Annotated in this window: 52 protein-coding genes (1 of these 52 cut by a window edge); 28 read left to right on the top strand and 24 right to left on the bottom strand. The window is 59.5% G+C overall.

The features are described from left to right. Nucleotides 1-372: the 5' portion of a DUF3301 domain-containing protein gene (locus tag PMI34_RS26215; protein ID WP_008045600.1), read on the bottom strand. Its footprint begins 42 nt before the window's first position; 372 of the gene's 414 nt are visible here — the first part of the coding sequence; the start codon lies at nt 370-372; the stop codon falls past the left edge of the window. A gap of 118 nt (nt 373-490) precedes the next feature. On the opposite strand from PMI34_RS26215, the gene pdxY reads away from it, so the two are divergent. After that, a complete protein-coding gene (pdxY, locus tag PMI34_RS26220; protein ID WP_008045598.1) occupies nt 491-1,363 on the top strand; it encodes a pyridoxal kinase PdxY in 873 nt (290 codons plus the stop codon). 144 nt (nt 1,364-1,507) lie between these two features. Here the strand turns inward: pdxY and PMI34_RS26225 are convergent, their stop codons facing one another. After that, nucleotides 1,508-1,990, bottom strand: a complete 483-nt coding sequence (locus PMI34_RS26225) for an acyl-CoA thioesterase (protein ID WP_007989648.1) — start codon at nt 1,988-1,990, stop codon at nt 1,508-1,510. Nucleotides 1,991-2,276: 286 nt separating this feature from the next. Between PMI34_RS26225 and PMI34_RS26230 the strand changes: the two genes are divergently transcribed. Next, complete coding sequence (locus PMI34_RS26230) at nt 2,277-4,040, top strand: cation:proton antiporter (RefSeq protein WP_008045597.1); 1,764 nt, start codon at nt 2,277-2,279, stop codon at nt 4,038-4,040. A gap of 22 nt (nt 4,041-4,062) precedes the next feature. On the opposite strand, the gene PMI34_RS26235 is transcribed toward PMI34_RS26230, so the two are convergent. The 4 genes from PMI34_RS26235 to uvrD all read right to left on the bottom strand — a co-directional run bounded on the left by PMI34_RS26235 (nt 4,063) and on the right by uvrD (nt 8,433). Further along, entirely contained in the window at nt 4,063-4,470 is a 408-nt protein-coding gene (locus PMI34_RS26235) for an SMI1/KNR4 family protein (protein ID WP_003187120.1), read from the bottom strand. Between the two features lie 138 nt (nt 4,471-4,608). Beyond that, a complete protein-coding gene (locus PMI34_RS26240; protein WP_008045595.1) occupies nt 4,609-5,487 on the bottom strand; it encodes a Tim44 domain-containing protein in 879 nt (292 codons plus the stop codon). A gap of 179 nt (nt 5,488-5,666) precedes the next feature. After that, on the bottom strand, nt 5,667-6,107 hold the full coding sequence (locus tag PMI34_RS26245; RefSeq protein ID WP_008045593.1) for an EamA family transporter: 441 nt from the start codon (nt 6,105-6,107) through the stop codon (nt 5,667-5,669). Between the two features lie 142 nt (nt 6,108-6,249). Beyond that, on the bottom strand, nt 6,250-8,433 hold the full coding sequence (gene uvrD, locus PMI34_RS26250) for a DNA helicase II (protein WP_008045592.1): 2,184 nt from the start codon (nt 8,431-8,433) through the stop codon (nt 6,250-6,252). Between the two features lie 256 nt (nt 8,434-8,689). Here uvrD and PMI34_RS26255 point away from each other — a divergent pair, with 256 nt between their 5' ends. From PMI34_RS26255 to PMI34_RS27755, 3 genes are all read left to right on the top strand, one after another. Beyond that, complete coding sequence (locus PMI34_RS26255) at nt 8,690-11,560, top strand: EAL domain-containing protein (protein WP_008045578.1); 2,871 nt, start codon at nt 8,690-8,692, stop codon at nt 11,558-11,560. A 198-nt stretch (nt 11,561-11,758) separates the two neighbouring features. After that, complete coding sequence (hexR, locus tag PMI34_RS26260; RefSeq protein WP_007954250.1) at nt 11,759-12,625, top strand: transcriptional regulator HexR; 867 nt, start codon at nt 11,759-11,761, stop codon at nt 12,623-12,625. 214 nt (nt 12,626-12,839) lie between these two features. Continuing rightward, nucleotides 12,840-13,049, top strand: a complete 210-nt coding sequence (locus PMI34_RS27755) for a PA3496 family putative envelope integrity protein (protein ID WP_007989628.1) — start codon at nt 12,840-12,842, stop codon at nt 13,047-13,049. Here the strand turns inward: PMI34_RS27755 and PMI34_RS26265 are convergent. Further along, nucleotides 12,991-13,953 (bottom strand): LysR family transcriptional regulator, encoded by a 963-nt coding sequence (locus PMI34_RS26265; RefSeq protein WP_007989625.1) that lies wholly within the window; start codon nt 13,951-13,953, stop codon nt 12,991-12,993. The two genes, PMI34_RS27755 and PMI34_RS26265, sit on opposite strands and share 59 nt — an antisense overlap. A 191-nt stretch (nt 13,954-14,144) precedes the next feature. Between PMI34_RS26265 and PMI34_RS26270 the strand changes: the two genes are divergently transcribed. The 4 genes from PMI34_RS26270 to PMI34_RS26285 all read left to right on the top strand — a co-directional run bounded on the left by PMI34_RS26270 (nt 14,145) and on the right by PMI34_RS26285 (nt 19,349). Beyond that, complete coding sequence (locus PMI34_RS26270) at nt 14,145-15,560, top strand: acetyl-CoA carboxylase biotin carboxylase subunit (RefSeq protein WP_008045577.1); 1,416 nt, start codon at nt 14,145-14,147, stop codon at nt 15,558-15,560. 11 nt (nt 15,561-15,571) lie between these two features. Further along, nucleotides 15,572-17,395: a sodium-extruding oxaloacetate decarboxylase subunit alpha gene (gene oadA, locus PMI34_RS26275; RefSeq protein WP_008045576.1), complete on the top strand. Its 1,824-nt coding sequence runs from the start codon at nt 15,572-15,574 to the stop codon at nt 17,393-17,395. 326 nt (nt 17,396-17,721) lie between these two features. Continuing rightward, nucleotides 17,722-19,074 (top strand): HipA domain-containing protein, encoded by a 1,353-nt coding sequence (locus PMI34_RS26280; protein ID WP_008045575.1) that lies wholly within the window; start codon nt 17,722-17,724, stop codon nt 19,072-19,074. Next, the gene (locus PMI34_RS26285; protein WP_008045574.1) at nt 19,071-19,349 is read left to right on the top strand and encodes a helix-turn-helix domain-containing protein; all 279 of its coding nucleotides are present in this window, start codon (nt 19,071-19,073) and stop codon (nt 19,347-19,349) included. The genes PMI34_RS26280 and PMI34_RS26285 overlap by 4 nt, the downstream gene beginning before the upstream one ends. Before the next feature lie 153 nt (nt 19,350-19,502). Here the strand turns inward: PMI34_RS26285 and PMI34_RS26290 are convergent, their stop codons facing one another. The 3 genes from PMI34_RS26290 to PMI34_RS26300 are packed head-to-tail and all read right to left on the bottom strand — an operon-like array spanning nt 19,503 to nt 21,270. Further along, the gene (locus PMI34_RS26290) at nt 19,503-20,174 is read right to left on the bottom strand and encodes a GNAT family N-acetyltransferase (protein WP_008045573.1); all 672 of its coding nucleotides are present in this window, start codon (nt 20,172-20,174) and stop codon (nt 19,503-19,505) included. A gap of 15 nt (nt 20,175-20,189) precedes the next feature. Beyond that, the gene (locus tag PMI34_RS26295) at nt 20,190-20,636 is read right to left on the bottom strand and encodes a GNAT family N-acetyltransferase (RefSeq protein ID WP_008045572.1); all 447 of its coding nucleotides are present in this window, start codon (nt 20,634-20,636) and stop codon (nt 20,190-20,192) included. A 10-nt stretch (nt 20,637-20,646) separates the two neighbouring features. Then, entirely contained in the window at nt 20,647-21,270 is a 624-nt protein-coding gene (locus PMI34_RS26300; RefSeq protein ID WP_008045571.1) for an FMN-binding negative transcriptional regulator, read from the bottom strand. 92 nt (nt 21,271-21,362) lie between these two features. Here PMI34_RS26300 and pdxR point away from each other — a divergent pair, with 92 nt between their 5' ends. After that, nucleotides 21,363-22,916, top strand: coding sequence for a MocR-like pyridoxine biosynthesis transcription factor PdxR (gene pdxR, locus PMI34_RS26305; RefSeq protein WP_008045570.1), 1,554 nt, complete (start codon nt 21,363-21,365; stop codon nt 22,914-22,916). A gap of 345 nt (nt 22,917-23,261) precedes the next feature. Continuing rightward, a complete protein-coding gene (locus tag PMI34_RS26310; protein ID WP_008045562.1) occupies nt 23,262-23,720 on the top strand; it encodes a hypothetical protein in 459 nt (152 codons plus the stop codon). Between the two features lie 50 nt (nt 23,721-23,770). On the opposite strand, the gene PMI34_RS26315 is transcribed toward PMI34_RS26310, so the two are convergent. The 6 genes from PMI34_RS26315 to aspA form a co-directional block, all read right to left on the bottom strand. After that, entirely contained in the window at nt 23,771-24,871 is a 1,101-nt protein-coding gene (locus PMI34_RS26315; protein ID WP_008045560.1) for a polyamine ABC transporter substrate-binding protein, read from the bottom strand. Between the two features lie 12 nt (nt 24,872-24,883). After that, on the bottom strand, nt 24,884-25,915 hold the full coding sequence (locus PMI34_RS26320) for a histone deacetylase family protein (RefSeq protein ID WP_008045558.1): 1,032 nt from the start codon (nt 25,913-25,915) through the stop codon (nt 24,884-24,886). A 264-nt stretch (nt 25,916-26,179) separates the two neighbouring features. After that, a complete protein-coding gene (locus PMI34_RS26325) occupies nt 26,180-27,178 on the bottom strand; it encodes an AraC family transcriptional regulator (RefSeq protein ID WP_008045555.1) in 999 nt (332 codons plus the stop codon). Nucleotides 27,179-27,338: 160 nt separating this feature from the next. Then, complete coding sequence (locus PMI34_RS26330) at nt 27,339-28,343, bottom strand: asparaginase (RefSeq protein ID WP_008045552.1); 1,005 nt, start codon at nt 28,341-28,343, stop codon at nt 27,339-27,341. A gap of 173 nt (nt 28,344-28,516) precedes the next feature. Then, nucleotides 28,517-29,965, bottom strand: coding sequence for an alanine/glycine:cation symporter family protein (locus tag PMI34_RS26335; protein ID WP_008045551.1), 1,449 nt, complete (start codon nt 29,963-29,965; stop codon nt 28,517-28,519). Nucleotides 29,966-30,497: 532 nt separating this feature from the next. Beyond that, nucleotides 30,498-31,922 carry an aspartate ammonia-lyase gene (gene aspA, locus PMI34_RS26340; RefSeq protein WP_008045549.1) on the bottom strand — a complete coding sequence of 475 codons (1,425 nt, stop codon included), beginning with the start codon at nt 31,920-31,922 and terminating at the stop codon, nt 30,498-30,500. 180 nt (nt 31,923-32,102) lie between these two features. Between aspA and PMI34_RS26345 the strand changes: the two genes are divergently transcribed. From PMI34_RS26345 to PMI34_RS26365, 5 genes are all read left to right on the top strand, one after another. Beyond that, nucleotides 32,103-33,020 carry a LysR substrate-binding domain-containing protein gene (locus PMI34_RS26345; protein WP_008045548.1) on the top strand — a complete coding sequence of 306 codons (918 nt, stop codon included), beginning with the start codon at nt 32,103-32,105 and terminating at the stop codon, nt 33,018-33,020. Nucleotides 33,021-33,352: 332 nt separating this feature from the next. Further along, nucleotides 33,353-33,844 carry a 5-(carboxyamino)imidazole ribonucleotide mutase gene (purE, locus tag PMI34_RS26350; protein ID WP_007971731.1) on the top strand — a complete coding sequence of 164 codons (492 nt, stop codon included), beginning with the start codon at nt 33,353-33,355 and terminating at the stop codon, nt 33,842-33,844. Nucleotides 33,845-33,855: 11 nt separating this feature from the next. Then, complete coding sequence (locus tag PMI34_RS26355) at nt 33,856-34,938, top strand: 5-(carboxyamino)imidazole ribonucleotide synthase (protein WP_008045546.1); 1,083 nt, start codon at nt 33,856-33,858, stop codon at nt 34,936-34,938. Between the two features lie 101 nt (nt 34,939-35,039). Beyond that, nucleotides 35,040-35,285 (top strand): GlsB/YeaQ/YmgE family stress response membrane protein, encoded by a 246-nt coding sequence (locus PMI34_RS26360; RefSeq protein ID WP_007971735.1) that lies wholly within the window; start codon nt 35,040-35,042, stop codon nt 35,283-35,285. A gap of 87 nt (nt 35,286-35,372) precedes the next feature. Beyond that, nucleotides 35,373-35,909, top strand: coding sequence for a DUF3299 domain-containing protein (locus PMI34_RS26365; RefSeq protein WP_008045545.1), 537 nt, complete (start codon nt 35,373-35,375; stop codon nt 35,907-35,909). 120 nt (nt 35,910-36,029) lie between these two features. On the opposite strand, the gene PMI34_RS26370 is transcribed toward PMI34_RS26365, so the two are convergent. Further along, nucleotides 36,030-36,929 (bottom strand): D-hexose-6-phosphate mutarotase, encoded by a 900-nt coding sequence (locus PMI34_RS26370; protein ID WP_008045542.1) that lies wholly within the window; start codon nt 36,927-36,929, stop codon nt 36,030-36,032. Between the two features lie 69 nt (nt 36,930-36,998). Then, nucleotides 36,999-37,403, bottom strand: coding sequence for an acyl-CoA thioesterase (locus PMI34_RS26375; protein WP_007942704.1), 405 nt, complete (start codon nt 37,401-37,403; stop codon nt 36,999-37,001). 363 nt (nt 37,404-37,766) lie between these two features. Between PMI34_RS26375 and PMI34_RS26380 the strand changes: the two genes are divergently transcribed. The 8 genes from PMI34_RS26380 (at nt 37,767) to PMI34_RS26415 (ending at nt 48,553) form a co-directional block, all read left to right on the top strand. Next, complete coding sequence (locus tag PMI34_RS26380; RefSeq protein ID WP_008045541.1) at nt 37,767-39,065, top strand: MFS transporter; 1,299 nt, start codon at nt 37,767-37,769, stop codon at nt 39,063-39,065. 255 nt (nt 39,066-39,320) lie between these two features. Beyond that, nucleotides 39,321-40,322: a phosphate ABC transporter substrate-binding protein PstS gene (locus tag PMI34_RS26385; protein ID WP_008045533.1), complete on the top strand. Its 1,002-nt coding sequence runs from the start codon at nt 39,321-39,323 to the stop codon at nt 40,320-40,322. A gap of 162 nt (nt 40,323-40,484) precedes the next feature. Then, nucleotides 40,485-42,767, top strand: coding sequence for an ABC transporter permease subunit (locus PMI34_RS26390; protein WP_008045531.1), 2,283 nt, complete (start codon nt 40,485-40,487; stop codon nt 42,765-42,767). Nucleotides 42,768-42,782: 15 nt separating this feature from the next. Next, on the top strand, nt 42,783-44,453 hold the full coding sequence (gene pstA / locus PMI34_RS26395; protein WP_008045529.1) for a phosphate ABC transporter permease PstA: 1,671 nt from the start codon (nt 42,783-42,785) through the stop codon (nt 44,451-44,453). A 184-nt stretch (nt 44,454-44,637) separates the two neighbouring features. Beyond that, nucleotides 44,638-45,471, top strand: coding sequence for a phosphate ABC transporter ATP-binding protein PstB (pstB, locus tag PMI34_RS26400; protein WP_007971742.1), 834 nt, complete (start codon nt 44,638-44,640; stop codon nt 45,469-45,471). A gap of 114 nt (nt 45,472-45,585) precedes the next feature. Further along, nucleotides 45,586-46,347, top strand: coding sequence for a phosphate signaling complex protein PhoU (gene phoU / locus PMI34_RS26405; RefSeq protein WP_008045526.1), 762 nt, complete (start codon nt 45,586-45,588; stop codon nt 46,345-46,347). 168 nt (nt 46,348-46,515) lie between these two features. Beyond that, nucleotides 46,516-47,418, top strand: a complete 903-nt coding sequence (locus PMI34_RS26410; RefSeq protein WP_008045523.1) for a response regulator — start codon at nt 46,516-46,518, stop codon at nt 47,416-47,418. Between the two features lie 238 nt (nt 47,419-47,656). After that, a complete protein-coding gene (locus tag PMI34_RS26415) occupies nt 47,657-48,553 on the top strand; it encodes a peptidoglycan DD-metalloendopeptidase family protein (protein ID WP_008045521.1) in 897 nt (298 codons plus the stop codon). Nucleotides 48,554-48,667: 114 nt separating this feature from the next. Here PMI34_RS26415 and PMI34_RS26420 read toward each other — a convergent pair whose 3' ends face one another. The 3 genes from PMI34_RS26420 to phoB form a co-directional block, all read right to left on the bottom strand. Next, on the bottom strand, nt 48,668-50,008 hold the full coding sequence (locus tag PMI34_RS26420; RefSeq protein WP_008045515.1) for a hemolysin family protein: 1,341 nt from the start codon (nt 50,006-50,008) through the stop codon (nt 48,668-48,670). Between the two features lie 124 nt (nt 50,009-50,132). Beyond that, entirely contained in the window at nt 50,133-51,419 is a 1,287-nt protein-coding gene (gene phoR / locus PMI34_RS26425; protein WP_238538744.1) for a phosphate regulon sensor histidine kinase PhoR, read from the bottom strand. An 80-nt stretch (nt 51,420-51,499) separates the two neighbouring features. Continuing rightward, on the bottom strand, nt 51,500-52,189 hold the full coding sequence (phoB, locus tag PMI34_RS26430; protein ID WP_003229608.1) for a phosphate regulon transcriptional regulator PhoB: 690 nt from the start codon (nt 52,187-52,189) through the stop codon (nt 51,500-51,502). Between the two features lie 154 nt (nt 52,190-52,343). On the opposite strand from phoB, the gene PMI34_RS26435 reads away from it, so the two are divergent. Further along, nucleotides 52,344-52,727: a COG4315 family predicted lipoprotein gene (locus tag PMI34_RS26435; protein WP_008045510.1), complete on the top strand. Its 384-nt coding sequence runs from the start codon at nt 52,344-52,346 to the stop codon at nt 52,725-52,727. A 61-nt stretch (nt 52,728-52,788) separates the two neighbouring features. On the opposite strand, the gene ubiA is transcribed toward PMI34_RS26435, so the two are convergent. Continuing rightward, nucleotides 52,789-53,679, bottom strand: coding sequence for a 4-hydroxybenzoate octaprenyltransferase (ubiA, locus tag PMI34_RS26440; RefSeq protein WP_008045508.1), 891 nt, complete (start codon nt 53,677-53,679; stop codon nt 52,789-52,791). Continuing rightward, the gene (locus tag PMI34_RS26445) at nt 53,679-54,242 is read right to left on the bottom strand and encodes a chorismate--pyruvate lyase family protein (protein ID WP_008045506.1); all 564 of its coding nucleotides are present in this window, start codon (nt 54,240-54,242) and stop codon (nt 53,679-53,681) included. The genes ubiA and PMI34_RS26445 overlap by 1 nt, the downstream gene beginning before the upstream one ends. A 199-nt stretch (nt 54,243-54,441) precedes the next feature. Between PMI34_RS26445 and PMI34_RS26450 the strand changes: the two genes are divergently transcribed. The 3 genes from PMI34_RS26450 to PMI34_RS26460 all read left to right on the top strand — a co-directional run bounded on the left by PMI34_RS26450 (nt 54,442) and on the right by PMI34_RS26460 (nt 56,249). Continuing rightward, entirely contained in the window at nt 54,442-54,612 is a 171-nt protein-coding gene (locus PMI34_RS26450) for a rubredoxin (RefSeq protein WP_007995385.1), read from the top strand. 18 nt (nt 54,613-54,630) lie between these two features. Next, nucleotides 54,631-55,779 carry an NAD(P)/FAD-dependent oxidoreductase gene (locus PMI34_RS26455; RefSeq protein ID WP_008045504.1) on the top strand — a complete coding sequence of 383 codons (1,149 nt, stop codon included), beginning with the start codon at nt 54,631-54,633 and terminating at the stop codon, nt 55,777-55,779. 194 nt (nt 55,780-55,973) lie between these two features. Further along, the gene (locus PMI34_RS26460; protein WP_003195589.1) at nt 55,974-56,249 is read left to right on the top strand and encodes an HU family DNA-binding protein; all 276 of its coding nucleotides are present in this window, start codon (nt 55,974-55,976) and stop codon (nt 56,247-56,249) included. A gap of 121 nt (nt 56,250-56,370) precedes the next feature. Here the strand turns inward: PMI34_RS26460 and PMI34_RS0126965 are convergent, their stop codons facing one another. After that, nucleotides 56,371-56,988, bottom strand: a complete 618-nt coding sequence (locus PMI34_RS0126965; protein ID WP_032829308.1) for a GAD-like domain-containing protein — start codon at nt 56,986-56,988, stop codon at nt 56,371-56,373. Nucleotides 56,989-57,103 lie beyond the last annotated feature (115 nt).

The following is a 57,103-nucleotide window of genomic DNA, read 5'->3' as shown; positions in this document are numbered from 1 at the left end:
TTCGATCACTTCCGCGCGAGGTTTCGTCACTTCGACCACCGGTTCGGTTTCGTCGAACGGGACCGGGTAGGGCGCCAGTTCAATCTGTGCGCTGTGAGCGCCGAACTGGGTGATGGTGCCGTTGTGGCGGCTTTCGCCGGTCACGGTGAATTCGAAGTTATACACACGGGCCAGGCGTCGCCGACCACTGGCATCCCTGATGAACGCGATTCTTTTCAAGGCCACGTTGCCGTCGAGCAATTCGATCCCGAGTTTGCCGCAATGCTGCTTGACCCGCTCCAGCGCCCGCTCGCGCAAGCCGTGGTTGTGCCATAGCCATGCGCCGGCAGTGGCGAACAGCATCAGCACGAATATATTTCCAAGGGTCAGCATCACAGGGTGCTCCAACAAGATAGTGTCAGCTTAACTGCGTCGCTGGTCTGTCGTACAGGCTGCGTTTAGTCGCATACTGCGCGGCTAGAATTTCAATCGTTTTACGGAAATCCACCGCATGAAACGTACTCCGCATTTGCTCGCTATCCAGTCCCACGTGGTATTCGGTCATGCCGGCAACAGTGCCGCAGTTTTCCCGATGCAACGGGTCGGGGTGAATGTCTGGCCGCTCAACACTGTGCAGTTCTCCAATCACACCCAGTACGGTCAGTGGGCCGGTGAAGTACTGGCGCCGCACCAGATCCCCGACCTGGTCGAAGGCATTGCGGCGATTGGCGAGCTGGGCAACTGCGATGCGGTGCTCTCCGGTTACCTCGGCAGTGCGGCCCAGGGCCGGGCGATCCTGACGGGGGTGGCGCGGATCAAGTCGATGAACCCCAAGGCACTGTACCTGTGTGACCCGGTCATGGGGCATCCGGAGAAGGGTTGCAGTGTTCCGGCGGAGGTCAGTGATTTTCTGTTGGAGGAGGCCGCCGCCGTGGCGGACTTCATGTGCCCGAACCAGTTGGAGCTGGACAGCTTCTCCGGGCGCAAGCCGCAATCGCTGTTCGATTGCCTGGCCATGGCGCGTGCATTACTGGTTCGCGGGCCGAAAGCAGTGTTGGTCAAGCATCTGGACTATCCCGGTAAATCGGCAGAGGCCTTCGAGATGCTGCTGGTGACGGCCGAAGGCAGCTGGCATTTGCAGCGCCCGTTGCTGGCGTTCCCGCGTCAGCCAGTGGGCGTGGGCGATCTGACGTCCGGCCTGTTCCTGGCGCGTGTGCTGTTGGGCGACAGCCTGGTGGCTGCCTTCGAGTTCACGGCGTCGGCGGTGCATGAAGTGCTGCTCGAAACCCAGGCCTGTGCCAGCTACGAGTTGGAACTGGTACGGGCCCAGGACCGGATTGCCCATCCGCGGGTGCGGTTCGAGGCGACCCCGATCAGCCTTTGATTTTGCGTTGATCCCATTCGTCGGATCGCCGCCCGGAGCAAGCCCGCTCCCACACTGGATCTATGCAACACCGAAGATCAAATGTGGGAGCGGGCTTGCTCGCGAATGGCTTTCTAAAGAACACCATCAGCCTGCCTGACCAGATCAGGCGTCGCCCTTGATATCCTGATAACGCTTTTCCAGCTCCTGACGAATCTGCCGACGCTGTTGGGCCTGCATGTAGCGGCGCTTGTCTTCACTGTTCTGCGGTTGCAGCGGTGGTACCGGTGCAGGTTTGCGCTGGTCATCCACCGCGACCATGGTGAAGAAGCAACTGTTGGTGTGGCGCACCGACCGCTCGCGAATGTTCTCGGTCACCACTTTGATGCCCACCTCCATGGAGGTATTGCCGGTGTAGTTGACGGAGGCGAGAAAGGTCACCAGTTCGCCGACATGGATCGGCTCACGGAAAATGACCTGGTCCACCGACAGGGTCACCACATAGCGGCCGGCATAACGGCTGGCGCAGGCGTAGGCCACTTCGTCGAGGTATTTGAGCAGGGTGCCGCCGTGGACATTGCCAGAGAAGTTGGCCATGTCGGGGGTCATCAATACCGTCATCGACAGCTGGGCGTTTCCGGGTTCCATAGCATTCTCACGGGTCAAGGCCAGGTTTGAGGGTTGCACCTCTGCGGGTGCCTCGGCGGTTTTTTCAAACCAACAGTTATCGGGACGCCGGGCGCAGGGTCGCCGTCACGCCGGATCGATCTGTTTCCATATATTGCACCGCCTTTCTGCCAGAAGTCGCGGTGTTACCCTGCAAAAAGCCCTGCCTCAAGGGCATTTCCTACGTGCAATTCCGATTTTTGTTCTGCTCGATCAGACTTTTCCTGCATCCGGGGATCGAGCAATGCCAGCCAGGGAGTCTCACGCCATGCATGCCATCAGTTTCATTCAGGATCTGGCAGTGATCATGTTGATTGCAGGTGTGGTCACCGTGGTTTTCCATCGCCTGAAACAACCGGTGGTACTGGGATACATCGTCGCCGGTTTCATCATTGGCCCGCACACCCCGCCATTCGGCCTGATCCATGATGAAGAAACCATCAAGACCCTGGCTGAACTCGGTGTGATATTCCTGATGTTCTGCCTGGGCCTGGAGTTCAGCCTGCGCAAGTTGTTCAAGGTCGGTGCCACGGCGTTCATCGCGGCATTCCTGGAGATCGTGCTGATGATCTGGATCGGCTACGAGATTGGTCGCTGGTTCGACTGGAACACCATGGACTCACTGTTCCTCGGCGCGATCCTGGCGATTTCCTCGACCACCATCATCGTCAAGGCGCTCAACGATCTGAAGTTGAAGAACGAGCGATTTGCCCAGTTGATATTTGGTGTGCTGATCGTCGAAGACATTCTGGGCATCGGCATCATCGCGCTGCTGTCCAGCATCGCGGTCAGCGGTACGGTCAGCTCCGGCGAAGTGTTTTCCACGGTCGGCAAACTGTCGCTGTTCATGATCGTCGCGTTGGTCGTTGGTATCCTGATGGTGCCGCGGCTGCTGGCTTACGTCGCCAGATTCGAAAGCAATGAAATGCTGCTGATCACGGTGCTGGGCCTGTGTTTTGGCTTCTGCCTGCTGGTGGTCAAGCTTGAATACAGCATGGTCCTCGGGGCATTCCTGATCGGCGCGATCATGGCTGAATCCCGGCAACTGCTGAAAATCGAGCGTTTGATTGAGCCGGTTCGCGATCTTTTCAGTGCGATTTTCTTTGTGGCCATCGGGCTGATGCTCGATCCGGCGATCCTGGTTCAGTACGCCTGGCCAATCGTCGTAATCACCGTAGCCGTGGTGCTCGGCAAGATGTTGTCCTGCGGCCTTGGTGCATTTATCGCCGGCAATGACGGACGTACCTCGCTGCGGGTCGGGATGGGGCTTTCACAGATTGGCGAATTCTCCTTCATCATTGCGGCGCTGGGCATGACGTTGCAGGTCACCGGTAACTTTCTGTACCCCGTGGCTGTGGCGGTTTCGGTGATCACGACCCTGCTGACGCCTTATCTGATCCGCGCGGCCGATCCATTGTCGACCAAGCTCGCCGGCGTCATGCCAGAACGTCTGGGACGGGTGTTGGGGATGTATGGCGAATGGTTGCGCAGCATCCAGCCTCAGGGGGAGGGCGCGTTACTGGCATCCATGATTCGCAGGATCTTGCTGCAGGTGGGAGTGAATCTGGCGCTCGTGATCGCGATCTTCTTCTCGGGCGCGTACTTCGCAGAACGCATGTCGGCTTATCTGCAAGACTGGATCAACGATCCGAGCTGGCAAAAGGCGTTGATCTGGGGTGGGGCGCTGCTGTTATCGCTGCCTTTTTTGATTGCGGCATACCGCAAGCTAAAGGCACTGTCGATGTTGCTGGCGGAAATGGGCGTGAAGCCGGAGATGGCCGGGCGCCACACGCAGCGAGTGCGCCGGGTGATCGCCGAAGTGATCCCGATCCTGTCGCTGCTGGTGATCTTTTTGCTGTTGGCAGCCTTGTCGGCCAGTATTCTGCCGACCAACAAGTTGCTGGTGCTGATCGCCATCGTCGCGGCCGCCGTGGCGGCGCTGCTGTGGCGCTGGTTCATTCGTGTGCATACGCGGATGCAGGTGGCTTTGCTGGAAACCCTCGACAATCACAAGGAGTCGTCCGGGCATTGACCACCCAGCGGTGTTGACTGGATCAGCTTTCCAGCCAGACGTCCCTTGCCCAGTGCCACACCGACTCCCAAGTCTCTTCGGCGATCAGTTCTTCTTCGGCCTGCCAAAGCACCACGGTGCCATCTTCTTCGACGCAATAGTAGTCATCACCGTCCTGGCAGATAGGGATCAGGCTGCGATCGACGCCGGCGTCCCAAGCGTTGGCGGCAACGTCGGGCAGGTAGGTGTGGGATTGCGGGTCGGTCACCGTGACCGGTTCCAGGCTACCGTAGACCACGTCGCTGACGGTCAGCAGAAACTCTCTGAAGACAAACGGAATGTCGATGAACAGTTGTTCTTCGATTTCGACCAGCAGGTCTTCGTCGGGCAATTCCAAGGGGACCGGTACCGGTTCGTTGGCTTCACGCAGTTGTTCGATGATTTCTTCCACGTCCGGGATCCTCTTGCTTGTATGGCGCGGTTTATATGGGGCGGTTTATACAGTAGCTTGCTATAGATGCAACCGCGAAATAGAAAACCCCAGCCAGGGCTGGGGTTTTCTTTTCAGCAAGTGAAGCGCGGCGCGGGATCAGCCGTTCTGGCGGATACCTGCAACCAGCCAAGGCTGGTTTTCGCCTTGTGCACGTTCCATGTTCCAGCTTTCGCTGAAGACTTCGCCCTGGTCGAAACGCGAGGTTTTCGACACGCCGGTGAAGGTCAGGGTGGCAATGGTCTTGTCGGCGCGATCATCCACACCGTCCAGCTGCACATTGAGGTTATCAATGTAGGTGGACTGGAAAGCGTCGCCCAGGTCGGCACGCTCACGCTTGAGGAACTCCAGCATTTGCGGGGTCACGAACTCGGCGATCTTGTCCATTTCGTTGGCGTCCCAGTGCTGTTGCAGGGACTGGAAGTGATTGCGTGCCGCTTCGACGAAGTTTCTTTCGTTGAACCAGGCTGGAGCGTTGATCACTGGACGAGCGGCAACAGGCGCTGGCGAACCACCGAAGATCGAACCACCGGCAGGCTTCTGTTCGAACGCTTCACGTTGCATCGGCGCGTGGCCGGCCGGAGCGTAATGCTCCTGCTGCTTGCGACGACGGGCGGCGATAAAGCGGAATACCAGGAATGCAATGACAGCCATGATCAGGATGTCGAAGATCTGCATGCCCTGGAAGCCGTCGCCCATGAACATGGATGCCAGCAGGCCGCCGGCCGCGATACCGGCCAGAGGGCCGAGCCAGCGCGAAGCGCCACCGGCCTTGGCGGCGGCGCCAGCGGCACCGGCAGCACCAGCGGTCGCCGCAGCGCCGCCCATGCCAGGAGAAGAAGGAGCCATCTGGCTGGTCTGGTGCGTCGGCGCAGCGCCTGCGCTTTTGCCACCACCGAAGCGCTTGGCGGCATTGACGTCGAGACTCATCGTCAGGCCGATGCACAACGCCATGGCGATGCTAAGAAAACGTTTCATAAAGGGAATTCCCATTTGTGGAAGGCACGCGCGCCATGTTGCACAGCTGAAGTGTTACTGGCTAGCGGCAGAGTGTTTCGGGCTTTTGCCTGACAGGTTTCATTCAGCTTCAGTCAGTGCAATAGGGCCTTTTGACTTTGATCTGTCAGATGAGTGGATGAGCTTTGTAGGACGCTCGCCTAGCGACGTAATGCCAGCATGACGACCCCGGCCGTGATCAGAACGATTCCGCCCCATTGGCGCAGGTCAAGTTTTTCACCCAGCAGGATTACGCCAAGAACGGCCACCAGCACCACGCTGAGTTTGTCCACCGGGGCAACCAGTGACGCCGGACCGACCTTGAGTGCACGGAAATAGCAGATCCACGACGCACCGGTGGCCAGGCCCGACAACAGCAGGAAAAGGTAGCTCTTCGCAGAGATCGATCCCAAAGACTGATATTGGCCCGTGGCGAACAAAATCAAGGCCAGGCTGACCAATACCACTATCGTACGCAGCAGGGTGGCGAAGTCGGAGTTGACGTTTTCGATGCCGACTTTCGCGAAAATGGCGGTCATTGCCGCGAATGCCGCCGATAACAGGGCCCAGAATGTCCAAGAGGAAAAGAAGCTTGAACCCATATCTGTTCCCTTTCACATAGGCCAACGTCTAACTCTGTGGGAGCGGGCTTGCTCGCGAAGGCAGCACCGCGGTTCATCAGAAACACCGCGTGATCGTTCTTCGCGAGCAAACCCGCTCCCACATCAGACCTCTGGCGGTCTTTTAGATTGCTTCCAGTTTCGCGTAACCCAGCATCAGCCACTTGCTGCCTTCGCTGAAGTTCACCTGCACCCGGGCCTGAGCCCCGGCGCCTTCGAAGTTCAGGATCACGCCATCGCCAAACACTGAGTGGCGTACGGTCTGCCCCAGGCTGAAGCCGGTCTGCGGAATCTCGCTGCCGCTGAACAGGTTGCTGCCACTCATTGACTGGTTGCCACCGAAAGGACGGCTGACGCTGTTGGACAGCCGCACCTCCTGAATCAGACCTTTCGGAACTTCGCGTACGAAGCGCGAGACCTTGTTGTAGGTCTCGCTGCCATAAAGGCGTCGGGTTTCAGCATAGGTCATCACCAGGTTCTGCATGGCCCGGGTGATGCCTACGTAGGCCAGACGACGTTCTTCCTCAAGGCGACCGGGTTCTTCCAGGCTCATCTTGTGCGGGAACAGGCCTTCTTCCATGCCCACCAGGAACACGTAAGGGAATTCCAGACCCTTGGCGCTGTGCAGGGTCATCAGTTGAATGCTGTCTTCGTGCTCGTCGGCCTGGGTATCGCCGGCCTCCAGCGATGCGTGACCGAGGAATGCTGCCAATGGCGACAGGTCTTCGTCTTCTTCGCTGTTTTCGAAGTTGCGTGCGGCGCTGACCAGTTCCTCAAGGTTTTCTACCCGAGCCTGGCCTTTCTCGCCTTTTTCCGCTTCGTGATAGGCGATCAGCCCCGACTGCTCGATGACGGTCTGGGTCATCAGGTGCAGTGGCATTTCCATGCACTTGGCGGCGAGGTTCTCGATCAGCTCGATAAAGGCGCCCAAGGCACCGGCCGCACGACCGGTCAGGCCTTTGTTGGCCACCAGTTGGCGCATCGCTTCCCACATCGATACATCGCTGTGGCGCGCATGGTCGCGGATCGCTTCAACGGTTTTCTCGCCGATGCCACGGGCCGGCACGTTGATCACCCGTTCCAGCGCGGCATCGTTACCACGGCCTTCGAGCAAGCGCATGTAGGCCATGGCGTTCTTGATTTCGGCGCGTTCGAAGAAGCGCTGACCGCCATAGATACGGTAGGGAATGCGCTCGCGCAGCAAGGCTTCTTCCAGAACCCGCGATTGGGCGTTGGAGCGATACAGAATCGCGATATCGCTGCGAGACAAGCCGGTTTTGAGCGCGCTTTCGATGGTTTCGACAACGTAGCGTGCTTCGTCGTGCTCGTTGAAGGCGGCGTACAGGTTGATCGCTTCGCCGTCGCCGCCGTCTGTCCACAGCTCTTTGCCCAGGCGCCCGGTGTTGTTGGCGATCAAGGCGTTGGCAGCCTTCAGGATACCGGCGGTGGAGCGATAGTTTTGCTCCAGGCGAATGGTTTCGGCGTCCGGGAAGTCTTCGGAATACTGATAGATGTTCTCGATTTTCGCGCCACGCCAGCCGTAGATCGACTGGTCGTCGTCGCCTACGACCATCAGGCTGTCGCCACCCTTGGCCAGCAGGCGCAACCAGGCGTATTGCACGGCGTTGGTGTCCTGGAACTCGTCCACCAGGATGTGCCGGAAGCGCTTTTGATAGTGAGCGAGCAGGCCTGGGTGATCGCGCCACAGGTCGAGGGCGCGCAGCAGCAATTCGGAGAAGTCGATGACCCCCGCACGCAGGCAGGCGGCCTCGTAGGCCTCATAGATGCCGCGCATGGTCGCCAGGAACAGGTCGCCGCTGGCCTGGATGTGTTGCGGGCGCAGGCCTTCGTCTTTCTGGCCGTTGATGAACCATTGGGCCTGACGGGCCGGCCAGCGCTGTTCGTCCAGGCCGAGCTCGCGGATTACTCGCTTGACCAGACGCTGTTGGTCATCGCTGTCGAGAATCTGGAAGGTCTGGCTCAGGCCCGCTTCCTGCCAGTGTGCCCGCAGGAGGCGGTGCGCCAGGCCGTGGAAGGTGCCGACCCACATGCCGGCCGGGTTGATACCCATCAGCTGCTCGATGCGCTGGCGCATCTCGGCAGCGGCCTTGTTGGTGAAGGTCACCGACAGGATGGAGTGGGGCGAGGCGTTTTCGACCTGGATCAACCAGGCGATACGGTGCACCAGCACTCGGGTTTTACCGGAACCAGCACCGGCCAGGACCAACTGACGACCCACGGGGGCCGCTACGGCCTGGCGTTGGGCATCGTTGAGGGAGTTCAGCAGAAGGGAGAGATCATCGCGCATCGGGGCATTCTAGGGGGCCGCGACACACCGGGCAAACTCCGCTTCGCATTAACCGATGAAAGTTATGCGAGGGACGACCGGTCGGTCATCGGCTGCGGGCGTTGGCGGGGCGTGCCTTCAGCATTTTCAGTGACATCGGCAACCGAAAAATATGGCGATTTATTGATCAGCAGCAGTTTGGTCCGGGCAATTGCTTGTGTATGCTCCGAGCAGTTTCGGGCCCATGCTCATCATTATAAGAACAAGAACATCGCCTATGACCCTCAGCTTCGACCTGTCGGGCCCCACTGTGGAGCCTCGGGTGATCCGTAAACAGTACGCCATGGAAATGGCGGTCGAGCGCACGCGCCTGTTGTATCAAGGCTCGTTGCTGCCCACATTGTTCATGCTGATCAATGGCCTGGTCTGTGCCGGTTTGCTCTGGAGCCCGCAGCGCTATTTCCTGGTCAGTGTCTGGCTGGTGTGGTTGTTGTCTTTGGTGGCATTGCGGGTGATTCAGGTCGCGGCCTTCGATTCGGCCATTCCCAACCGTCAGGCCCATCCCATTTGGCGACGGATGTTTTTGCTGGGCTCCGGCCTCACTGGTCTGACCCTGGCCGGTGCCGGCATCGCTCTGGTTCCCGCCGATAACTTCATTCAGCAAGCCTGGGTCTTCGGCCTCATCGGTGCCGCAGCGCTCTCGGCCAGCGTGGCTTATGCGGTCAGCTTGCCGGCATTTCTGTCATTCACCTTGCCCTGCCTGTTACCGGCCATCGCCTATATGTTCTGGGGGGCTGACGAACAGCAGCAGGGCTGGGGCTGGTTCGGGCTGATCCTGCTCGGTGCATTGAGCGTGGTTGCCTGGCAAGTCAATCGATTGATCGATCGGGGCTTGATGCGACGCTTTCAGAACCAGGCGCTGATCGAGCATCTACAGCAGGCGCAAAGTTGCAGTGATCAGCTCAATCAGAAGCTGGCCAAGGAGATAGAACAGCGCCGACGTGCCGAGGACGAGTTGCGAGAGATCCAGGTCGACCTGGAAAACCGAGTCGCTCAGCGCAGCCTGGAACTGGACGCCGCCAACCAGGCACTGAGCAAGAGTGAGGCGCGTCTGGCGCTGGCATTGAAGGCCAGCGAGTTGGGGTTGTGGGACTGGAACCTGCAAACCGACGAAGTCCATCACACGCAGATTCAGGAATTGTTCGGCCTGGAGCCGGAGCAGGTCACCGCATTACTGCGCCACCTCAAGCCGCGCCTTCATCCTGAGGATCTTCCTGCGCTGAAAAGGGCGCTGGTCGAGCATTTGAAGGGTCGCACCGAGGACTATCAAATCGAGTATCGCGTGCGCCATGGCGACGGTCACTGGGTCTGGATCGAAGACCGCGGGCGGGCAGTCGAGCGTGCCGACAACGGCCGGGTGATTCGCATGGTCGGCACTCGCCGCGACATCAGCGCCAGCAAAAGCCTGGAAGAGCAGCGGCAACTGGCGGCGACCGTGTTCGAGGCGGCCAGCGAAGGGATCGTGATTTTCGATCCGAACTACGTCCTGATCGCGATCAACCAGGCCTTCAGTCGGGTGACCGGCTATGACATCGACGACATGATCGGGCGCAATGTCGTTGAGTTGCCATGCAGTCGCGATGCGCGTCGGCATTACGCTGCAATACATCAGGCGCTGGAGCAGCAAGGCAGTTGGCAGGGCGAATTGGTGGAGACCCGCAAGAACGGCGAGATGTATCCGCAATGGTTGCAACTGAATGCCGTGCGCGATACCCGGGGAAATGTAAGCCATATTGTGGGCTTCTTCGCTGATCTCTCGGCCCGCCGAGAATCCGAAGAGCGAATGCGCTATCTGACCCATTACGATGAGCTTACCGGTCTGGCCAACCGCGCGATGTTTCGCGAACGACTCAGCGAGGCTCATCAACGAGTGCGACAGGGCGGTTACCGCAGCCTGGCGTTGCTGCACATCAATCTTGACCGGTTCAAGCAACTCAACGACAGCCTGGGGCATGAAGTCGCCGACCAGTTGTTGCAGAAAATGGCCCGGCGACTGGTGAATGCGTTGCCTGAAGCAGACACCATTGCGCGCCTTTCCGGTGATGAGTTTGCCGTGCTGTTCAACGCCTACGGCAACCTTTCGAGCCTGGCCCGGGTGGCGACTCGTCTGGCGAACAAGTTGCGTCTGCCGGTGACCATTGACGGGCATGAACTGGTGGTCAGCGCGTCGATGGGCATCAGCCTGTTGCCGGACAGCGCGCGGGAAATATCGGCATTGGTCAGTCAGTCGAACATGGCGATGCAGCACGCCAAACACCTGGGTGGCGATAATTTCCAGTTTTACACCGACAGCTTGCAGGCCAGCACGCTGGAGCGATTGCAGTTGGAAAACCACCTGCGCAAAGCCATCGAAGACAAACAACTGAAGGTGTTTTACCAACCGAAACTGTGCCTGGCCACTGGCAGGTTGAATGCCGCCGAAGCCTTGGTGCGTTGGGATCATCCGACCATGGGCCGGGTGCCGCCGGGGGATTTCATCGGCCTGGCTGAAGAGACCGGATTGATCGGCCCGATCGGTGAGTTCGTGTTGCGTCAGGCCTGCTGGCAAGCCTGTGAATGGCAGCGCCAGGGGCTTGAGCCGATACGGGTGTCGGTCAATCTGTCGGTGCATCAACTGCGTCAGGGCAAGCTGGTCAGTCTGGTGCGCCAGGTGCTGGAGGAAACCGGGCTGGCGTCGCACTATCTGGAGCTGGAGCTCACCGAAAGCCAGTTGCTGGACAGTGTCGAACACATCATTGCAACCTTCCAGCAGTTGCGTGATCTCGGGGTGAAATTGGCCATTGACGATTTTGGCACCGGTTATTCGTCCCTGAGCTATCTCAAACGAATCCCCGTGGATTACGTGAAGATTGATCAGGCGTTTATCCGTGGCCTGGGGGAGGGCAGCGAAGACGCGGCGATTACCCGGGCCATCATTGCCATGGCTCACGGTCTCAAACTTAAGGTCGTGGCAGAAGGGGTGGAGCGGGAAGAGCAGCTTGAGTTCCTGAAAGCCGAGTGCTGCGATGAAGTACAGGGTTATTTGATCAGCCGCCCGGTCGAGGCCGAGGCGTTGGCAGGTTTGCTGCACGCGCAAGCCGCAAGCTGAGGGGGATACGTAAGGCGCTTTGTCCTTTAAAACGTGCACTCGGTGCACCTGGACAGGCGCCAGAGTGCTACATGAAGCCCGGGCACGTGAAATCGAGGGATTCGGTAACGCATTGAGCAGGCAAAAAGCCAATTCATGTAGTATAACTACAAGCGTGCTACATCCCCGGCACCTGCCAATAACAAAGAGTCCAGCCCTTTGAATCTGCTGCAACACATCGCCCAGTCTCGCCACCTGTTACGCAAGTCGGAGCTCAAGGTCGCCGACCACGTGCTGCTTGATCCTGCGGCCGTGATGCACAGCTCCATGGCCGACCTGGCCCACAGCGTGGGCATCAGCGAGCCGACCATCGTGCGTTTTTGCCGTGCCATTGGTTGTTCCGGTTTTCAGGACCTGAAACTGAAGCTGGCCCAGAGCCTGGCGGCAGGTGCGAGTTTCGGCCAGTTTGCGATTCACGAAGACGATTCGGTCGCCGACTACAGCCTGAAAATCTTCGACACCACCCTGCATACGCTGATGGAGGTTCGCGAGAAACTCGATCCACTGGAGTTGCAGCGGGCGGTGACACTGATGTCCCAGGCCCAGCGCGTCGAGTTCTACGGCTTCGGCGCCTCGGGTGCGGTCGCTGCGGATGCCCAGCACAAATTCTTCCGCTTGCTGCTCACCGCTGCGGCGTATTCCGACCCGCACATGCAGGCGATGTCGGCCGTGACGCTCAAGCCAACCGACGTGGCGATCTGCATTTCCCAGTCCGGGCGTTCCAAGGACCTGCTGATCACCGCCAATCTGGTGCGCGAAAGCGGTGCTTCGTTGATCACCCTGTGCCCGAGCCAGACCCCGTTGGCCGAACTGTCTACGGTCAATCTGGCGATCGATGTACATGAAGACACTGAAATCTATACGCCGCTGACTTCGCGCATCGCCCACCTGGTGGTGATCGACGTGCTGGCGATGGGTGTGGCCATGGCGCGCGGACCGAGCCTGGTCAACCACCTCAAGAGCGTCAAGCGCAGCCTTCGCAGTTTGCGGTTGTCGCCCAAGTCGGTGAAGGCACTGGACGACTGATCTCAAGACTGGCGCGGACCCTGTGGCGAGGGAGCTTGCTCCCGAAGCGGCCTCAAAATTGTGCGACTGCTGCGCAGCCGAGCGGGAGCAAGCTCCCTCGCCACAGGTGCAGCGGCGCCCAACAAAGGTTCATCAGTCTGTAACGCCCAAGCCGCCAAACCGTCATCCCCCGCGCCTATCTTGAAACTCCCGTACTCGCCTTGGGAGACTCGAAATGGCCATGCCCTACGAAGAACGCAACAGCGCTGTCAAAACCCGTCGTCAGCAAGAAGATCAGCGCCGCATGGAATTCCGCCGCGCCATCGAAGATCGCTGCGAACGTCGTCAGCTTCTGGCCGAGATTGGCGATTTCCCAGAGCTGGAGCTCAACTTCTGGCAGTCATCTCCCTCGACTTCCCGTCGAAACGCTCAACCAGCGCGCTGATCTGAATCCGTTCGCTACGAACAAACGCCAGGAAGGCGTGAGCCACCGGTGACAGGCGTTTCGCCTTGGCCTGCACCAGACACCAGCTGCGGTAGAGCGGCAATTCTTCGACCGGCAACTCGATCAGTCCGCCGGTTGCCAGCTCAAGGTTCAGGGCGTGGCGCGTCAATAGCGCAACGCCCAGACCTGCCAGTACACATTCACGCTGGGCTTCGGCAGACGAGACTTCCTGAGTCTGGTTGAAGTGCACACGCTTCTCTTTGAAGTATTCTTCGCACGCCAGCCGCGTCCCGGAGCCTGGCTCACGCAGAAGTAGTGTGTAGGGCTCGAGATCCTGCAGACGCAGCGGCCCCATATGGCACAGCGGGTGATCCGGTGGTGCCACGGCGACGATCGGGTTGTTCAGAAACGGCAGGAATTCCAGGCCCATGTCCTGGGGCACCATGGACATGATCACCAGGTCGTCGCGGTTATCCGACAGGCGCCGAATGACCTGGCCGCGATTGACCACCGTCAGTTGCAGGTTCACTTCCGGGTGCTGGCGTTTGAATGCGGCAAACAAGTGCGGCACGAAATATTTGGCGCTGGATTCCACCGCCAGTTTCAGTTGCCCCTGCAACGAGCCCTGCATGTCCGACAGCTGCATGTCGAGGTTTTCCAGGCGTCCGAAAATATCCCGGCTGGCCCGCTGTAACGCTTCAGCGGCTTCGGTCATGTAGAGTTTTTTGCCGACGTAATCGAACAAAGGCTGGCCAATCAGCTCTTCCAGCTGACGAATCTGTAGGCTGACAGCAGGTTGTGTGAGCGACATTTCCTCGGCCGCTCGGCTGTAGGACCGCAAATCACAGACCTCGTTAAAGATCTGCAATTGCCGCAAAGTCATACGCATCAATGACTTACGCATTATCTGGTCACTCTCGTCGCTGGCTGGTGATTCAACTATAAGTCTTTACTTATGCGCGACCCAATTATTATTCATTTTTGTTAATCCCTTGTGGGCGCTAGTGTGGCCCTGCGACCAAATTGAAACATTTGGTCACGCGTCGACCTGGGTCTAGCAGGTCGTGGGTACCACCGGCTCAAGGGAAACTCCAAGTGATAACAAAGATCCTGATCGCCAACCGTGGTGAGATTGCCGTACGAATCGTACGTGCCTGCGCCGAAATGGGCATTCGCTCGGTCGCGATCTATTCCGATGCCGACCGTCATGCCTTGCACGTCAAGCGTGCGGACGAGGCCCACAGTATCGGTGCCGAGCCGCTGGCCGGTTATCTGAACCCGCGCAAGCTGGTGAACCTGGCTGTGGAAACCGGTTGCGATGCACTGCACCCCGGCTACGGCTTCCTTTCGGAAAACGCCGAGCTGGCGGAGATCTGCGCCGAGCGCGGGATCAAGTTCATCGGCCCGTCGGCAGAAGTGATTCGCCGCATGGGCGACAAGACCGAAGCTCGCCGCAGCATGATCAAGGCCGGCGTACCGGTGACCCCGGGCACTGAAGGCAACGTGTCGGGCATCGAAGAAGCCCTCACCGAAGGCGATCGCATCGGTTACCCGGTGATGCTCAAAGCCACTTCCGGTGGTGGCGGCCGCGGCATTCGTCGCTGCAACAGCCGTGAAGAACTCGAACAAGCCTTCCCTCGGGTCATTTCCGAAGCCACCAAGGCTTTTGGTTCGGCGGAAGTGTTCCTGGAAAAATGCATCGTCAATCCGAAGCATATCGAGGCGCAGATTCTTGGCGACAGCTTTGGCAACGTGGTGCACCTGTTCGAGCGTGACTGCTCGATCCAGCGCCGCAACCAGAAGCTGATCGAGATCGCCCCGAGCCCGCAACTGACCCCGGAACAGCGCGCCTACATCGGCGACCTGTCGGTGCGCGCAGCCAAGGCCGTGGGTTACGAGAACGCCGGCACCGTGGAGTTCCTGCTCGCCGAGGGCGAGGTGTACTTCATGGAGATGAACACCCGGGTGCAGGTGGAACACACCATCACCGAAGAAATCACCGGTATCGACATTGTCCGCGAGCAGATTCGCATTGCCTCCGGCCTGCCGCTTTCGGTGAAACAGGAAGACATCCACCACCGTGGTTTCGCCCTGCAGTTCCGGATCAACGCTGAAGACCCGAAGAACAACTTCCTGCCGAGCTTCGGCAAGATCACCCGTTACTACGCACCCGGCGGCCCCGGCGTACGGACCGACACGGCGATCTATACCGGCTACACCATCCCGCCGTACTACGACTCCATGTGCCTGAAACTGGTGGTGTGGGCGCTGACCTGGGAAGAGGCGATGGACCGTGGCTTGCGCGCCCTCGACGACATGCGTCTGCAAGGGGTCAAGACCACCGCCGCGTACTACCAGGAAATCCTGCGCAATCCGGAATTCCGTAGCGGCCAGTTCAACACCAGCTTCGTTGAAAGCCATCCTGAACTGACCAACTACTCGATCAAGCGCAAACCCGAAGAGCTGGCCCTGGCCATCGCCGCCGCCATCGCCGCCCACGCAGGCCTGTGAGGAATAGAACAATGAGCAAGCCCCCTGTTTCTAAAAAGATAAACGTAACCGACACTATCCTGCGCGACGCCCACCAATCGCTGCTCGCGACCCGCATGCGCACCGAAGACATGCTGCCGATCTGCGACAAGCTCGACAAAGTCGGCTACTGGTCGCTGGAGTGCTGGGGCGGTGCAACATTCGACGCCTGCGTACGTTTCCTGAAAGAAGATCCGTGGGAGCGCCTGCGCCAGCTGCGCGCGGCGCTGCCTAACACCCGCCTGCAAATGCTGCTGCGCGGCCAGAACCTGTTGGGCTACCGCCACTACAGCGACGACGTGGTCAAGGCCTTCGTCGCCAAGGCCGCGGTCAACGGCATCGACGTGTTCCGCATCTTCGACGCCATGAACGACGTGCGTAACCTGCGCGTGGCCATCGAAGCGGTGAAAGCCGCCGGCAAACACGCCCAAGGTACTATCGCCTACACCACCAGCCCGGTGCACACCATCGAGGCCTTCGTGAACCAGGCCAAGCAAATGGAAGCCATGGGTTGCGACTCGGTGGCGATCAAGGACATGGCCGGCTTGTTGACCCCGTACGCCACCGGCGAACTGGTCAAGGCCCTGAAAGCCGAACAATCGCTGCCAGTGTTCATTCACTCCCACGACACCGCTGGCCTGGCTGCGATGTGCCAAATGAAGGCCATCGAAAATGGTGCCGACCACATCGATACCGCAATCTCCAGCTTCGCCTGGGGCACCAGTCACCCGGGCACCGAGTCGATGGTCGCCGCCCTTAAAGGCAGCGAGTTCGACACCGGCCTGAACCTGGAACTGCTGCAAGAGATCGGTCTGTACTTCTACGCCGTGCGCAAGAAGTATCACCAGTTCGAAAGCGAGTTCACCGCCGTCGATACCCGCGTTCAAGTCAACCAGGTACCGGGCGGGATGATTTCCAACCTGGCCAACCAGTTGAAAGAGCAGGGCGCACTCAATCGCATGAGCGAAGTGCTGGCCGAAATCCCGCGGGTTCGTGAAGACCTCGGCTTCCCGCCGCTGGTGACCCCGACGTCGCAGATCGTCGGCACCCAGGCGTTCTTCAACGTGCTGGCCGGCGAGCGCTACAAGACCATCACCAACGAAGTGAAGCTGTACCTGCAAGGCGGCTACGGCAAGGCGCCGGGCACAGTGAACGAACAACTGCGTCGCCAGGCCATCGGCAGCGAAGAAGTGATCGACGTGCGCCCAGCCGACCTGCTCAAGCCGGAAATGGCCAAACTGCGTGCCGACATCGGCGCGCTGGCCAAGTCTGAAGAAGACGTGCTGACCTTCGCCATGTTCCCGGACATCGGTCGCAAGTTCCTCGAAGAGCGTGCTGCGGGCACCCTGACACCTGAAGTGCTGTTGCCGATTCCTGAAGCCGGCGGCGTCGCCTCGGCTGGTGGCGAAGGCGTACCGACCGAGTTCGTCATCGACGTTCACGGCGAAACCTACCGCGTCGACATCACCGGTGTGGGCGTCAAGGCCGAAGGCAAGCGTCACTTCTACCTGTCCATCGACGGCATGCCGGAAGAAGTGGTGTTCGAACCGCTCAACGAATTCGTCGGCGGCGGCAGCAGCAAGCGCAAGCAAGCCACTGCACCGGGTCACGTCAGCACCACTATGCCGGGCAACATCGTCGACGTGCTGGTCAAGGAGGGTGACACCGTCAAGGCAGGCCAGGCTGTGTTGATCACCGAAGCGATGAAGATGGAAACCGAAGTCCAGGCAGCCATCGCCGGTAAAGTCACCGCCATTCACGTGGCCAAGGGCGACCGGGTGAACCCGGGCGAGATCCTGATCGAGATCGAAGGCTGAGTTAACAGCCTCGATACAACGCTTTAAACCTCGGGGGGGCATGTGCTCCCCTTTTTTTATGCTCTGGATTTGGCGATCAGACGCTCATCCCCTGTTGTCGCGACCGACTTTTCCGGCATCGTCCGTAAAGCAATTTCTGGTTTTGTGGCTTTCGAACTATTGGTTCGGCGGGATCTGCATTATTTTGCGTTTTTTTGCCACGCAAGTGGTTTGATCTGCATTTTAATACACATAGCCACTGTGCCTGCGCTCTTTATGTGCACTATATTGCGTTCAAGGCGATAATCAGCCATGAGAACATGCAATTAAATGCAGGTGGTGACGACATGTACGATCTGACTCTACAGATCTATTGGGCAGGAAACTGGCACGACGCCATGATTTTGAGCTTCGACAGCCCTGAAAAAGGCTTCGAAAGTCGCTGCAGTTTTGGCTACCAGCAAACGTATCTTTTTGAAAATTACGAAGATATTGGAACTCCGTTCGCCAAGGCAGTGAGCGCGAGATTCCCTTTGGATTGGGATGGCAGACGATCCAATGCGCCAGCATTTGTACATGATGTTGCACCGGCAGGGGCAGCCAAAAGGTTCCTTTTAGCGCATATAGGCAAAGACAAGCCCGCGGACGTAAGTGCAGACCTTTACCTGCTGGCCAGAAGCACGCCGGCGCCGATCGGAAATATGCGAGTCAAGGCGTCTGCCGAAGCAGTGGATCAGCGTGAGCCGATTGGTTTTGAGCGCCAGGACGTCATCAGTCGCAATAATCGATTTCTTGAGTATGCCTACGAGCAGGGGGCTGCCATTGGTGGCGCAACAGGTGCAGGTGGCGAGGCTCCGAAGCTTTTGTTGGCCCAGAACAAGGCGGGGCTACTGTACCCGGATGCAGTACTTGACGACGCCGATGTCACTCAACATTGGTTTGTGAAGTTCGCCCGCAACAAAGGGCTGGAAACTGATCAGGTAATCCTAAGAAGCGAGTATCACTATTACAGGGCGCTCCAGAGTCTGGGGATCGAGACTGTGGCCGTCGAGGGGCTTGCACTGGAAGAAGCGACCAAACCCAGCTTGTGGATGCAGCGTTTTGACCGTCAAGTGACCGACCAAGGCGTCGAGCGCTTTGCCGTGGAGTCAATCTACTCGCTGGCAAACATCACGACAGCGGGTAGCGCTTTGGACCACATGGACGTTATCCGGTTGTTGGCAGGACTTTGGCGTGAGGCGGGGCAGGCGGATCAAATTCCGGATCTCGTTGCCGATTATCTTCGTCGGGATCTGATCAACAAAATCCTCGGCAACTCAGATAACCACGGACGCAATATCGCAATCATCCGTGATGACACCTCGTTTCGTCTTGCACCCATTTATGATTTAGCACCCATGGTGATGGACGACGAAGGTGTGACACGGACCACCAAGTGGCCAAAAGAACTGGAGAGAGCGGGTGACGTTGATTGGCGCGGGGTGTGCCGTACATTGGCCGACATCGCTGATCCGGATGATCCATTAGCCGCTTTGAGTGACGTGCAGGATTCATTTGAGCGCCTGCGTGACGATGCAAATCGCCTGATGGCACTCCCCGACATTCTCTCGGCCAGCGGTCTGCCTGGACAGACAATGAATCACCCACAAATTGCATTGAAAAATCTGGAGCAACGTTTGAAAGAGTGGGGCTTGAAATGAGCATGACCGTTGCTGAGCGCACAGTGCTCATAGAAAGCATTCAAGAGGCTTTGGCTCAGGGCACTCTTGAAATAGGCGAAGCGGTTCGCCGTTTGCGAGTCGAAGTCACCGGTTTGCACCAGACCCAATTCGCCAAAATGTGCAAAATCTCGGTGCGCACGCTGGTGCACATTGAACATGCAGAAGGGAATCAGACGCTGAAGTCTTTGAACGCAGTGTTCCGTCCGTTTGGACTGAAAATGGGTGTGGTGCGGATTCGACGGGATATCAGCTGAAACTGCTCCGATTGCACATCCTGATTCAGGACGGTTGTGACGCCTTGGATGCGTTGGGCTGACGCAAAGGATCGCAGCCTTCGGCAGCTCTACAGGATATACACCGACCCTATAGGAGCTGCCGAAGGCTGCGATCTTTTGCTTTTGGTTCTTTTAGCCGCGACACTCAACGAGGCTTTTCAACTGCCCCGACCCCGTCTGGTTCTCATCACTCAGCCACTTCTCAAACCCGGCCCCAATCGCCGGCCATTCGGAATCCAGGATCGAGTACCACGCCGTATCGCGGTTCTGCCCCTTGACCACCATGTGCTGGCGAAACACACCCTCAAAACTGAAGCCCAGGCGCTCGGCCGCGTATTTGGAGCGGGCGTTGGCGTTGTTGCATTTCCATTCCAGGCGACGGTAGCCCAGGGCAAAGGATTCCTTGGCCAACAGGTAAACCGCCTCGGTGCTTTTCGGCGAGCGCTGCATCGGGGCGCCGAAGGTGACGTGGCCGATTTCGATGCGGCCCTGAGCCGGGACGATGGACATCAGGCTGAGAATGCCCTGGACCTCGCCGCTGGCGCGGTCGATCACGCTGAAGAAATACGGGTCGCTGCTGGCCGCGTGGTTGTTCAGCCAGTCGTTGAAGACGCTGCGCTCCGGGAAGGGGCCGTAAGGCAGATAGTCCCAGAGTTTCGGGTCGGCGCCGGGGCCTTGCAGGGCGTTGAACAGGTCGTCGCCGTGGCGCGCCGGGTCGAGTTTTTCCAGGCGGATGTAACGCCCTTCGATCAGTTGGGTCGTGGGGGCCGGGACGCCTTTCCAGTCGGCGAGTGAAATCGACATGTGTTCTCCTTGAACCTAGATGGCTTTGCGAAACTGGATGAAACCCGGGCGTTCGGCGATGCGCTCGTAGAGCTGGATCGCGGTGGCGTTGGATTCGTGGGTCAGCCAGTGGACCTTGTTACAGCCGTCGGCCTTGGCCGTGGTGTAGACGAACTCGATCAACTGGCGGCCGACGCCGGTGCCACGGGTTTGCGGGACCACCAGCAAGTCTTGCAGGTAGCAGGAGTTCTCGATGGCCCAGTTCGAACGATGGTAGATGAAATGCACCATGCCCACCGCTTTACCGTCGGCCCAGGCGAGGGCGGCGTGGGTTGGTTCGCTCGGGTCGAGCATGCGCTGCCAGGTGCTTTGGGTAACGGCCTGCGGCAGTTCGGTGTTGTAGAAGCGCAGGTAGGCTTGCCACAACGGCAACCAGGCCGCGTGATCACCGGTGGTGACTTGGCGAATGTCGATCTGACTCATGGTGATTTCCTTAGCGCATCAATTGGGCGAGGGTTTGGTCAGTTACGTCGGGACTGGCTGCCAGGCCTTTGCGCACGCCGTCGATGTCGGCGGGGCTGCGGTTCTGGCTGAGCTTGCGCTTGCCTTCCAGACGGTCGATGGGAATGGCGAAACCGACGATGGCCTTGAGCATGCCGTCGATGTAATCGGCGGGGGCATCGGCCACTGACCACGGTTGGGCGCGGCCAGCTTCATGACGATCGGTGAGGGTACTGACGATGTCGAGCAGCCGTCCGCCATCGCTGAAGGTTTCGGCTCGGCCATAGGCGTGGACTGCGATGTAGTTCCAGGTTGGCACGACTTTGCCGTGTTCGGCCTTGCTCGGGTAGAAGCCAGGGCTGACGTAGGCGTCGGCACCGGCAAAGATCAGCAGGGCTTCGGCGCCGTCGCGCAGGTCTTTCCACTGTGGATTGGCTTTGGCCAGATGCCCGTACAGCGTGCCGTTCGAACCTTGTTCGCAATGCAGCAGCACAGGTACATGGCTGGCTTGCAGGCCACTTTCACCGTGGGTCACCAATATGGCGAGGCGGGTGGCGAGGATCAGTTCATGCAGTTGGGACAACTCGTCGATGGCAAAAGCACGTGGCGTGTACATGGAGATATTTTCCTTGGCGAATGCCTGCATCCTAGGCAGGCTATTGGTCTGTTGTAAGAGCCATTAATGACCAATTTCATAGGTCCATTGCGATGACTAGCGAACCACTGTCCTTGACCTTCAACCCGGCGGGTATCGAGCTTGATCGTCGTCAGGGGCTGAGTCGTCAGCTCTACCAGGCATTGCGCGCACGCGTTCTGGACGGGCGACTGGCCAGCGGCACGCGTCTGCCGGCCAGTCGTGATCTGGCTGCCGCGCTGGCGATTTCCCGAAACAGCGTGGTGCGTGCCTACGATCAGCTGTACGCCGAAGGGTTTATCGAAGGACGGGTAGGCGACGGGACTTACGTTGCGCAATTACCCCAGGCAACCTTGCCGGCAAAAAAACTATCCACAAAAGTATCCACAGGGTTTTCAACAGGCTTACCCACAGCTTTATCCACAAATTGGCTTGATTTGCCTGTGGATTCATCCAGCAAAGTTACCCACAGGGACGCCTTGGCCCGCGTTGAAAAGAACCATTTACCCATGCCGCCCAGTGGTCCGCCCAGGGCTTTTCGGGTCGGTGTTCCGGCATTCGATCTGTTTCCGTTCGAGGTCTGGGCCAAGCTGAATGCGGCTTTCTGGCGTAAACCGGATTTCCAGCAGTTGTGCTACGGCGACCCGGCAGGCGATGCGCGCTTGCGGGGGATGATCGCGGCGTATCTACGCAGCTCGCGGGGCATGCAGTGCACAGCTGAACAAATTGTGATCACCAGTGGCGCACAGCAGGGAATCAGCCTTTGTGCACAGCTGCTGGTGGAGCCGGGCGACGGTGTGGCGATTGAAAACCCGGGGTATCGGGCGGCAGGGCATGCGTTCGCCGTGGCGGGGGCGCGACTGCACGGGGTGGCAGTGGACAGCGAGGGCATCAATTGCAGCGAACTGACAGGGCTCGATGATTGTCGGCTGACCTATGTCACACCGTCACATCAGTATCCCACCGGCGTGGTCATGAGCCTGGCGCGGCGCCTGGAGTTGCTGGCCTGGGCCGAGCGCACCCAAGGCTGGATCGTCGAGGATGACTATGATGGCGAGTACCGATACAGCGGCGCGCCACTGGCACCTTTGGCTGCGCTCGATCGTCACGGGCGGGTGTTGTATGTCGGCACGTTCGGCAAGGTCGCGTTTCCGGCATTGCGTCTCGGTTATCTGGTGCTGCCACCGGGGCTGGTGCAGGTCTTTGCGCAACGACGCGCGGTGGACGTACGGCATTCTGAAGTCAGCACCCAGGCGGTGATGGCCGAGTTCATGGCGACCGGGCATTTCCAGCGCCACATCCGGCGCATGCGGCGGGCGGCGCTGAGTCGGCGCAATGCCTTGCTCAATGGTTGGCCTATGGATATTCCGGGTATCGGCAAGTTGCCCACTGTTGCCGCGGGGTTGCACATGACAGTACTGGTCGACAGCGTGGAACGTGAACGTGAGTTGATTGAGTTGGCGGGCAGTGTCGATGTCGAGGTCAACGGCTTGAGCGGTTACTGGCTGCCGGAGTCCGCAACCCCGATGGATCAACGCGCCGGTCTGGTGCTGGGTTTTGCCGCGGTGCCCGAAAAGGCGATCGAGGCGGCATTGCAACGGTTGCGGGCGGTGTGGCGTGCGGACTGAAGCGCGCGAGGTTTACATAACGACGCGGACTGCGGATTGCCGGGTCGACCAGTTCCGTGGCCTCTTTTTTCGGGGCAGGTAACCCTCCACGTTGTAGCCAGGTTATATAGTTAAATATCGAAGTATTAGTTGTAACAAATTTATATGAAACACTTTCAGGGTTGACCGAGCACGTCAATGCGCATAAATAATTGGTGCGTAACGGAGGAAGTGTGTGCGCTTGCGAAATCGATAATTGCTGTCGTGTATTCTTATTGCCGTTTTATAAGATTTTTATCATTCGACCCTATGAAGTCATGACCTGAATTCGAGCATTTTTTGCTTGGACTCATCAAGGAATACTCTATGAAACACTTACACGCAAAGTGTCTGAAGGCAGCGCTGGAAGCAACGAGGTGCCAAGGCCTGCGGCAGGTAAAGGACGACTACTTCACTGCATCGATTGACGGTGTTGCCTTTACCGCCGACGACGTTCAAGGTTTTATCAGTTTTGGTGTCAAAATTGTGGTGGGGGTCATTAATGAGGGAAATAATCGGCGATATATATCCGTGGCGGCCGATGACGATCTTGGTGACGGCGAGTATGATGTCAGTCTCGATGGAAAAGTCACCATTGGTTATATAATAGAAAAAGCCGGGGAGCCGACTCTGGAGTATCCTGCTGAGTCTGGTCGAGCTCATATTTGTGGTGAAGGTAATCGACAGGAGTTCTCTGGTTCTTTCAATGTGACATTGATTGACGAATCGCCTTACAAAGAAATTGAAGCAACTTTCAAAGTGACAAATTTGCAACAACTTTCCTGAGTTTTAACAATAAAACCTCCTGCCAACAACGGCAGGAGGTTTTTCTGATCTCAAGTCCCGGACTTGATCTTGGTCCAGGCCCGGGTCCGTGCACGTTCGGCATCGCGCGGCAGCGGTTGCAGGGTGTAGAGCGTGCCCATCGCCGCATCGGTCGGGTACAGGTTGGGGTTGTTGCGGATCGCCGGGTCGACCAGTTCCGTGGCGTCCTTGTTCGGGTTCGGGTAACCGACAAAGTCACTGACCGGTGCAATCACTTGCGGCTGCAGCAGGTAGTTGATGAAGGTGTAGGCGTCTTCGGGGTTTTTCGCCCCCTTCGGAATTGCCAGCATGTCGAACCAGATCGGCGCGCCTTCCTTCGGCAAACGCATGTCGACGACCACACCGTTCTTGGCTTCCTTGGCCCGGTTGGCGGCTTGCGAGAAGCTGCCGGAATAACCGACCGCGACGCAGATGTCACCGTTGGCGATATCGGCCATGTACTTCGATGAGTGGAAGTAGGTGATGTACGGGCGGATCTTCATCAGCAGCGCTTCAGCCTTGTCGTAGTCCGCAGGCTTTTTGCTGTTGGGGTCCAGGCCGAGGTGTTGCAGAGCCAGCGGCAAGATCTCCGAGGGCGAGTCGAGCAGGGCGACGCCGCACTGCTTGAGCTTGCTGATGTTCTCTACCTTGAAGATCAGGTCCCAGCTGTCCACTGGCGCGTTGTCGCCGAGCACGGCCTTGACCTTGTCCGGGTTGAAGCCGATCAGGATGGTCCCGTACATGTAAGGCACGGCGAACTTGTTGCCCGGGTCGTTGGCCTCGATCAGCTTCATCAGCTTGGGATCGAGGTGGTTCCAGTTCGGCAACTTGCTGCGGTCCAGTGGCTGGAACACGCCGGCTTCGATCTGCTTGGCGAGGAACACGTTGGACGGCACCACCACGTCGTAGCCGGAGTTGCCGGTCAGCAACTTGGCTTCCAGTGCTTCGTTGGTGTCGAAAATGTCGTAGACCAGCTTGGTCTGGCTGTTCTGGGCCTTGAAGTCTTCCAGAGCCTTGGGGGTGATGTAGTCGAACCAGTTGTAGACACGCAACGTTCGTTCTTCAGCATGGGCAACGCCACTGAGCACCAGGGCGCCCAGGGCAGGAACGATCAAACGCTTGAGTCTTGTCATTGTTCTAATTCCTCATTGGGCGCTTTCGAAACCTTCGAGAACGTTCACGGCGTTGATGCCGATTTCTTCTACCGCATAGCCGCCTTCCATCACGAACAGCGTCGGTTTGCCGAGAGCCGCAATGCGCTTGCCCATGGCCAGGTAATCCGGGCTGTCGAGTTTGAATTGCGAGATCGGATCGTCCTTGAACGTGTCGACTCCCAAGGAGACCACGACGATGTCGGCGCCGTAGTTTTCGATCTCTTTGCAGGCCTGTTCCAGCGCTGCGCTCCAGGTGTCCCAGCCCGAACCTGCGGCCAGAGGATAGTTGAAGTTGAAGCCCTCGCCGGGGCCCTCGCCCAATTCGTCTTCATAGCCGAGGAAGAACGGAAACTCGGCTTCCGGGTGGCCATGGATCGAAGTGAACAGCACGTCGCTGCGTTCGTAGAAAATCGACTGGGTGCCGTTGCCATGGTGGTAATCGACGTCGAGGATCGCAACCTTCTTGTGGCCCTGATCAAGGAAGGCCTGGGCGGCAATGGCCGCGTTGTTGAGGTAGCAATAACCTCCCATCAAATCGCTGGCGGCGTGGTGTCCCGGTGGACGGCATAGGGCGAAAGCGGAACGGGCGCCGCGCTGGATTTCAGCTTGGGCGGTGAGCGCAACTTGTGCTGCGCTGTACGCCGCTTGCCAGGTGCCGGCGGTGATCGGGGCGCCGCCGTCGAAGCTGTAATAGCCGAGCTGGCCGTGAAGGCTGGTCGGTTTGATCGCACGCAAGGTGCGTGCAGGCCAGGTGTAGGGCAGCAGGTCACCGTCGGTGTTGAATTCGGTCCAGCGTGCCCAGGCACCCTTGAAGAAGTCGAGGTAGTCGCGGCTGTGGATGCGTTCGATCGGTCCGAGGCCGAAATCCTTCGGCGCTTCGACAGGGCCGAGATTTTGATTTTGCACCCGTGCCAGCACGTGATCGGCACGTGAAGGCATTTCGAAGCAGGGCTTGAGTTGCCCGTCTATCAATTCACAACGGCCGTGGTGCAGGTGGTGATCGTTCGAGTAGATCGTCAGCATTTTGTTGTTCTCCGCAGGCTGATTCGGTTGAACACAGTCTTGCGGCACGGACGATTTCGGAGAACGGCAGGAAAGGCCAAAAGGGGATCGATATGGCCAAAACTTTTGACCGAAATTCGCCCCTTACTTGCACGGCTGAGTTTCAGGTGAGTGCATGAAATGTTAAACCTGTGGGAGCGGGCTTGCCCGCGAAAGCGGTGTTCCAGCCAATGGAGATGTATCGGTTGTACTGGCCTCTTCGCGGGCAAGCCCGCTCCCACAGGGTTAGCCGTGTGGCCTGAACTGACTCGGCGCGACACCACTCCAGCGCACGAACGCATGGCGAAAACTCGCGGTCTCGCTGAAGCCCAGCGCCTCGGCAATCTGATAGATCGGCAATTGATCCTCGCAAAGCATTTGCTTGGCCTGCTCAAAGCGCAATTCGTCGAGCAGCTCCTGATAGCTGCAACCCATGTCCTTGAGATGCCGGCGCAAGGTCCGCGCCGAACAGTTCATTTGCCCGGCCAGCCCCTCCAGCCCGGGCGCCGCATTCAATTGCGCGCTGAGCAATTGGCGGATCCGTCCCAGCCAGGCCTGGCGCCCGGTGAATTCGAGGTTCTGTTTGCGGCAGCGTTCGGCCATGGCTTGATGGGTGATGACATCGGCCAGCGGCAGTGGCTGGTCGAGCCAGCGCTTGTCGAAGGCGAAGGCGTTGTTCCGCGCGCCGAAGTGCAACGGGCAGTTGAAGTGTTCGGCGTAGGTCGCTTCGTAGTCGGGCGCGGCATGTTCGAAGCGTGCGCCGAGCAAGGGCAGAGGATGGCCAAGCAGGTCGTCGCAAGTGACTTTCAGCGACACCAGGCAGAACTCGGCGTTGAACACCGCCATGGCCGGGCTCTCGCGGTAATCGGCGGCGGCGAACCAGATGCGCTCGCCATCGTCTTCAAGACTCAACTCGAAAAGTGTTCCCAGCAGCGCCGGATAGCGTATCGCCAGCCGCAATGCGTCACCGAAGGTGGCACTGGTGAGCAGTGCGTAACCGAGCATGCCGTAGCAGGAAACGTGCATCCGCCGACCCAGTTCCAGGCCGATGTCACGCTTGAGGGCAACGGCGTTGGCACAGACCTGCATCTCTTGATTGGTGGTGATGCGCGTGTCGGCCCGGTTCAGATCCGCCGCACTGATGCCGCTGCCGGCCAGTAGCGCTTCGCTGGACAAGCCTTGTGCCTTGAAGGCATCGAGTACCAGGGAGACCGCGTTGAGGGTGGTGAGGTGGGAGTGGAGCATGAGGACTTCCAGCCTTGGGATGCTGGAATGCGGAGCAAGTTGTGTGCCGATGACCCCTGTGGGAGCGGGCTTGCTCGCGAAAGCGGTCGTCCTGTCACATCACTGCTGGATGTGCCGTCGTCTTCGCGAGCAAGCCCGCTCCCACAGGTTTTGTGTTTTGTCAGCTCAGTTCGCCGCAAAGGTCGAGTTCGACAAGTCGACGGATTTCGTCCGTTTCAAGCCCCGCCCCCAACAACCCATGCAACTTGCCAAATGCCGCTTCACGGGTCATGCCGCCACCGGAGAGCACACCGACACCGCGCAAGCGACTGCCTGCCTCATAGACGTCCAGTTCAACCCCGCCTTCGTGGCATTGCGTCACCGCGACCACCATCACGCCGTTATCCCGAGCACGGCCGAGGCTGGCGAGGAACTCTGGGTTGTCACTCGGCCCGGTGCCGCTGCCGTAGCACTCCAGCACCAGACCTTGAATGCCGCTGTCGAGCAGGCCATCGAGGATCTCGGCACCGATGCCAGGGAACAGCGGCAACACGGCAACCTTCGCCAGTTGTTTTACTTGGTTGTAGTTCAACGCTGTTGGCAGCGAAGAGGCTTTCACACCGCCACCCTGACGCTCCAGTCGCTTGAATGGATGACGACCAAAACTGCGAACCTTGGCGCAACGGGTCGGGTCCAGCAGTTCGCCATGGAAGTACAGATGCACACCCGGCGCCAGGCCCTGGCCCAGTGCAACCAGCGCACCGCCGAGGTTTTCCCAGGCGTCGCTATCGGTGACGCCGGCCGGCAGCATCGAGCCGGTGAAGCACACCCGGGCATGCAGTCCGAGCAACTGGAAGCTCATGGCGGCGGCGCTGTAGGCCAGAGTGTCGGTGCCATGCAGGATCAGCACGCTGTCGCAGCCCTGAACATCCACCGCATCGACCACCGCCTCACGCAACTGCTGCCAGTACGTCGGGGTCATGTTGGCGCTGTCTATCAGCGGCGACATTTCACGGAAGCGCCATTGCGGCACCACCAGCTCAGGCTGGCTGTGCAGATAGTCGCGCATCCGCGCTTCGAAGCCGGACGCCGGAGCCAGGCCGTTGGCGCTGGCCTGCATGCCGATGGTGCCGCCGGTGTAGAGCACCATGACGTGCTGGGCGGCAGGGTAGGTCGACGAATTCATGGAAGTTCTCCGAAACAATGACTGCCATTGTGGGAGCGGGCTTGCTCGCGAAGAGGTCAGCACATTCAACACAGGTGTTGGCTGAACGTCCGCCTTCGCGAGCAAGCCCGCTCCCACAATGGATTTGCGCACTCTAGCTGACGGGCGCAAGGGATGCGCCCGCTTTTTACCGATCAGCGTTGCGCTGCGGTCACACCTTGCGGCTCAGCCTGATTCTGAACGGCGGCAGGCGGGTTGGCCGGCCACGCCTGGCGATCCAGGTCCAGGTCCGGGAACCTGGCGGAGTCGAACACCGGCGTCTTGATGCCAGCGGCGCGCTGGTCATCGTAGTCACGCAGGATGCGCATGCCGACCTTGAACAGCAGGAACAGCGCGATCAGGTTGACGAACGCGAGCATGGTCATGGTGATGTCGGCGAAGGCAAATACGGTGCCGAGGTTTTCGATGGCGCCCCAGAAAATCAGCACCAGTACCAGCGCGCGATAGCCCATCAGCGCCTTGCGGTTTTCACCGATCAAAAAGCGCAGGTTGCTCTCGCCAAGGTAGTAGTTGTAGAGGATCGAGGTGAACACGAACAACGCCAGGGCCACGGAGATGAACATCCGTCCCCAGTCACCGACCACGGCGGCAAGCGAGTTCTGGGTCAGGGCAATGCCGTCGCCTTCGAAGCCCGGGGTGTAGAAACCGGAAAGCAGGATCAGTAGCGCGGTGCAGGTGCAAATCACGAAGGTATCGAGGAACACGCTGAACGCCTGGACCACACCTTGTGCCACCGGGTGCTCGACCGCCGCAACCGCCGCCACGTTCGGCGCGCTGCCCAGGCCGGCTTCGTTGGCGAATACGCCACGCTTCACGCCCATGACGATGGCGCTGCCGATCAGGCCGCCGAAGGCCTGGTCCAGACCGAAGGCGCTCTTGACAATGGTCATCAGCATGCCCGGCACCTGGTCGAACTGCAGCACGATCACGTAGATGGTCACGCCGATGTACACCAGGGTTTTCACCGGCACCAGCAGGTCGGCGACCTTGGCGATGCGCTTGATCCCGCCGATGAATACGAGGCCGAGCAGTACGGCCAGGCCGATGCCGGTGTAAGTGGTGTCGAGGCCGAACGCGTTGTTCAGCGAGTGCGTCACGGCGTGGGCTTGCAGGCCGTTGAAGGCGAAGCCGAACGTCACCAGCAACAGGAACGCCATGAGCATGCCCAGCCAACGTTTCTGCAGACCGTGCTGGATGTAGTAGGACGGGCCGCCCCGGAAGGTGCCGTCGGAGTCGGTGCGTTTGTACAGCTGACCGAGGGAGCATTCGAAGAAGCTGCTGGACATGCCGACCAGTGCGGTCACCCACATCCAGAACACCGCGCCAGGCCCACCGAGTGTCACGGCGATGCCGACACCGGCAATGTTGCCCGCACCGACGCGGCCGGCGAGGCTGAGCATCAGGGCCTGGAACGAACTGAGTTGCCCGGCGCTGCTTTTGAGGCTGTCGCGGAACACCGCGAACATGTGGAAGAAGTGACGCAATTGAACGAAACGCGAGCGGATCGTGAAGTAGCTACCGAGCCCGACAATGAGCACGATCAGTACTTTCCCTGAGAGGAAGTCGTTAATGACTTCGAGCATGGATTATTCCTCGCTGTTTTTTGTGTAAGCAACAATGCTGGCCGGACGGACACATCGAGTTACACCCGCTGGCGCACGGCACAACAGGCGGGTCGACGTTCGTCCCGGTTTCATATCGCGGGTTTGTTATTAGTTCGGGTTTCGCATGGGTTGAGGCCTCGCTACCGCCGACCGCTCATGCGAAGAGGGGCGGCACTATACCGATGACAGTGCCGTCCGTCTGCACGGTTGTGGTGCATTCGGTGAAGCGAAGCCTTTGAAACACCTGACATTTTTGTTGTCAGGCTATGTGGGAGCTGCTCTGGGTGGGAGCGGGCTTGCTCGCGAAAGCGGTGTATCAGACACATCATTGTTGAATGTGCCGTCGCCTTCGCGAGCAAGCCCGCTCCCACATTGGTCAGTCCCCAGACATACGGTTTTCACTGGCAAACAGTTAAAAAAAAGGGCCTGGAGAATGATCTCCAGGCCCTCAAAAGGTGAGAGGTGTCTAGTCCCTCGACCTGGTGAGCGGTGCTACAAGTAACGCGTCGGGTTATGCCTTCAGGGGCACCAGACGCGGAGCAATCATGTTTTCCGGGCGCAGGATGTCGGCGAGCATGGCTTCGTCGAGCAGACCTTCTTCGCGCACCAGTTCCAGCACGCCGCGACCGCTTTCAAGGGCGAGGCCGGCGATGCGGGTGGCATTTTTGTAGCCGATGTACGGGTTCAGCGCGGTGACCAGGCCGATCGAGTGCTCGACCAGTTCGCGGCAGCGTGCTTCGTTGGCGGTGATACCGACGATGCAGTGCTCGCGCAGCATGTCCATGGCGCGTTGCAGCAGGCGGATCGAGTCGAAGATCTTGAAGGCGATCAGCGGCTCCATCACGTTCAGTTGCAATTGTCCGCCTTCGGCTGCCATGGTCAGCGCCAGGTCGTTACCGATGACCTGGAAGGCCACCTGGTTAACAGCTTCCGGGATAACCGGGTTGACCTTGCCTGGCATGATCGAGCTGCCTGGCTGACGCGCCGGCAGGTTGATTTCGTTGATGCCGGTGCGTGGGCCGCTGGACAGCAGGCGCAGGTCGTTGCAAATCTTCGACAGTTTGACCGCGGTACGCTTGAGCATGCCGGAGAACAGCACGAAGGCGCCCATGTCGGAGGTAGCTTCGATCAGGTCGGCGGCCGGAACCAGCGGCTGACCGCTGATCAGGGCCAGGCGCTGTACAGCCAGGGCCTGATAGCGCGGATCGGCGTTGATGCCGGTGCCGATCGCGGTGCCGCCCAGGTTCACTTCAGTCAGCAGTTCCGGGGCCAGCGTCTTCAGACGGGCCAGGTCTTCGCCCATGGTGGTGGCGAAAGCGCGGAATTCCTGACCCAGGGTCATCGGCACGGCGTCTTGCAACTGGGTACGACCCATTTTCAGGACGTGGTTGAATTCCTGACCCTTGGCCGCGAACGCCTGAATCAGGCTGTCGAGGCTGGCCAGCAGGGCATCGTGACCCAACAACAGACCCAGACGGATTGCCGTCGGGTAAGCGTCGTTGGTCGACTGCGCCATGTTCACGTCGTCGTTCGGGTGCAGGTACTGGTACTCGCCTTTCTGGTGACCCATAGCCTCCAGTGCGATGTTGGCGATGACTTCGTTGGCATTCATGTTGGTCGAAGTGCCAGCGCCGCCTTGAATCATGTCCACCACGAACTCTTCGTGGAAGTCGCCGCGGATCAAACGTGCACAGGCTTCGCTGATGGCAGCGTGCTTGGCTTCGCTCAGGTGACCCAACTCACGGTTGGCGTCAGCGGCGGCCTGTTTAACCATGGCCAGACCGACAACCAGTTTCGGGTAGTGCGAAATCGGAACACCCGAAAGGCGGAAGTTATTCACCGCTCGCAGGGTCTGGATACCGTAATACGCTTGAGCCGGTACTTCGAGGGCGCCAAGCAGGTCATTTTCTGTGCGGAATGATGCAGCGGAGGACATGATAGAAATCATCTCAATATGGACCCGGTCTGTGCCGGAACGCTGTGAATGCTAGGCTTGTGCGAAATTTTGGGCCAATGCTGTTAAACACTAGCCTATGCACATTCGGCATAATGCCCGTGTGACGCCGGCTTGACGGCGAGCGTGTGACCTAAATTGGTGCGTGTCCGGGAGGGCGTGATGAATCTGGAAAGCAAATGGCTGGAGGACTTTAGTGCCCTGGCTGCCACCCGCAGTTTCTCCCAGGCCGCCGAGCGGCGTTTCGTGACGCAGCCAGCGTTCAGCCGACGAATCCGCAGCCTTGAAGCGGCGCTGGGGCTGACCCTGGTCAACCGTTCGCGCACGCCTGTGGAGCTGACGGCGGCAGGGCAATTGTTTCTGGTCACCGCGCGAACCGTGGTCGAACAGCTCGGCGAAGTGCTGCGCCATCTGCATCACCTGGAAGGCGGGCAGGGCGAAGTGATGCAGGTCGCGGCGGCGCATTCCCTGGCGCTGGGTTTCTTTCCGCGCTGGATCGCGCAGTTGCGCAACGAAGGCTTGAACATCGCCACGCGGTTGGTGGCGACCAACGTCGGCGACGCCGTGCATGCTTTGCGCGAAGGCGGCTGCGATCTGATGCTGGCGTTCTACGACCCGGACGCGGCGATGCAGATGGACCCGGAAATCTTCCCGTCGCTGCACCTTGGCCACACCGAAATGCTGCCGGTCTGCGCGGCGGATGCCGACGGCAAACCGCTGTTCGATCTGGAAGGCGAAGGCAGCGTACCGCTACTGGCTTACAGCGCCGGTGCGTTTCTCGGCCGGTCGGTGAACATGCTGCTGCGTCAACGGGCGCTACGCTTCACCACCATCTACGAAACCGCCATGGCCGACAGCCTGAAAAGCATGGCCCTGGAGGGCCTCGGCATTGCCTGGGTGCCGCAGTTGAGCGTGCGTGCCGAGCTGGCGCGCGGTGAACTGGTGGTCTGCGGCGGCCCGCAATGGCACGTGCCGCTGGAAATTCGCCTGTATCGCTGTGCGCTGGTGCGCAAGGCGAATGTGCGGTTGTTGTGGCGCAAGCTGGAAGGTGGAGCGGCACAGGGTACGACCGGTTCCTGAATCCCATGAAACCCCAATGTGGGAGCGGGCTTGCTCGCGAAAGCGGTGGATCAATCAACATCAATGTTGAATGCACCGGCCTCTTCGCGAGCAAGCCCGCTCCCACAGGAAATTCGAGGTGTATTCCATTGACCTTAAAGTCAATAAAATCGGGGCTTTGCGGCAGATGACAGATGGTCGCAACAGGGGCTGTTTATCTGCCTCATTGAGGTATACTGCGCGGCCTTCGGCCGGTTACGACTGGCCATAATTCGTACAATCAAGCCACGCATCCTGCGTGGCTTGTTGTTTTTTGATGCGCCTGCGGGCGCCCAGAGAGAAGAGGCACGACGATGAGTGCACTGGTTGGCGTGATCATGGGCTCCAAGTCCGATTGGTCCACCCTTAGCCACACCGCCGATATGCTGGAAAAGCTCGGCATCCCCTACGAGGTGAAAGTGGTTTCTGCCCACCGCACCCCGGACCTGCTGTTCCAGTACGCTGAAGAAGCCGAGGCGCGTGGCATCGAGGTGATCATCGCCGGTGCCGGTGGCGCTGCCCACTTGCCAGGTATGTGTGCGGCCAAGACCCACCTGCCGGTGCTGGGCGTACCCGTGCAATCCGCAATGCTGTCGGGCGTCGATTCACTGCTTTCCATTGTGCAGATGCCAGCGGGCATTCCGGTTGCCACGCTGGCCATCGGCAAGGCAGGCGCGATCAACGCAGCGCTGCTGTCGGCGAGTATCCTTGGCGCCAAGCACCCGCAGTTCCATGCGGTGCTGAAAACCTTCCGTGCTGAACAGACTGACAGCGTCCTGGAAAATCCAGACCCACGCATCGCCTGAGGTTGTTGACGATGAAGATCGGTGTAATCGGTGGCGGCCAGTTGGGTCGCATGTTGGCGCTGGCGGGCACTCCGCTGGGCATGAACTTCGCTTTTCTGGACCCGGCGCCGGATGCTTGCGCAGCCGCATTGGGCGAACACCTGCGCGCCGATTACGGCGATCAGGATCACCTGCGCCAGCTGGCCGATGAAGTCGATCTGGTGACCTTCGAGTTCGAAAGCGTGCCGGCCGAGACCGTCGCGTTCCTCTCGCAATTCGTCCCGGTCTATCCGAGCGCCGAAGCCCTGCGCATCGCCCGTGATCGCTGGTTCGAGAAGAGCATGTTCAAGGACCTGGGGATTCCTACCCCGGCGTTCGCTGACATCCAGTCCCAGGCTGACCTGGACGCCGCTGTGGCCTCCATCGGCCTGCCGGCGGTGCTCAAGACCCGTACCCTGGGTTACGACGGCAAGGGCCAGAAAGTCCTGCGTACGCCAGAAGATGTGGTTGGCACCTTTGCCGAGCTGGGCAGCGTGGCCTGCCTGCTGGAAGGCTTCGTGCCGTTCACCGGTGAAGTCTCGCTGATCGCAGTGCGTGCCCGCGACGGTGAAACCCGCTTCTATCCGCTGGTACACAACACCCACGAAAGCGGCATTCTCAAGCTGTCCGTGGCCAGCACCGATCACCCCTTGCAAGCCCTGGCCGAAGACTACTCCAGCCGTGTGCTCAGGCAGCTGGATTACGTCGGCGTGATGGCTTTCGAGTTCTTTGAAGTCGACGGTGGCCTCAAGGCCAACGAAATTGCCCCCCGGGTGCACAACTCAGGGCACTGGACCACCGAAGGCGCCGAGTGCAGCCAGTTCGAAAACCACCTGCGGGCCGTTGCCGGTCTGCCGTTGGGTTCGACTGCCAAGGTTGGAGAGAGCGCGATGCTCAACTTCATCGGCAAGGTGCCGGACACCGAGAAGGTCGTGGCCATCGCCGATTGCCATCTGCATCACTACGGCAAGGCCTTCAAGGTAGGCCGCAAGGTCGGTCACGCCAACCTGCGTTGTGCGGATCGCGAAACGCTGACCGCGCAGATCCTCAAGGTCGAAGCGCTCATCGCCGAATAGTTTCATGTGGCAGCGGCGGAACCATTCAGGGACCGCCGTTCTCTCATGGCAGGATGCCAAAGTCTGGCTAGGCTATAGCCAATCAATCAGAGGGAAATGCCATGGGAATTATCGGAACCATCTTTATCGGCTTGATTGTCGGCCTGCTGGCGCGGTTCCTGAAACCGGGCGATGACAGCATGGGCTGGATCATGACCATCCTGCTCGGTATCGGCGGTTCGCTGGCGGCCACTTACGGCGGTCAAGCCCTGGGCATCTATCAGGCTGGCCAAGGCGCAGGCTTCATCGGTGCGCTGGTGGGCGCCGTTGTGTTGCTGGTGATCTACGGACTGGTCAAAAAGAGCTGATCCAGTCGATAAAGCCCTCTCCGCCAAATCGGTCGGGAGGGCTAGAATGCTCGGCGTTTCCTGTTCATCCCTTTACCGAGCACTTTCATGCGCCGTCTTTTGCTGACTCTTGTTTTACTGGGTTCGGGCCTTGCCCATGCCGGTGAATTACCGGAAACCGATTGGCTCGAATTGATGCCCAAGTCGGACCAGAAGGCCCTTGAGGCCATGCCTGAAATCGACCACAACTCCCCTGAAGCCAATGGCACTTTCACCGACAAGGGTGGAATGAAGCAGGCCAAAGGCTTGCCGGCGGTGATGTACTCGACCAAGACCGTTGCGTCGATGAACGACAGGAACATCCGCATTGGCGGTTACCCCGTGCCGCTGGAGTCCGACGCCAAGGGCCGCAGTACGCTGTTCTTCCTGGTGCCGTACCCGGGCGCGTGCATCCACGTGCCACCGCCGCCGCCCAACCAATTGGTGCTGGTGCGCTATCCAAAGGGCCTGAAGCTGAACGATATCTACACGCCGCTGTGGGTCACCGGCACGCTGAAAGTCGAGAAGGTCAGCAATGACCTGGCCGATGCGGCGTATGCGCTGGATGCGCAGACGGTCAGAGTAGTAAAAGAATCAGACTTGTAAGGACAGCACCAAACCAATGTGGGAGCGAGCTTGCTCGCGATGAGGCCATAACATTCAACTTAGAGGTTGCCTGTTACGCCGCCATCGCGAGCAAGCTCGCTCCCACAGTGATTTATGGTGTTAGAGAGATTTGCTACCTACGCTCACGCCCAAGGTGTGACTGGCCCCAGGCACCAGGTTCACCACATCGTCCATCACGTTCGCCGTTTCGATGCACAGCATGCGCTGCCAGCCGTCGTCGGCCATGTCGCTGAACGCGGCGGCGCGGTCGATCCACGGGTTCCAGATCACCGCCGTACGCGATCCGCTGCTGATCAGTTCGATGCGTCGCTCCCAGGCTGGATCGACGATGCTCAACTGCGGCGGAACGTCGAGGTAGATGCGATCGGTCTCGCCGGTAAAACGCAAATCACCGGTCTGGGTCACGGTTTTCCAGTTGTCCAGGGTTTCGATGTAGTTGAGGCCGTCCACGCCTTCAACGTGCACCTCGCGCACATCGCTGACGGCAAAGTAACTGTGCAACGCCTGGCTGATGCTGACGGTTTCAGAACCCCGGTTGTGGCTGGTCAACTGGATGTGCAGTTGCTCGTCGAGGCGAATGCTCAGCGTCAAGTCCACTTGGTGCGGCCAACCGGGAAAGCCGCCGTCGGGGTAGGGCAGAAGGAATTCGACCTTCAGGCTTTCGCCTTCGGCTTCGATGCCGCCCAGTTCCCAATCCATCGCTCGCACGAAGCCGTGAGCCGACGGCGCTTCACCGCTGACACGCATCGCCTGCACGCTTTTCGGGTTGCGGTCGAAGTTGCCGAACCACGGCCAGCACACCGGCACGCCGGCACGGATGCTCTTGCCGGTCTTGAACACGGCCTCGTCGTTGAGCCAGATCAGCGGCGGCTGGCCGGCCAGTTGATAACTGAGGATGTGCGCACCTTGCTGGGCCACCAGTAATTCGGCCTGACCGTGGCGGATGCGCCAGCAGTTCAGTTCATCCAGTTTTACGGCTTCAACATTGGGCGTGCTCATGGGACAGCTCTCGATCAGTAACGTGGACGACTATCGACCGCAAAACGGCTACCAGGTTTAGAAGCTCTTTCAGCGAGCCCGAGGTGGAACCGAGCGGGTGCGGCCGCTGCCGTCGATGGCAACGAACACAAACACCGCTTCGGTTACTTTACGCCACTCGCTGGACAGTGGATCGTCGCTCCAGACCTCGACCATCATCTTGATCGAGCTGCGGCCGATTTCCAGGGCCTGGGTATAAAAGGAGAGCTGAGCGCCTACCGCCACCGGAACCAGGAATGCCATGCGGTCGATTGCAACGGTGGCAACGCGTCCGCCGGCGACCTTGCTGGCCATCGCGGTGCCTGCCAAGTCCATCTGCGCCACCAGCCAGCCGCCGAAAATATCGCCAAAGCCGTTGGTTTCGCGTGGGAGCGCGGTGATTTGCAGGGCCAGGTCGCCTTGCGGGATCGGATCTTCTTGTTCGAGCTCTATCATTCCGGGGGTGCCTCTGACCCGTGACTCTTCGTTGGTATTGCTGGTGGTAGCCGTCTTCGGGAAAAACGATTCAGCACCGAACATACTAGGTTCGTCACGTTTTCCATAAGGCGCCTAAAGGGAAACTCTGCGAAATCGCCTATGAACCTGACAGGCGCTTTCGCACAGCAACCCCTCAAAAACCGGAGCAGGCTTTGAGTATATCGGTCGGTAGACTCCGCGACGACCGTCCGGTTCTCATTTTGACTGTCAAAAACGCACCTCTATGTGCTTTTTCGAACAATTTGCTATCGTGCCGGACCTGCCCAAACCTCAGCCAGCGTTGTTGAGGTTGCAGATCCGACTATAAGAGAAGCCCTTGCCATGACCACAGCGCCCTCGAGCATCGCGCAGCCAGACCAACCCGCACGTCCGCTGACCCGCAACGACTACAAGACTCTGTCGCTGTCTGCCTTGGGCGGCGCGCTGGAGTTCTACGATTTCATCATCTTCGTGTTCTTCGCCACGGTGGTGGGTAAGCTGTTCTTTCCGGCGGACATGCCTGAATGGCTACGCCTGATGCAGACCTTCGGCATCTTCGCCGCTGGCTATCTGGCGCGGCCGCTGGGCGGCATCGTGATGGCGCACTTCGGCGACCTGCTGGGCCGCAAGAAAATGTTCACCCTGAGCATTTTCATGATGGCGGTGCCGACCCTGATCATGGGGTTGCTGCCGACTTATGCGCAGATCGGCATGTGGGCGCCGATCCTGCTGCTGTTGATGCGGGTGATCCAGGGCGCGGCCATTGGCGGTGAAGTGCCGGGGGCGTGGGTCTTCGTTTCCGAACACGTCCCACAACGGCATGTCGGCTACGCCTGCGGCACCCTGACCAGTGGCCTGACGGCGGGCATCCTGCTCGGTTCGCTGGTCGCCACGGCGATCAACAGCCTCTATACCCCGGTGGAGGTAGCGGATTACGCCTGGCGCATTCCGTTCCTGCTGGGTGGCGTGTTCGGTCTGTTCTCGGTGTACCTGCGTCGCTGGTTGCACGAAACCCCGGTGTTCGCCGAGCTGCAACTGCGCAAGGCCTTGGCCGAAGAAGTACCGCTGCGTGCGGTGCTGCGTGACCATCGTGGCGCCATCGCCATTTCGATGCTGCTGACCTGGCTGCTGTCGGCCGCCATCGTGGTGTTGATCCTGATGACACCGACTGTGTTGCAGACGGTCTATCACTTCTCGCCAACCACGTCCCTGCAGGCCAATAGCGTGGCGATCGTGTTCCTGAGTTTTGGTTGCATCATTGCCGGCGCACTGGCCGATCGCTTCGGTGCGGGACGAGTCTTCGTGATCGGCTGTACCGCGCTGCTGGCCAGTTCCTGGAGCTTTTATCACAGCCTGGCCGATCATCCCGACTGGCTGTTCCCGATGTATGCCGTGACCGGTCTGCTGGTCGGCACCATCGGTGCAGTGCCCTATGTAATGGTAAAGGCCTTCCCGCCGGTGGTGCGTTTCAGCGGTCTGTCGTTCTCCTACAACGTCGCCTACGCGATTTTCGGCGGCCTGACGCCGATGATTGTCAGTTTGTTGCTCAAAGAGAGTGCGATGGGGCCTGCTTATTATGTGGCGGTGCTGTGTGGGGTGGGGATTGTGGTAGGTGCCTACCTCTGGAAGAAAGGGCGTTGATCGACCTTTTGTATCGACTGTACTGACGCCTTCGTCGGATCGCCGCCCGGAGCAAGCCCGCTCCCGCATTGGTTCTGTGTTCGCCGCAGATCCCCTGTGGGAGCGGGCTTGCTCGCGAAGAACGATAACGCGGTATTACCTGGAAACACTGAATACTGGCCTTTCATCCAATTGTCATATTTCAGCCATAGAGTGTTCACACGGCCTGCTGATACTTGGCCCCGAATAACACACCCTATCTGCTAGGAGTAAGGCATGAAACTGAAGCGTTTGATGGCGGCAATGACTTTTGTCGCTGCTGGCGTTGCGACTGCCAACGCGGTTGCCGCTGTTGACCCTGCTATCCCGAGCTACACCAAGACCACTGGTGTGTCGGGCAACCTGTCCAGCGTCGGCTCCGATACCCTGGCCAACCTCATGACCCTCTGGGCTGAGAACTACAAAAAAGAATACCCGAACGTAAACATCCAGATTCAGGCCGCTGGCTCCGCCACTGCGCCACCTGCGCTGACTGAAGGCACCTCCAACCTGGGCCCGATGAGCCGCAAGATGAAGGACACCGAACTGGCTGCCTTCGAGCAGAAGTACGGCTACAAGCCAACCGCTATCCCGGTTGCCGTGGACGCCCTGGCTGTATTCGTCCACAAGGACAACCCGATCCAGCACCTGACCATGGAACAGGTCGACGCGATCTTCTCGTCCACTCGTCTGTGCGGCGCCAAGACCGAAGTCAAAACCTGGGGTGACCTGGGCGTAACCGGCGACCTGGCCAACAAGCCGGTTCAACTGTTCGGTCGTAACTCGGTATCCGGCACCTACGGCTACTTCAAGGAAGAAGCTCTGTGCAAGGGCGACTACAAGCCTAACGTGAACGAGCAACCAGGTTCGGCTTCGGTCGTTCAGTCGATCAGCTCCTCGCTGAACGGCATCGGTTACTCGGGCATCGGCTACAAGACCGCTAGCGTGAAGACTGTGGCCCTGGCCAAGAAAGGCAGCCAGGACTTCATCGAAGACACCGAAGAAAACGCCCTGAACGGCAAGTACCCGCTGTCCCGCTTCCTGTACGTGTACGTCAACAAAGCCCCGAACAAGCCTCTGGCCCCGCTGGAAGCCGAGTTCGTGAAACTGGTTCTGTCGAAACAGGGTCAGGAAGTTGTAGTGAAAGACGGTTACATCCCACTGCCGGCCAAGGTTGCTGCAAAAGCACTGGCTGACCTGGGTCTGGCGGAAGGCGGCGCTGAAGTCGCAAAAAAGTAACAAATTGAGTCCGAGGTGAACTCCTCGGACTCACATGGGGGCGGCAGGTGCCGCCCCCATACACCTCTAATTCTCTATCCACTGCTGGTTATCGCTAGCGGCGGATTTGTTGCGTCACTGCATTGTCATCTTTCTGTCATACAGGATCGCTAGGGTGTGCGCATGAATGATCTGGCCAATTCCAACATGACTACTAATCCCCCCAAGCGAATTGATTTCAATACGCCTGAGCTACAACGCAAGCGCCGCATTCGCGCGCTCAAAGATCGCCTGACCCGCTGGTACGTCCTTGTTGGCGGCCTCGCTGTTCTGGGCGCGATCACCTTGATCTTCTTCTTCCTTGCCTACGTCGTCGCGCCCCTGTTCCAGGGTGCCAGCCTGACGTCCAGGGACGCCATCACGCCCGCCTGGATGCAAGACGCCGGCAAGCCGCTGATGATCTCCCTGGAAGAGCAGAACCAGGTTGCGATGCGGATTTCCGACAAGGGCCAGGCATTGTTCTTCGACATCGACAGTGGCGCCGAACTCAAGCGCGTCGATCTGTCGATCCCGGCCGGAACCACCGTGACCTCCATCGGGGAAGACCAGCCGGGTCACCCGCTGGTGGCGGTGGGCCTGTCCAACGGCCAGGCCCTGGTGTTCCGTCATACCTATAAAGTCAGCTACCCGGAAGGCAAGAAGACCATCACCCCGGCCATCGAATACCCGTATGGCGAAGCGCCAATCGCGGTGAACGAAGCCGGTGGCGCGCTGGAGCACGTCAGCCTCAACGCCAACGATTCGACCCTGATGCTGGTCGGCTCCACCGGTTCGCAACTCAATGTTCTGTCGCTGACCAGCGAAGAAAACATGATGACCGGTGAAGTCACCAACGAGCAGAAACGCATCGAACTGCCGCAGATGAACGAGCCGGTGAAGAATATTTTCGTCGACCCGCGTCAGCAGTGGCTTTACGTGGTCAACGGGCGCGCCCAGGCCGACGTGTTCAGCCTGCGCGACAAGAGCCTCAACGGTCGCTACAAACTGCTAGAAGACGGTGAAGCGCAAGTCACGGTCAGCACTCAGCTGGTGGGTGGTATCTCGCTGATCATCGGTGACTCCAAAGGTGGCCTGGCCCAATGGTTCATGGCTCGCGATCCGGATGGCGAACAGCGTCTGAAACAGATCCGCACCTTCCAGATGGGCACCACGCCTATCGTTGAAATCACTGCCGAAGAACGCCGCAAGGGCTTCGTTGCCCTCGACGCTTCCGGCAAGCTCGGCGTGTTCCACAGTACCGCGCACCGTACCTTGCTGGTGGAGCCGGTCGCTGAAGGCCAGGGCATTTTCGGTCTGTCGCCTCGTGCCAACCGCGTGATCGTGGAAGCCGGCGGCAAATTGCACCCGCTGCTGCTCGACAACCCGCACCCGGAAGTCTCGTGGAGCGCACTGTGGAGCAAGGTCTGGTACGAGAACTACGACGAGCCTAAATACGTCTGGCAATCGACCGCCGCCAACACTGACTTCGAACCCAAGCTGAGCCTGTCGCCGCTGACCTTCGGTACCCTGAAAGCCGCGTTCTACGCCATGCTGCTGGCCGCTCCACTGGCCGTTGCCGCTGCGATCTACACCGCGTACTTCATGGCCCCGGGCATGCGCCGCAAGGTCAAGCCGGTGATCGAGTTGATGGAAGCGATGCCGACGGTGATCCTCGGCTTCTTCGCCGGCCTGTTCCTCGCGCCGTATGTGGAAGGGCACTTGCCTGGCATCTTCAGCCTGCTGATGTTGCTGCCGATCGGCATCCTGGTCGCCGGTTTCACCTTCAGCCGCCTGCCTGAGTCGATCCGCCTGAAAGTCCCGGATGGCTGGGAAAGTGCGCTGCTGATTCCGGTGATCCTGTTTGTGGGCTGGTTGTCGCTGTACATGAGCCCGTTCATGGAGAACTGGTTCTTCGGTGGCGACATGCGCATGTGGATCTCCCATGACCTGGGCATCACCTACGACCAGCGCAACGCCCTGGTGGTCGGCCTGGCCATGGGCTTCGCGGTCATCCCGAACATCTACTCGATCGCCGAAGACGCCGTGTTCAGCGTGCCTCGCGGCCTGACCCTGGGCTCCCTGGCCCTCGGTGCCACGCCGTGGCAGACCATGACCCGCGTGGTGATCCTCACCGCGAGCCCGGGCATCTTCTCGGCACTGATGATCGGCATGGGCCGTGCGGTCGGTGAAACCATGATCGTGTTGATGGCCACCGGTAACACTCCGGTCATGGAAATGAACCTGTTCGAAGGCCTGCGCACCCTGGCGGCCAACGTTGCAGTGGAAATGCCCGAATCGGAAGTCGGCGGCAGCCACTACCGCGTGCTGTTCCTCTCGGCGCTGGTGCTGCTGTTGTTCACCTTCGTCATGAACACCCTCGCGGAGCTGATTCGTCAGCGTCTGCGCAAGAAATACTCGTCGCTTTAAGAAAGGTAGAAGTCTGTGAAACAGAACTCCCTGAAAGGATGGTTCAAGAGCGGCGCCCCCGGCGTCTGGATCAGCGGTGGCGCGGTGTCCATCGCGGTCATCATGACCATTGGCCTGCTGGCAGTGATTGCCGTGCGTGGCCTGGGTCACTTCTGGCCGGCGGATCTGATCCACGCCAGCTACGACGTGCCGGGCCAGGGCCAACACCTGGTCATTGGCGAAGTGGTACAGAAAGAAGAAGTACCCCGTGCCCGCCTTAAGAGCGCCGGCCTGCCGGTGCCTGACGAAGGCCCGGAATTCATGACCCGCGAGCTGATCAAGGTCGGCAACCGTGACCTGAACGGCAACGACTTCACCTGGATCGTCGGCGAGTGGCTGACCAAGCAGACGACGCCGCCGGAGCTGATGGCGATCGAGCGGCGTGAGTGGGGCAACTTCTACGGTTACCTGGTCAACGTCAAACAGGACGGCAAGGTTGTCGCTGAAGGCGAAGCCGCATGGCCTGAGTTGCAGGCCCGTGTCGACCGCGTCAACAAGCTGGCCGCACAGCTCAAGAACCTGGAAAAAACCGACATCGGCGCGATCAACGCCGGTCTCGAGCGCGTCCGCTTGCACGGTCGCAAGCTGGAGCTGGATGGCAAGCTCGACGCCACCGCACAAGCGGACATGGAATCGGAGCGCGCCGAACTCAATGCCCGCTACCAGGATGTGGAGGCGCGCCTGAACGATCTGCATGCGCAGTTCAACCGCGACAGCCTGACCGCCCGCGATGCGAACGGTAAGGAAATCGAAATCGGCATCGGCAAAGTGGTTCACGCCTACCAGCCGAACGCCATGAGCACGACCACCAAGATCGGTTTCTACTTCAGCAAGGTCTGGGAGTTCCTGAGCGACGATCCGCGTGAAGCGAACACCGAAGGCGGGATCTTCCCGGCCATCTTCGGCACCGTGATGATGACCCTGATCATGGCGATGATCGTGACCCCGTTCGGCGTGCTGGCGGCGGTGTACCTGCGTGAATACGCCAAGCAGAACGCGCTGACCCGGGTGATCCGCATCGCGGTGAACAACCTGGCGGGCGTTCCGGCCATCGTATATGGCGTGTTCGGCCTGGGCTTCTTCGTCTATGTGCTGGGTGGCTCGCTCGACCGTCTGTTCTTCCCGGAAGCACTGCCGGCACCGACCTTCGGTACGCCGGGTCTGCTCTGGGCTTCGCTGACCCTGGCGCTGCTGGCGGTGCCGGTGGTGATCGTGGCCACCGAAGAAGGCCTGGCGCGGATTCCTCGCACCGTGCGTGAAGGCTCGTTGGCCCTCGGCGCGACCAAGGCTGAAACCTTGTGGAAGATCGTGCTGCCGATGGCCAGCCCGGCGATGATGACCGGCATGATCCTCGCCGTGGCTCGCGCCGCGGGTGAAGTGGCGCCGCTGATGCTGGTGGGTGTGGTGAAACTGGCGCCGTCGCTGCCGGTGGACGGTAACTACCCGTACCTGCACCTGGACCAGAAGATCATGCACCTGGGCTTCCACATCTATGACGTCGGCTTCCAGAGCCCGAACGTCGAAGCCGCGCGACCGCTGGTGTACGCCACGGCGCTGCTGCTGGTGCTGGTGATCGCGACATTGAACCTGTCGGCGGTGTACATCCGTAACCACCTGCGCGAGAAGTACAAGGCGCTGGATAGTTAATACGAATCCTGTGGGAGCTGGCTTGCCAGCGATGGCATGACTGCGGTGTTACCGATAAACCGCATCGTCTGCATCGCTGGCAAGCCAGCTCCCACAGGGGCCTCAGCCAGACATGAATTTTGAGTAACCCGCTGGCTGGACCAGCGGTTAAACGAACCGAATTTGTTAGCACAGGGAGCCTCCCATGCAGCACGAAGCACATACCCACGGCATCAACATGTCGGCATTGGGTCGCGACAAACAGAGCCTGAATCTCGAACAGGAAACCGTAGCCATCGAAGTGCCGGGCCTGAGCCTGTTCTACGGCGAAAAACAAGCGCTGTACGACGTCAGCATGAACATCCCGAAACAGCGCGTGACCGCCTTCATCGGCCCGTCCGGCTGTGGCAAGTCGACGCTGCTGCGTACCTTCAACCGCATGAACGACCTGGTTGACGGCTGCCGCGTTGAAGGTGAGATCAACCTGTACGGCAACAACATCTACCGCAAGGGCGAAGACGTGGCCGAGCTGCGTCGTCGCGTCGGCATGGTGTTCCAGAAGCCCAACCCGTTCCCGAAAACCATCTACGAAAACGTGGTCTACGGCCTGCGCATCCAGGGCATCAACAAGAAGCGCGTGCTCGATGAAGCCGTTGAGTGGGCGTTGAAAGGCGCGGCACTGTGGGACGAGGTCAAGGACCGTCTGCACGAGTCGGCACTGGGCCTGTCCGGTGGTCAGCAGCAGCGTCTGGTGATCGCCCGCACCATCGCCGTAGAGCCGGAAGTGCTGCTGCTCGACGAACCGTGCTCGGCACTCGACCCGATTTCCACGCTGAAAGTCGAAGAGCTGATCTACGAACTGAAATCCAAGTTCACCATCGTGATCGTGACCCACAACATGCAACAGGCGGCGCGGGTGTCCGACTACACAGCGTTCATGTACATGGGCAAGCTGGTCGAGTTTGGCGACACCGATACCCTGTTCACCAATCCGGCGAAGAAGCAGACCGAAGACTACATCACGGGCCGGTACGGCTAGCCGTACAGCCGCAAGCGTCAAGCTACAAGCGGCAAGTAGAAGCGATCCGAGTAACGACACAAATCAGCTTGCAGCTCGTAGCTTGCAGCTCACAGCTTTTGCGGAGCAGACAACATGATTTCTAAGGAAGGCCTTACACACCACATCTCCCAGCAGTTCAACGCCGAACTGGAGGAAGTGCGCAGCCACCTCCTGGCCATGGGCGGGCTGGTGGAAAAGCAAGTCAACGACGCGGTGACCGCGCTGATCGAGGCCGATTCCGGCCTGGCCCAGCAGGTGCGCGAGATCGACGACCAGATCAACCAGATGGAACGCAACATCGACGAGGAATGCCTGCGCATTCTGGCCCGTCGTCAGCCGGCGGCTTCCGACCTGCGCCTGATCATCAGCATTTCCAAGTCGGTGATCGACCTGGAACGCATCGGTGACGAAGCGACCAAGATCGCCCGTCGCGCCATCCAGCTGTGCGAAGAAGGCGAAGCGCCGCGTGGTTACGTGGAAGTGCGCCACATCGGCGACCAGGTGCGCAACATGGTCCGCGATGCACTGGACGCCTTCGCCCGTTTCGACGCCGAACTGGCCTTGTCGGTGGCGCAGTACGACAAGATCATCGACCGCGAATACAAGACCGCCCTGCGTGAGCTGGCCACCTACATGATGGAAGATCCGCGTTCCATTTCGCGGGTGCTGAGCATTATCTGGGTACTGCGTTCGCTGGAGCGTATCGGCGACCACGCGCGCAATATCTCGGAGCTGGTGATCTACCTGGTACGCGGCACCGACGTGCGGCACCTGGGTCTCAAGCGCATGAAGGAAGAAGTCGAAGGAACAACCGGCGAAAGCGCTAATGTTCCGGGCAAAACTGACGATAAGTAAGGTTGCCCAAGTAAAGCGCCCGGCCTTTTGGCCGGGCGTTTTTGTTTGCGCTTCACGAATTCGAAAAGCAGCACCCCGCGAACGAAAAGTCCGGCGTGACTGAAGGTTTTTGGCAAAGTGCCATCAGCAAAGCGGTATGCTGGCCGGGATTTTTTAAAGGGGTTTTGGATGAGTAAGGTCAGTGTGTTGGTCGTGGACGACGCGTCGTTCATTCGTGACCTGGTGAAGAAGTGCCTGCGCAATTATTTCCCGGGCATGCGGATCGAAGATGCAATCAACGGCAGAAAGGCCCAGGCCATGCTGGCCAAGGAAGCCTTCGACCTGGTCCTGTGCGACTGGGAAATGCCGGAAATGTCCGGCCTGGAACTGCTGACCTGGTGCCGCGAGCAAGACAACCTCAAAACCATGCCTTTCGTGATGGTGACCAGCCGTGGCGACAAGGAGAACGTCGTCCAGGCGATCCAGGCCGGGGTATCCGGTTACGTCAGCAAGCCATTCACCAACGAACAATTGATCACCAAGGTCAAGCAGGCGCTGCACAAGGTCGGCAAACTCGATGCCTTGATCAACGTGGCCGCGACCAAGACCAGCCCTGCATTCGCCAACGACTCCCTGGCCGCCTTGACCGCTGGCAAGGCCCCCGTCACCACGCCAACAGCCCCGCCCGCACCGTCCAAAGGCTTGCTCAGCAGCCCGCCGGTCAAGGCGCCTGCGGCCTCTTCGGCACCCACCAGTGGCCGTGGCCAGGGTCAACTGCGTTTGCCCAACGGCATCGCGCAATGTGTGATCAAGGCCTTGAGCCTCAAGGAAGCCCTGTTGGTGGTCAAGCGCACCGAGACCTTGCCGCAGATCCTCGACAGCGCCGTGCTGGACCTGGAGCAGGGCGACAATGCCGAAATCGCCCGCCTCAACGGCTATCTGCATGCCGTCGTGGCCCACGAACCGAAGCCCGACAGCGACTGGCTGCAACTGACCTTCCGCTTTGTCGACCAGGATGCGCAGAAGCTCGATTACATCTCGCGCCTGATTGCGCGGGGTACGGCGCAGAAGCACTTCATTCCTGGCGCTTGATACAGCGTTATCTGCTGGTCCGTCTTCGCGAGCAAGTCGAGTCGTCGCACCGCCGCTCCCACATTAGAAATGCATTCCAATGTGGGGGCGGCGGTGCGACGATTCGACTTGCTCGCGAAGGGGTCATCACTGTTACCGCACATCTGCTGAACACCTTTACTGAAACATCTGCCGACTACCCGGGTCCATAGCAGCTGCTAGGCTCAATCCCAGATCTCACTCGACAGAATCCTTACTCATGTTCACGCGCCTGCTGCTTTTATGTGGCCTGTTCATGGTCGCCACCTCGACCGTGGCCATGACCATCTACAAATCCAAAGATGCCTATGGCGTGGTTTCCTATAGCGACCGCCCCAGCAAAGGCGCCCATGTGTTCGTTTTTCGCGATGGCATGGTCGAGCACCTCGAGCGTCAGGTGCGCCTCGTCATCATGAAGAAGAACGGCGTGCACAGCGTGTACGTGCGCAATGACCTGTATGCGCCGGTAGAAGTCGAATTGAGTTTTGCCGGGGTGAAGAACGCCAGCGGTGTGCCGGGTGGGACGATTCGGCGCGTGATACCGCTTCGCAGCAGCGTTCGCCTGGCGCAGTTCAAGGCGGCTAAAGGTGGAAGGCCACTCGCGTACGTCCCGAAGTTCAAATACTCCCTGGGCGATCCCTCAGGGCCTACGGTGGGCTATCGGTATCCGTTGCCCTGGCGTGGCGGACCGTTCCGGATCAGTCAGGGTGCCAACGGCCCCTACAGTCACTTCGGGCCCAAGAGCCGTTACGCCATAGACATCGCGATGCCTGAGGGTACGCCGATCATTGCCGCGCGAGGCGGGGTGGTGGTGAAAACCGAGAACAGGCAAAGCGGGCGCGGTACCGACGCATCCGGCAATTTCGTGCGGGTGCTGCACGATGACGGGACCATGGGTGTTTACCTGCACCTGAAGAAAGGCTCGGTCAGCGTTCGGGAAGGTCAGCGGGTACAGGTGGGCAGCGCCTTGGCGTTGTCAGGCAACACCGGCAACAGTACCGGGCCGCATTTGCACTTCGTGGTGCAGCGCAATACCGGGCTGGGGCTGGTATCGATTCCATACCAGTTCAACCAGCCGGTCAGCGCGCTGCCCAACTTTGCGTTGGGCAAGCAGTGATGCGTTGTCTGGTCTGACGCCATCGCGAGCAAGCTCGCTTCCACAGTTGAAATGCATTCCAGTGTGGGAGCGAGCTTGCTCGCGATGGTATCGACTCGAATCCGGATATCTCGATCAGTCCAGCATCAACACCTTGGCCAGGACAATCTTCGGCCCTTTCATCTTCTTGATGATGATCCGCAGGCCTTCGACTTCCAGTACTTCTTCCTCTTCCGGAACACGCTTGAGGCTCTCGTAGACCAGCCCGGCGAGGGTTTCGGCTTCGACATGGTCCAGGTCGATGCCCAGCAGTCGTTCAACCTTGAACAGCGGCGTATCGCCCCGCACCAGCAGCTTGCCCGGCTGATACGCGAGGATCCCGCGTTCGGCCTTGCGGTGTTCGTCCTGGATATCGCCCACCAGCACTTCCAGCACGTCTTCCATGGTCAGGTAGCCGATGATGTTGCCGTCGGCCTCTTCGACCACTGCGAAGTGCGAGCCGCCCTTGCGGAACTGCTCCAGCAACTGCGACAGCGGCATGTGCCGCGACACGCGCTCCAGCGGGCGGGTCAGTTCGGCCAGGTTGAACGACTCGGGAATGTGGTCCAGCGCCGCCAGTTCCAGCAGTAGATCCTTGATGTGCAGCAGGCCGACGAACTCCTGGCGTTCGCTGTCATAAACCGGGTAGCGGCTGAACTTGTGGCGACGGAACATCGCCAGGATCTGCTTGAGCGGCGCGTTGAACTCCAGGGTCACCAGGTCTTCGCGGGAGTTGGCCCAGTCGACCACTTCCAGTTCACCCATTTCCACCGCCGAGGCCAGCACGCGCATGCCTTGGTCGCTCGGGTCCTGGCCACGACTGGAATGCAGGATCAGTTTCAGTTCTTCACGGCTGTAATGGTGTTCGTGATGCGGGCCGGGCTCACCTTGCCCTGCAATGCGCAGGATGGTGTTGGCGCTGGCGTTGAGCAGGTAGATGGCCGGGTACATGGCCCAGTAGAACAGGTACAGCGGCACGGCGGTCCACAGCGACAGCAACTCGGGTTTGCGGATCGCCCAGGATTTCGGGGCCAGCTCGCCGACCACGATGTGCAGGTACGAAATGATGAAGAAGGCGGTGAAGAACGAAATCGCCTTGACCACTTCGGCGGAATCGACGCCCACGGCACTCAGCACGGGGGCCAGGAGGTGCGCGAACGCAGGTTCACCGACCCAGCCCAGGCCCAGGGAGGCGAGGGTGATGCCCAATTGGCAGGCCGACAGGTAGGCATCGAGCTGACTGTGCACGGTGCGCAGGATGTGCCCGCGCCAGCCGTTTTTGTCAGCGATGGCCTCGACCCGGGTCGAGCGCAATTTGACCATGGCAAATTCCGCCGCAACGAAAAATCCGTTGAGCAAAACCAGGATCAGAGCAAAAAGAATCATGCCGAAGTCGGCGAAAATTGTAGCGAGGGTCAAGCCAGGGGAAGGGTCCATGATGGAGTTTTGCGGGTTCCGTTTATTCGAGAGGGAAGTAAAAAACCGCGCCTGAAAGGCAGGCGCAAGTCAGCCAATGTAGCGGCTGACTTGGCGGTTGCCTAGTGGCGCGTGCTGACCGGTATCAGTCAGCGGTGCTGATAACCCGTGATTTGGTGACCTGGGCCGGGGCAAAGTGGCAGGTAAAGGTGCTGCCGTGGCCCGGTACACTGCTGATTTCCATTCGTGCCCGATGTCGTAACAGGACGTGTTTGACGATCGCCAGCCCGAGGCCGGTGCCCCCGGTGTTGGAGTTGCGGCTGGAGTCGACGCGGTAGAAGCGTTCGGTCAGGCGCGGCAGGTGTTTGTTATCGATGCCGATCCCGGAATCCTGCACGCTCAAGTGCGCCCCCTGGTCATCGCCCCACCAGCGAATGCGAATGTTGCCTTCGGCCGGGGTGTATTTCACCGCGTTGAACACCAGGTTGGAAAACGCGCTGCGCAACTCCGCTTCGCTGCCCTTGAGCAGAATCGTCGGGTCTGCTTCCAGGGTAATTTTCTGGTTTTTCTGGCCGGACAACTGCTGCGCGTCGCTCTTGATCGATTGCAGCAAGCCGTCGATCGGCACCGGCTGGTTGTCCGACGGATAATCGGTGGCTTCCAGCTTGGCCAGCAACAGCAGGTCGTTGAGCAGGGTCTGCATGCGTCCGCCTTGTTGCTGCATCTGCTGCAGGGCACGGCCCCAGCGCGGGTTCACCTCGTCAACGTTGTCGAGCAAGGTTTCCAGGTAACCGCAGATCACCGTCAACGGTGTGCGCAGTTCATGGGAAACGTTGGCGATGAAGTCTTTGCGCATTTGCTCAAGCTGATGGATGCGCGTCACATCGCGCACCAGCATCAAGTGTTCGTTGTTGCCGTAACGGGTGATGTACAGCTGGATGCGCACACGGTCGTTGGTGGGCGAGGGGATTTCCAGTGGCTCGGCGTAGCTGTCTTGCTCGAAGTATTCCTTGAAGCGCGGGTGGCGCACCAGGTTGGTCACCGGTTGGCCGCTGTCCTGTGGTGTCTTGAGACCCAGCAGGGTTTCGGCGGCGCGGTTCCACCATTCCAGGTTGCCGTCGGTGTCGAGCATGATCACCGCGTCTTTCAGCGCGGCAGTGGATTCCTGAACCCGGTCGATCACCGCCTGCAAACGCCCGCGTACCCGTTGGTCGCGGCGTTGCAGGTGGTAGATGCTGTCGAACACCTCGCCCCACAGGCCGTAGCCGTCGGGTGGCGCTTCATCGGGTTTGTGCAGGCGTAGCCACTCGTGCAGACGCAGCAATTGCTTGAGGGTCCAGGCCAGGTAAAGACCCAGGCCTGCGGCGAGGCTCCAGCCGTAATAGCCGGTGATCAGGCCGATCACCAGGCAGGCGGTGACCAGCAGCAGCATGTGGCGAATCAGGGTGCCATGCCAGTTTTGGTTCACTTGACGCGCGTCCTTGTCAGCTTGTCGGGCGGTGAAGGTCCGGGTCAGGCTTTGGTAGAAAAGCGGTAACCGGTGCCGCGCACGGTTTGTACCAGATTTTCGTAAGCATCGCCGAGGGCTTTGCGCAGGCGTCTAATGTGCACGTCAACGGTACGCTCTTCGACGTAGACGTTGCCGCCCCAGACCTGATCCAGCAACTGGCCACGAGTGTAGGCGCGCTCCTGGTGGGTCATGAAGAATTGCAGCAGGCGGTATTCGGTCGGGCCCATCTCGGCGGGACGGCCGTCGATGGTCACGCGGTGGCTGATCGGGTCCAGCAGCAGGCCGCCGACTTCGATCGGTGCTTCGCCATCGGTGGGACCGGCACGGCGCAGCACGGCCTTCAGGCGCGCTACTAGCTCACGGGGGGAAAACGGCTTGGTGATGTAGTCGTCGGCGCCGACTTCCAGACCCTGGATCTTGTTGTCCTCTTCACCCTTGGCGGTGAGCATGATGATCGGGATGTCTCCGGTCAGTTCATCACGCTTGAGACGACGGGCCAGTTCGATGCCGGAAGTGCCGGGCAGCATCCAGTCGAGCAGGATCAGGTCCGGTTTGCGGTCGACGATAATGGCGTGGGCCTGCTGGGAGTTTTCAGCCTCCAGGCAGTCATAGCCGGCCATTTCCAACGCAACGGCGATCATTTCGCGAATAGGCGCTTCGTCGTCGACGATCAGAATGCTCCTGCCAACCATGCCCTTAATCCTCTTGTCATTTAACTGTCTTGCGCCGCATTAGATAACGGAATTATTGCAGTCGTGTGACAGTATTTTAGTCGGTCGGCGATTGGCTGGATCCTGGGCTAAGCTTTAAGTCCGAATCCTGACAACCACAAAAGGAAGGTTTCATATGACTCTACACTCGCAATCCCTCAAGGCCCTGCTGCTGGCCGCTGCCCTGGTATTGCCTTCGATGGCCTTCGCCGCCGAACCGGGCATGATGAAAGACGGCATGATGACTGACCACAAAGGGATGACCCTATACACCTTCGACAAGGACTCGGGCGGCAAGTCGATGTGTAACGGCGACTGCGCCAAATACTGGCCGCCAATGATGGCGCCGGCGGGTGCCAAGACCGAAGGTAAATGGACAGTCGTCAAGCGTGACGATGGCTCGATGCAATGGGCCTATGACGGCAAGCCGCTGTACTACTACGAGGACGACAAAAAACCCGGAGACATGACGGGAGACAAGAAAAAAGACGTCTGGCATGTCGTTCGCGAGCATATGTAACAACGCAAAAAGATCGCAGCCTTTGGGTATGAGCTGCCCAGGGCTGCGATCTTTTCAACGCTCAACGCAACGCGTAGTCCAGCACAATCCCGACGAAAATCGCCAAACCCGCCCAGTGATTGTGCAAAAACGCCTTGAAGCAACGCATGCGGTCCTTGTTGCGGGTGTACCAGAACTCCCACGCAAAGCAGCTCGCCGCCACCAGTAATCCGAGGTGGAACCAGCCGCCAAGGTCGAACTTCGAACCCGCCAGCAGCAGGCAGCCCAACGCCAGCCCTTGCAAGGTCAGGATGATCGCCCGGTCCGCGTCGCCGAACAGGATTGCCGTGGATTTCACGCCGATCTTCAGGTCGTCATCTCGGTCGGTCATCGCGTAGTACGTGTCGTAACCCACTGTCCAAATCAGGTTGGCGATCCACAGCAACCACGCGACGGCGGGCAATTCACCGGTTTCTGCGGTGAACGCCATCGGCATCCCCCACGAAAATGCGGCGCCCAGCACCACTTGCGGGTAATAGGTGTAGCGCTTCATGAACGGGTAACTGAACGCCAGCGCCAGGCCGCCCAACGACAGCCAGATGGTCGCGGCATTGGTGCACAGCACCAGCAGGAAACTCACGCCCATCAGCAATGCGAAGAACACCAGCGCCTCTTTGGAACTGATCTTGCCGCTCACAAGCGGCCGCTGCTCGGTACGCTTCACATGACCATCGACCTTGCGGTCCGCCCAGTCATTGATCACGCAGCCGCCGGCGCGGGTCAGCACTACGCCGAGGACGAAAATTACGATATTGGCCAGGGACGGCGAACCCTTGCCGGCAATCCATAGTGCCCACAGTGTTGGCCACAGCAGCAGGTAAATGCCGATCGGCTTGTCCATACGGGTCAGCTGAATGAAGTCCCAGGCCCGGGGGTTCAACCGGTTCAAGGACTTGAGCAGGCTTTGGTACATCAACGGTTCTCCGATTGGGCGCAGGCGGCGTCCCACAGGGAAGGCAGGAAAATTTCGGCCACCAGCACGCTCAGCGCGCCGCGATCGAAGCGCGAACGGCGGCCCCACAGCCCAGGCGATTGCACCTCGGTGGGCAGCCACGCTTGCGGATAATGGCAAACCTCGATGGCCCGGCGCTGGAAAGCCTGATCGCAAAACAGCAATTCGCCCAGCGAGCGGCTACCCAGTTCGTCCATGTGCAGGCCGTCGCCTTGCAAGGCACTGCGTGACGCCACGCTGCGCGCAAACACCCACGCCTGGCCATGACCGCGCAAATACACCTCGCGCACCCAGCCCTCACTGCCTTCGGCCAGGTCCAGCGCTGCGCACTCGTCGGCGCGCAGGGGCTGCCAGCCTTCGAACATCGGCGAGACGCTGAAGGCGTCATTCGACAGATGAATCAAACGTCTGGTCAGCGAGCCTTCATCGAACAGCCAGTCGAGGGTGGAGGCATCGGGGAGGGGCGCCAGTTCGCTGCGCGAGAGCCAGAGCGGAGCTGGAGAGGGGGATTCTGTGTGTTGCACAATGAGTCATTATTGGCAGCAAATGAGGCGGCGAGCTTAACATGTCAGCCACCGATATCGATTGAATTGGCCTGCCGTTGCGCCGAACAGGCTTGCATCCGGCGGCCCCGATCAGTACAAAACGCGCTGAGTCGGACGGCAGTGCTACAACCATCGACCGTCCGGCCGGCGAAACGCCTGAACCCTGAGGAAGTACCTGATGAAAAAGTGGCAATGTATCGTCTGCGGCCTGATCTACAACGAAGCCGACGGTTGGCCGGATGACGGCATTGCGCCGGGCACCCGTTGGGAAGACGTCCCGGCAGACTGGCTGTGCCCGGACTGCGGTGTGGGCAAGATGGATTTTGAAATGATCGAAATCGCTGCCTGAATAATTGAGGAGTAAGGAATGAACGCACCAGTCGTCATCATTGGCACCGGCCTGGCGGGCTACAACGTGGCCCGCGAGTTTCGCAAACTCGATAGCGAAACCCCGCTGCTGCTGATTACCGCCGATGACGGGCGCTCCTACTCCAAGCCGATGCTCTCCACCGGCTTCGGCAAAAACAAGGATGCCGACGGCCTGAGCATGGCCGAACCCGGCGCCATGGCTGAACAGCTCAAGGCTGAAATACGCACCCACACGCGCATCAGTGGTATCGACCCGGGCCACAAGCGCCTGTGGATCGGTGAAGAAGCGGTGATCTACCGCGACCTGATCCTGGCCTGGGGCGCCGAAACCGTGCGCGTGCCCATTGAAGGCGACGCGGCGGACTGCGTATTCCCGATCAACGACCTGGAAGATTACGCACGCTTCCGTGCAGCGGCGGCCGGCAAGCGCCGCGTGCTGCTGCTCGGCGCCGGTCTGATCGGCTGCGAGTTCGCTAACGACCTGACCCTGGGTGGCTACGAAGTGCAACTGGTTGCGCCGTGTGAACAAGTCATGCCGACCCTGCTGCACCCGGCGGCCGCGGCTGCGGTGCAGGCTGGCCTGGAAAGCCTCGGCGCACGTTTCCACCTCGGCCCGGTGCTCAATCGCCTGCAACGCGTGGCGGACGGCCTGGAAGCACACCTGTCCGATGGCCAGGTGATCCCGTGCGACGTGGTGGTCTCGGCCATTGGCCTGCGCCCACGCGTCGACCTGGCGGCAGCGGCCGGTTTGCAGGTCAACCGCGGCATCATGGTCGACCGGCACCTGAAGACCTCCCATGCCAACATCTACGCCCTGGGCGATTGTGCCGAGGTCGATGGGCTGAATCTGCTGTACGTGATGCCCTTGATGAGCTGTGCGCGAGCGCTGGCGCAAACCCTGGCCGGCAACCCGACCGCCGTCACCTATGGCCCGATGCCGATCACCGTCAAAACACCGGTGTGCCCGCTGGTGGTGTCCCCGCCGCCACGGGGTGCAGAAGGCATCTGGACCGTCGAAGGGCAGGGCGCCGACATCAAGGTTTTATGCCGCGATGCCGCAGGCAAACTGCTCGGTTATGCCCTCACCGGTGCCGCCGTGATGGAAAAACTGGCCCTGAACAAAGAGCTTCCAGCCCTGTTGGCATAAATACCGGTCGTTCTGTCGGAATCACCCCCCTTTTGCCCTAACAATGGCCGCGCCGATACTGGCGCGGGGCCTCACTGCGTGCCATCCTCACTCCCGTCTGCCGCAGAGTAGAGCATCTGCGGCGCTTTTGGCGCTGCTCCGCAGAGAGCAGCACGGACATAACAACAACAAACCGTCAAAGGGGCTTCACTCACATGCGTAAACCAGACCTCGCCGCAGCCATTGCTGAAAAAGCAGACCTCACCAAAGAACAAGCCAACCGCGTTCTCAACGCCGTTCTTGAAGAAATCACCGGTGCCCTGCACCGCAAAGACAGCGTGACGCTGGTGGGCTTCGGCACCTTCCTGCAACGCCATCGCGGTGCCCGCACCGGCAAAAACCCGCAAACCGGTGAACCCGTCAAAATCAAGGCCAGCAACACCGTTGCGTTCAAGCCAGGCAAGTCGTTGAAAGACAGCGTCAATCCGTAAGCCGTTTTCGCCTCTCGCGTAGCGGGGGGTGGAATAAAAAATGGGCACGCCAACCAGGGTTGGGTGCCCATTTTTTGTGGGGTTAACAGAGCTTGTTGAAATCCGTCCCCTGAAATCTGGCTTACAGGTCTGAAAAACTGTAGGGCTGAAGCTCGGTGATCTGAGACAGCAGGATCAGATGCTCCACCGCCTTCACCTTCTCTAGATGATCGAGGGTGTCGGGGCCGCCGAACATCAGTGCTGGAACAAAGCCGTACATCTCGTCGTGACGCAGGGTGCCGAGCTTTTTCTTCGCGGGTTTGAACAGATCGCCATAATCGTTGGAGTCCACGTCCGTGGATAAAAGAAAGCCTTGCAACTCCCTATCCATCTCTTCGATCGTAATTTCAAAATCATCAAAAACACATCGAGAAAGAACACTGGTTATTTTAAGAGAGGCACCCGTTTTTTCGCCCCACAGATACAAGTCACCGAAGGCGCTACGAGCAATCAGGTGGTAAGCATCACGTTCTTCATATTTCGTTCCTTCAAGCCAAGACGCTACTACCCCATCGTATTCCTGGGGGTTCACTATCCAAAAAATGCCGTCACCGTATCCGCACCAGCCGTGTTCGGCCCAGTACTCCAATAACTGATTAGGCAGCTTGCCTCTATAGCGCTCGATACTTGACGCTGGGACTTCTTGCCGATCAACAGGTCCACCAAATTTCTCTAAAAAACGGGCAAATATTTTGTCCACGCGAAACCTTCTTCTTTTTAAGCATCAGCTCACTGATCGGTAATTTCATTGAGATCTACTCCCTGATACCAGCCTTAAAGGTCTGAAAAACTATAGGGCTGAAGCTCGGTGATCT

The organism is Pseudomonas sp. GM74, from assembly GCF_000282455.1.
Classification (GTDB): Bacteria; Pseudomonadota; Gammaproteobacteria; order Pseudomonadales; family Pseudomonadaceae; genus Aquipseudomonas.
Note: the sequence above shows the minus strand (reverse complement) of the source record. Positions and strands in the feature narration are given on the sequence as shown.

Bases quoted from the DNA above. Each gene is read 5' to 3' on its own strand.
- PMI34_RS26290 (WP_008045573.1), bottom strand. From the start codon at position 20,174: ATGTCGATTTCACTCGCCGACTGGAAAGGCGTCCCGGCCCCCACGACC.
- PMI34_RS26435 (WP_008045510.1), top strand. From the start codon at position 52,344: ATGACTCTACACTCGCAATCCCTCAAGGCCCTGCTGCTGGCCGCTGCC.
- PMI34_RS26285 (WP_008045574.1), top strand. From the start codon at position 19,071: ATGAGCATGACCGTTGCTGAGCGCACAGTGCTCATAGAAAGCATTCAA.
- PMI34_RS26345 (WP_008045548.1), top strand. From the start codon at position 32,103: ATGAATCTGGAAAGCAAATGGCTGGAGGACTTTAGTGCCCTGGCTGCC.
- pdxR (WP_008045570.1), top strand. From the start codon at position 21,363: ATGACTAGCGAACCACTGTCCTTGACCTTCAACCCGGCGGGTATCGAG.
- PMI34_RS26365 (WP_008045545.1), top strand. From the start codon at position 35,373: ATGCGCCGTCTTTTGCTGACTCTTGTTTTACTGGGTTCGGGCCTTGCC.
- PMI34_RS26225 (WP_007989648.1), bottom strand. From the start codon at position 1,990: ATGGAACCCGGAAACGCCCAGCTGTCGATGACGGTATTGATGACCCCC.
- phoB (WP_003229608.1), bottom strand. From the start codon at position 52,189: ATGGTTGGCAGGAGCATTCTGATCGTCGACGACGAAGCGCCTATTCGC.
- PMI34_RS26320 (WP_008045558.1), bottom strand. From the start codon at position 25,915: ATGCTGACGATCTACTCGAACGATCACCACCTGCACCACGGCCGTTGT.
- PMI34_RS26295 (WP_008045572.1), bottom strand. From the start codon at position 20,636: ATGAGTCAGATCGACATTCGCCAAGTCACCACCGGTGATCACGCGGCC.
- PMI34_RS26410 (WP_008045523.1), top strand. From the start codon at position 46,516: ATGAGTAAGGTCAGTGTGTTGGTCGTGGACGACGCGTCGTTCATTCGT.
- PMI34_RS26330 (WP_008045552.1), bottom strand. From the start codon at position 28,343: ATGAATTCGTCGACCTACCCTGCCGCCCAGCACGTCATGGTGCTCTAC.
- pdxY (WP_008045598.1), top strand. From the start codon at position 491: ATGAAACGTACTCCGCATTTGCTCGCTATCCAGTCCCACGTGGTATTC.
- PMI34_RS26255 (WP_008045578.1), top strand. From the start codon at position 8,690: ATGACCCTCAGCTTCGACCTGTCGGGCCCCACTGTGGAGCCTCGGGTG.
- PMI34_RS26325 (WP_008045555.1), bottom strand. From the start codon at position 27,178: ATGCTCCACTCCCACCTCACCACCCTCAACGCGGTCTCCCTGGTACTC.
- purE (WP_007971731.1), top strand. From the start codon at position 33,353: ATGAGTGCACTGGTTGGCGTGATCATGGGCTCCAAGTCCGATTGGTCC.
- PMI34_RS26415 (WP_008045521.1), top strand. From the start codon at position 47,657: ATGTTCACGCGCCTGCTGCTTTTATGTGGCCTGTTCATGGTCGCCACC.
- PMI34_RS26335 (WP_008045551.1), bottom strand. From the start codon at position 29,965: ATGCTCGAAGTCATTAACGACTTCCTCTCAGGGAAAGTACTGATCGTG.
- uvrD (WP_008045592.1), bottom strand. From the start codon at position 8,433: ATGCGCGATGATCTCTCCCTTCTGCTGAACTCCCTCAACGATGCCCAA.
- PMI34_RS26450 (WP_007995385.1), top strand. From the start codon at position 54,442: ATGAAAAAGTGGCAATGTATCGTCTGCGGCCTGATCTACAACGAAGCC.
- ubiA (WP_008045508.1), bottom strand. From the start codon at position 53,679: ATGTACCAAAGCCTGCTCAAGTCCTTGAACCGGTTGAACCCCCGGGCC.
- pstB (WP_007971742.1), top strand. From the start codon at position 44,638: ATGCAGCACGAAGCACATACCCACGGCATCAACATGTCGGCATTGGGT.
- PMI34_RS26315 (WP_008045560.1), bottom strand. From the start codon at position 24,871: ATGACAAGACTCAAGCGTTTGATCGTTCCTGCCCTGGGCGCCCTGGTG.
- PMI34_RS26310 (WP_008045562.1), top strand. From the start codon at position 23,262: ATGAAACACTTACACGCAAAGTGTCTGAAGGCAGCGCTGGAAGCAACG.
- PMI34_RS26385 (WP_008045533.1), top strand. From the start codon at position 39,321: ATGAAACTGAAGCGTTTGATGGCGGCAATGACTTTTGTCGCTGCTGGC.
- PMI34_RS26375 (WP_007942704.1), bottom strand. From the start codon at position 37,403: ATGATAGAGCTCGAACAAGAAGATCCGATCCCGCAAGGCGACCTGGCC.
- phoU (WP_008045526.1), top strand. From the start codon at position 45,586: ATGATTTCTAAGGAAGGCCTTACACACCACATCTCCCAGCAGTTCAAC.
- PMI34_RS26420 (WP_008045515.1), bottom strand. From the start codon at position 50,008: ATGGACCCTTCCCCTGGCTTGACCCTCGCTACAATTTTCGCCGACTTC.
- oadA (WP_008045576.1), top strand. From the start codon at position 15,572: ATGAGCAAGCCCCCTGTTTCTAAAAAGATAAACGTAACCGACACTATC.
- PMI34_RS26390 (WP_008045531.1), top strand. From the start codon at position 40,485: ATGAATGATCTGGCCAATTCCAACATGACTACTAATCCCCCCAAGCGA.
- PMI34_RS26360 (WP_007971735.1), top strand. From the start codon at position 35,040: ATGGGAATTATCGGAACCATCTTTATCGGCTTGATTGTCGGCCTGCTG.
- PMI34_RS26455 (WP_008045504.1), top strand. From the start codon at position 54,631: ATGAACGCACCAGTCGTCATCATTGGCACCGGCCTGGCGGGCTACAAC.
- PMI34_RS26370 (WP_008045542.1), bottom strand. From the start codon at position 36,929: ATGAGCACGCCCAATGTTGAAGCCGTAAAACTGGATGAACTGAACTGC.
- PMI34_RS26380 (WP_008045541.1), top strand. From the start codon at position 37,767: ATGACCACAGCGCCCTCGAGCATCGCGCAGCCAGACCAACCCGCACGT.
- PMI34_RS26240 (WP_008045595.1), bottom strand. From the start codon at position 5,487: ATGAAACGTTTTCTTAGCATCGCCATGGCGTTGTGCATCGGCCTGACG.
- PMI34_RS26230 (WP_008045597.1), top strand. From the start codon at position 2,277: ATGCATGCCATCAGTTTCATTCAGGATCTGGCAGTGATCATGTTGATT.
- PMI34_RS26280 (WP_008045575.1), top strand. From the start codon at position 17,722: ATGTACGATCTGACTCTACAGATCTATTGGGCAGGAAACTGGCACGAC.
- phoR (WP_238538744.1), bottom strand. From the start codon at position 51,419: ATGCTGCTGCTGGTCACCGCCTGCCTGGTGATCGGCCTGATCACCGGC.
- PMI34_RS26460 (WP_003195589.1), top strand. From the start codon at position 55,974: ATGCGTAAACCAGACCTCGCCGCAGCCATTGCTGAAAAAGCAGACCTC.
- PMI34_RS26245 (WP_008045593.1), bottom strand. From the start codon at position 6,107: ATGGGTTCAAGCTTCTTTTCCTCTTGGACATTCTGGGCCCTGTTATCG.
- PMI34_RS26300 (WP_008045571.1), bottom strand. From the start codon at position 21,270: ATGTACACGCCACGTGCTTTTGCCATCGACGAGTTGTCCCAACTGCAT.
- PMI34_RS27755 (WP_007989628.1), top strand. From the start codon at position 12,840: ATGGCCATGCCCTACGAAGAACGCAACAGCGCTGTCAAAACCCGTCGT.
- aspA (WP_008045549.1), bottom strand. From the start codon at position 31,922: ATGTCCTCCGCTGCATCATTCCGCACAGAAAATGACCTGCTTGGCGCC.
- PMI34_RS26355 (WP_008045546.1), top strand. From the start codon at position 33,856: ATGAAGATCGGTGTAATCGGTGGCGGCCAGTTGGGTCGCATGTTGGCG.
- PMI34_RS26265 (WP_007989625.1), bottom strand. From the start codon at position 13,953: ATGCGTAAGTCATTGATGCGTATGACTTTGCGGCAATTGCAGATCTTT.